The sequence below is a fragment of the Buchnera aphidicola (Panaphis juglandis) genome (assembly GCF_964059065.1).
Classification (GTDB): domain Bacteria; phylum Pseudomonadota; class Gammaproteobacteria; order Enterobacterales; family Enterobacteriaceae; genus Buchnera_L; species Buchnera_L aphidicola_AM.
Genome location: NZ_OZ060378.1, coordinates 115,344 through 173,014 on the forward strand (window position 1 = coordinate 115,344; position 57,671 = coordinate 173,014).

General features: G+C 24.5%; 48 protein-coding genes and 1 other RNA gene (2 of these 49 cut by a window edge). 31 read left to right on the forward strand and 18 right to left on the reverse strand.

Going from position 1 to position 57,671, the window contains the following annotated elements; genetic code table 11:
* Positions 1 to 340, reverse strand: partial view of an isoleucine--tRNA ligase gene (gene ileS / locus AB4W46_RS00575; protein WP_367678685.1) — the start only. The gene continues 2,471 nt to the left of window position 1, outside the view; only the first 340 of its 2,811 coding nucleotides appear in the window; it begins with the start codon at positions 338 to 340; the stop codon falls past the left edge of the window.
* Between the two features lie 201 nt (positions 341 to 541).
* Between ileS and rpsT the strand changes: the two genes are divergently transcribed.
* On the forward strand, positions 542 to 814 hold the full coding sequence (gene rpsT / locus AB4W46_RS00580) for a 30S ribosomal protein S20 (protein ID WP_367678607.1): 273 nt from the start codon (positions 542 to 544) through the stop codon (positions 812 to 814).
* 77 nt (positions 815 to 891) lie between these two features.
* Here rpsT and dnaJ read toward each other — a convergent pair whose 3' ends face one another.
* Complete coding sequence (gene dnaJ / locus AB4W46_RS00585) at positions 892 to 2,034, reverse strand: molecular chaperone DnaJ (protein WP_367678608.1); 1,143 nt, start codon at positions 2,032 to 2,034, stop codon at positions 892 to 894.
* Positions 2,035 to 2,131: 97 nt separating this feature from the next.
* Positions 2,132 to 4,051, reverse strand: a complete 1,920-nt coding sequence (gene dnaK, locus AB4W46_RS00590; protein ID WP_367678609.1) for a molecular chaperone DnaK — start codon at positions 4,049 to 4,051, stop codon at positions 2,132 to 2,134.
* Positions 4,052 to 4,370: 319 nt separating this feature from the next.
* Here dnaK and ndhC point away from each other — a divergent pair, with 319 nt between their 5' ends.
* The 14 genes from ndhC to folC all read left to right on the forward strand — a co-directional run bounded on the left by ndhC (position 4,371) and on the right by folC (position 21,008).
* Complete coding sequence (gene ndhC / locus AB4W46_RS00595; protein ID WP_367678610.1) at positions 4,371 to 4,751, forward strand: NADH-quinone oxidoreductase subunit A; 381 nt, start codon at positions 4,371 to 4,373, stop codon at positions 4,749 to 4,751.
* Between the two features lie 43 nt (positions 4,752 to 4,794).
* The gene (locus tag AB4W46_RS00600) at positions 4,795 to 5,466 is read left to right on the forward strand and encodes an NADH-quinone oxidoreductase subunit B (protein ID WP_367678611.1); all 672 of its coding nucleotides are present in this window, start codon (positions 4,795 to 4,797) and stop codon (positions 5,464 to 5,466) included.
* 96 nt (positions 5,467 to 5,562) lie between these two features.
* Positions 5,563 to 7,302, forward strand: coding sequence for an NADH-quinone oxidoreductase subunit C/D (nuoC, locus tag AB4W46_RS00605; RefSeq protein WP_367678612.1), 1,740 nt, complete (start codon positions 5,563 to 5,565; stop codon positions 7,300 to 7,302).
* Between the two features lie 36 nt (positions 7,303 to 7,338).
* Positions 7,339 to 7,827: an NADH-quinone oxidoreductase subunit NuoE gene (nuoE, locus tag AB4W46_RS00610; protein WP_367678613.1), complete on the forward strand. Its 489-nt coding sequence runs from the start codon at positions 7,339 to 7,341 to the stop codon at positions 7,825 to 7,827.
* On the forward strand, positions 7,814 to 9,103 hold the full coding sequence (nuoF, locus tag AB4W46_RS00615) for an NADH-quinone oxidoreductase subunit NuoF (RefSeq protein ID WP_367678614.1): 1,290 nt from the start codon (positions 7,814 to 7,816) through the stop codon (positions 9,101 to 9,103). The genes nuoE and nuoF overlap by 14 nt, the downstream gene beginning before the upstream one ends.
* Before the next feature lie 92 nt (positions 9,104 to 9,195).
* On the forward strand, positions 9,196 to 11,904 hold the full coding sequence (nuoG, locus tag AB4W46_RS00620) for an NADH-quinone oxidoreductase subunit NuoG (protein WP_367678615.1): 2,709 nt from the start codon (positions 9,196 to 9,198) through the stop codon (positions 11,902 to 11,904).
* 7 nt (positions 11,905 to 11,911) lie between these two features.
* Entirely contained in the window at positions 11,912 to 12,883 is a 972-nt protein-coding gene (gene nuoH, locus AB4W46_RS00625) for an NADH-quinone oxidoreductase subunit NuoH (RefSeq protein WP_367678616.1), read from the forward strand.
* Positions 12,884 to 12,899: 16 nt separating this feature from the next.
* Complete coding sequence (gene nuoI / locus AB4W46_RS00630) at positions 12,900 to 13,433, forward strand: NADH-quinone oxidoreductase subunit NuoI (RefSeq protein ID WP_367678617.1); 534 nt, start codon at positions 12,900 to 12,902, stop codon at positions 13,431 to 13,433.
* A 14-nt stretch (positions 13,434 to 13,447) separates the two neighbouring features.
* Positions 13,448 to 13,969, forward strand: a complete 522-nt coding sequence (locus AB4W46_RS00635) for an NADH-quinone oxidoreductase subunit J (RefSeq protein ID WP_367678618.1) — start codon at positions 13,448 to 13,450, stop codon at positions 13,967 to 13,969.
* A gap of 2 nt (positions 13,970 to 13,971) precedes the next feature.
* A complete protein-coding gene (nuoK, locus tag AB4W46_RS00640; RefSeq protein ID WP_367678619.1) occupies positions 13,972 to 14,271 on the forward strand; it encodes an NADH-quinone oxidoreductase subunit NuoK in 300 nt (99 codons plus the stop codon).
* Positions 14,271 to 16,115 (forward strand): NADH-quinone oxidoreductase subunit L, encoded by a 1,845-nt coding sequence (locus AB4W46_RS00645; RefSeq protein WP_367678620.1) that lies wholly within the window; start codon positions 14,271 to 14,273, stop codon positions 16,113 to 16,115. The genes nuoK and AB4W46_RS00645 overlap by 1 nt, the downstream gene beginning before the upstream one ends.
* Before the next feature lie 125 nt (positions 16,116 to 16,240).
* Positions 16,241 to 17,725, forward strand: a complete 1,485-nt coding sequence (locus tag AB4W46_RS00650; RefSeq protein ID WP_367678686.1) for a NuoM family protein — start codon at positions 16,241 to 16,243, stop codon at positions 17,723 to 17,725.
* Between the two features lie 22 nt (positions 17,726 to 17,747).
* Entirely contained in the window at positions 17,748 to 19,181 is a 1,434-nt protein-coding gene (locus AB4W46_RS00655; protein ID WP_367678621.1) for an NADH-quinone oxidoreductase subunit N, read from the forward strand.
* A 549-nt stretch (positions 19,182 to 19,730) separates the two neighbouring features.
* Entirely contained in the window at positions 19,731 to 21,008 is a 1,278-nt protein-coding gene (folC, locus tag AB4W46_RS00660) for a bifunctional tetrahydrofolate synthase/dihydrofolate synthase (protein ID WP_367678622.1), read from the forward strand.
* A 3-nt stretch (positions 21,009 to 21,011) separates the two neighbouring features.
* On the opposite strand, the gene AB4W46_RS00665 is transcribed toward folC, so the two are convergent.
* Positions 21,012 to 22,004 (reverse strand): ribose-phosphate pyrophosphokinase, encoded by a 993-nt coding sequence (locus tag AB4W46_RS00665; protein WP_367678623.1) that lies wholly within the window; start codon positions 22,002 to 22,004, stop codon positions 21,012 to 21,014.
* 169 nt (positions 22,005 to 22,173) lie between these two features.
* Between AB4W46_RS00665 and prfA the strand changes: the two genes are divergently transcribed.
* The 4 genes from prfA (at position 22,174) to pta (ending at position 26,545) form a co-directional block, all read left to right on the forward strand.
* Positions 22,174 to 23,250, forward strand: coding sequence for a peptide chain release factor 1 (prfA, locus tag AB4W46_RS00670; RefSeq protein ID WP_367678687.1), 1,077 nt, complete (start codon positions 22,174 to 22,176; stop codon positions 23,248 to 23,250).
* Between the two features lie 6 nt (positions 23,251 to 23,256).
* The gene (gene prmC, locus AB4W46_RS00675) at positions 23,257 to 24,087 is read left to right on the forward strand and encodes a peptide chain release factor N(5)-glutamine methyltransferase (RefSeq protein WP_367678624.1); all 831 of its coding nucleotides are present in this window, start codon (positions 23,257 to 23,259) and stop codon (positions 24,085 to 24,087) included.
* 37 nt (positions 24,088 to 24,124) lie between these two features.
* Entirely contained in the window at positions 24,125 to 25,330 is a 1,206-nt protein-coding gene (locus AB4W46_RS00680; protein WP_367678625.1) for an acetate/propionate family kinase, read from the forward strand.
* A 159-nt stretch (positions 25,331 to 25,489) separates the two neighbouring features.
* Entirely contained in the window at positions 25,490 to 26,545 is a 1,056-nt protein-coding gene (gene pta, locus AB4W46_RS00685; protein WP_367678626.1) for a phosphate acetyltransferase, read from the forward strand.
* A gap of 28 nt (positions 26,546 to 26,573) precedes the next feature.
* Here the strand turns inward: pta and yfaE are convergent, their stop codons facing one another.
* Genes yfaE through gyrA form a run of 4 tightly spaced genes read right to left on the reverse strand, consistent with a single transcriptional unit; the run spans position 26,574 to position 32,879 of the window.
* Positions 26,574 to 26,861 carry a class I ribonucleotide reductase maintenance protein YfaE gene (gene yfaE / locus AB4W46_RS00690; RefSeq protein WP_367678627.1) on the reverse strand — a complete coding sequence of 96 codons (288 nt, stop codon included), beginning with the start codon at positions 26,859 to 26,861 and terminating at the stop codon, positions 26,574 to 26,576.
* Positions 26,836 to 27,969, reverse strand: coding sequence for a class Ia ribonucleoside-diphosphate reductase subunit beta (gene nrdB / locus AB4W46_RS00695; RefSeq protein ID WP_367678628.1), 1,134 nt, complete (start codon positions 27,967 to 27,969; stop codon positions 26,836 to 26,838). Before nrdB ends, yfaE begins: the two co-directional genes overlap by 26 nt.
* 49 nt (positions 27,970 to 28,018) lie before the next feature.
* Positions 28,019 to 30,292: a class 1a ribonucleoside-diphosphate reductase subunit alpha gene (gene nrdA, locus AB4W46_RS00700; RefSeq protein WP_367678629.1), complete on the reverse strand. Its 2,274-nt coding sequence runs from the start codon at positions 30,290 to 30,292 to the stop codon at positions 28,019 to 28,021.
* A 58-nt stretch (positions 30,293 to 30,350) separates the two neighbouring features.
* On the reverse strand, positions 30,351 to 32,879 hold the full coding sequence (gene gyrA / locus AB4W46_RS00705) for a DNA topoisomerase (ATP-hydrolyzing) subunit A (protein WP_367678630.1): 2,529 nt from the start codon (positions 32,877 to 32,879) through the stop codon (positions 30,351 to 30,353).
* Positions 32,880 to 33,030: 151 nt separating this feature from the next.
* On the opposite strand from gyrA, the gene AB4W46_RS00710 reads away from it, so the two are divergent.
* The gene (locus AB4W46_RS00710; RefSeq protein ID WP_367678631.1) at positions 33,031 to 33,753 is read left to right on the forward strand and encodes a DUF2076 domain-containing protein; all 723 of its coding nucleotides are present in this window, start codon (positions 33,031 to 33,033) and stop codon (positions 33,751 to 33,753) included.
* 87 nt (positions 33,754 to 33,840) lie between these two features.
* Here the strand turns inward: AB4W46_RS00710 and AB4W46_RS00715 are convergent, their stop codons facing one another.
* On the reverse strand, positions 33,841 to 34,425 hold the full coding sequence (locus tag AB4W46_RS00715) for a peroxiredoxin (protein WP_367678632.1): 585 nt from the start codon (positions 34,423 to 34,425) through the stop codon (positions 33,841 to 33,843).
* A 94-nt stretch (positions 34,426 to 34,519) separates the two neighbouring features.
* Here AB4W46_RS00715 and ung point away from each other — a divergent pair, with 94 nt between their 5' ends.
* Positions 34,520 to 35,197 carry a uracil-DNA glycosylase gene (gene ung / locus AB4W46_RS00720; protein ID WP_367678633.1) on the forward strand — a complete coding sequence of 226 codons (678 nt, stop codon included), beginning with the start codon at positions 34,520 to 34,522 and terminating at the stop codon, positions 35,195 to 35,197.
* Positions 35,198 to 35,218: 21 nt separating this feature from the next.
* Here the strand turns inward: ung and AB4W46_RS00725 are convergent, their stop codons facing one another.
* Entirely contained in the window at positions 35,219 to 35,551 is a 333-nt protein-coding gene (locus AB4W46_RS00725; RefSeq protein WP_367678634.1) for a hypothetical protein, read from the reverse strand.
* A gap of 130 nt (positions 35,552 to 35,681) precedes the next feature.
* Here AB4W46_RS00725 and nadK point away from each other — a divergent pair, with 130 nt between their 5' ends.
* Positions 35,682 to 36,569 (forward strand): NAD(+) kinase, encoded by an 888-nt coding sequence (nadK, locus tag AB4W46_RS00730; RefSeq protein ID WP_367678635.1) that lies wholly within the window; start codon positions 35,682 to 35,684, stop codon positions 36,567 to 36,569.
* 43 nt (positions 36,570 to 36,612) lie between these two features.
* Here nadK and ssrA read toward each other — a convergent pair.
* Positions 36,613 to 36,968, reverse strand: a transfer-messenger RNA (tmRNA) gene (gene ssrA, locus AB4W46_RS00735).
* Positions 36,969 to 37,127: 159 nt separating this feature from the next.
* Between ssrA and grxD the strand changes: the two genes are divergently transcribed.
* On the forward strand, positions 37,128 to 37,448 hold the full coding sequence (grxD, locus tag AB4W46_RS00740; protein WP_367678636.1) for a Grx4 family monothiol glutaredoxin: 321 nt from the start codon (positions 37,128 to 37,130) through the stop codon (positions 37,446 to 37,448).
* Positions 37,449 to 37,509: 61 nt separating this feature from the next.
* Here the strand turns inward: grxD and rnt are convergent, their stop codons facing one another.
* Positions 37,510 to 38,142 carry a ribonuclease T gene (gene rnt, locus AB4W46_RS00745; RefSeq protein ID WP_367678637.1) on the reverse strand — a complete coding sequence of 211 codons (633 nt, stop codon included), beginning with the start codon at positions 38,140 to 38,142 and terminating at the stop codon, positions 37,510 to 37,512.
* A 457-nt stretch (positions 38,143 to 38,599) separates the two neighbouring features.
* Here rnt and ychF point away from each other — a divergent pair, with 457 nt between their 5' ends.
* Complete coding sequence (gene ychF / locus AB4W46_RS00750) at positions 38,600 to 39,673, forward strand: redox-regulated ATPase YchF (protein WP_367678638.1); 1,074 nt, start codon at positions 38,600 to 38,602, stop codon at positions 39,671 to 39,673.
* Between the two features lie 49 nt (positions 39,674 to 39,722).
* On the opposite strand, the gene thrC is transcribed toward ychF, so the two are convergent.
* Genes thrC through thrA form a run of 3 tightly spaced genes read right to left on the reverse strand, consistent with a single transcriptional unit; the run spans position 39,723 to position 44,413 of the window.
* Entirely contained in the window at positions 39,723 to 41,009 is a 1,287-nt protein-coding gene (gene thrC / locus AB4W46_RS00755; protein WP_367678639.1) for a threonine synthase, read from the reverse strand.
* A gap of 5 nt (positions 41,010 to 41,014) precedes the next feature.
* Positions 41,015 to 41,947 (reverse strand): homoserine kinase, encoded by a 933-nt coding sequence (gene thrB, locus AB4W46_RS00760; protein WP_367678640.1) that lies wholly within the window; start codon positions 41,945 to 41,947, stop codon positions 41,015 to 41,017.
* An 18-nt stretch (positions 41,948 to 41,965) separates the two neighbouring features.
* Positions 41,966 to 44,413: a bifunctional aspartate kinase/homoserine dehydrogenase I gene (gene thrA, locus AB4W46_RS00765; protein ID WP_367678641.1), complete on the reverse strand. Its 2,448-nt coding sequence runs from the start codon at positions 44,411 to 44,413 to the stop codon at positions 41,966 to 41,968.
* A gap of 420 nt (positions 44,414 to 44,833) precedes the next feature.
* Between thrA and truA the strand changes: the two genes are divergently transcribed.
* From truA to lpdA, 7 genes are all read left to right on the forward strand, one after another.
* Complete coding sequence (gene truA, locus AB4W46_RS00770) at positions 44,834 to 45,622, forward strand: tRNA pseudouridine(38-40) synthase TruA (protein WP_367678642.1); 789 nt, start codon at positions 44,834 to 44,836, stop codon at positions 45,620 to 45,622.
* 148 nt (positions 45,623 to 45,770) lie between these two features.
* Complete coding sequence (locus AB4W46_RS00775) at positions 45,771 to 45,932, forward strand: hypothetical protein (protein ID WP_367678643.1); 162 nt, start codon at positions 45,771 to 45,773, stop codon at positions 45,930 to 45,932.
* 23 nt (positions 45,933 to 45,955) lie between these two features.
* Complete coding sequence (gene secA / locus AB4W46_RS00780; RefSeq protein WP_367678688.1) at positions 45,956 to 48,256, forward strand: preprotein translocase subunit SecA; 2,301 nt, start codon at positions 45,956 to 45,958, stop codon at positions 48,254 to 48,256.
* 98 nt (positions 48,257 to 48,354) lie between these two features.
* Positions 48,355 to 49,398, forward strand: a complete 1,044-nt coding sequence (locus AB4W46_RS00785) for a GMP reductase (protein ID WP_367678644.1) — start codon at positions 48,355 to 48,357, stop codon at positions 49,396 to 49,398.
* 142 nt (positions 49,399 to 49,540) lie between these two features.
* Entirely contained in the window at positions 49,541 to 52,204 is a 2,664-nt protein-coding gene (gene aceE / locus AB4W46_RS00790; protein ID WP_367678645.1) for a pyruvate dehydrogenase (acetyl-transferring), homodimeric type, read from the forward strand.
* Between the two features lie 15 nt (positions 52,205 to 52,219).
* Complete coding sequence (locus AB4W46_RS00795; protein WP_367678646.1) at positions 52,220 to 53,437, forward strand: 2-oxo acid dehydrogenase subunit E2; 1,218 nt, start codon at positions 52,220 to 52,222, stop codon at positions 53,435 to 53,437.
* A 65-nt stretch (positions 53,438 to 53,502) separates the two neighbouring features.
* Positions 53,503 to 54,921: a dihydrolipoyl dehydrogenase gene (gene lpdA, locus AB4W46_RS00800; protein ID WP_367678647.1), complete on the forward strand. Its 1,419-nt coding sequence runs from the start codon at positions 53,503 to 53,505 to the stop codon at positions 54,919 to 54,921.
* 614 nt (positions 54,922 to 55,535) lie between these two features.
* Here the strand turns inward: lpdA and erpA are convergent.
* The 3 genes in view from erpA to ftsA are tightly spaced (at most 58 nt apart) and all read right to left on the reverse strand, a layout consistent with a single transcriptional unit that may run on beyond the window.
* On the reverse strand, positions 55,536 to 55,880 hold the full coding sequence (gene erpA, locus AB4W46_RS00805) for an iron-sulfur cluster insertion protein ErpA (protein WP_367678689.1): 345 nt from the start codon (positions 55,878 to 55,880) through the stop codon (positions 55,536 to 55,538).
* A 58-nt stretch (positions 55,881 to 55,938) separates the two neighbouring features.
* The gene (gene ftsZ / locus AB4W46_RS00810) at positions 55,939 to 57,093 is read right to left on the reverse strand and encodes a cell division protein FtsZ (protein WP_367678648.1); all 1,155 of its coding nucleotides are present in this window, start codon (positions 57,091 to 57,093) and stop codon (positions 55,939 to 55,941) included.
* Between the two features lie 26 nt (positions 57,094 to 57,119).
* Positions 57,120 to 57,671, reverse strand: the end of a protein-coding gene (gene ftsA / locus AB4W46_RS00815) for a cell division protein FtsA (protein WP_367678649.1). The gene runs 711 nt beyond the window's last position; only the last 552 of its 1,263 coding nucleotides appear in the window; its start codon lies beyond the right edge, outside the window; its stop codon occupies positions 57,120 to 57,122.

The window sequence follows — 57,671 nt, forward strand, 5'->3', positions numbered from 1 at the left end:
CAATTGTTACAAATTGTTTTTCAATTTGATTCTCAATAGGTAATCCATGACAGTCCCAAAAAGGTACATATGGTGTATTTTTTCCAGATAATGTTTGTGATTTTATTATGATGTCTTTTAATATTTTATTAACTGCATGACCAATGTGAATTTTTCCATTTGCGTATGGAGGTCCATCATGCAATAAAAATTTTTCTTTTTTTTTTTTTTTATTTTGTATGATTTGATAAATATTATCCGTATTCCATATTTTTAAAATATCATTTTCTTTTTTGAATAAATTGGCTTTCATGGGAAATTTAGTTTTTGGTAAATTTAAGGTTTTTTTATATGACATTATATAATTCTCATTTTAATTTATTATAAAATCTAGTTTTTAAAGATGATTTAAATATTTTATTGATTTTTGTTATCTTTTTTATTAAGAAAATTTTATGTACGAACAATACTGTTAATGGAAATATGTGTTAAAATTATTGTAGTAATTAAAATAATTTTATATAATATTAATATTCTTTTAAAGAAATTGTGGATGTATATTATGTCTAATATTAAATCATCAAAAAAACATGCAATTAAGTCACAAAAATTAAGAATGATTAATGCTAGTAGAAAAACTATGATACGAACATTAATTAAAAAAGTAAATTCTGCAATTTTTATTAAAGACAAAGTTTTATCGCAACAACTTTGGGTTCAATTACAATCAATTTTAGACAAATTTTCTAGAAAAGGTTTAATACATAAAAATAAAGCAGCACGATATAAATCTAAATTTTATTTTAAAATTAAAAGTTTACCCGAATCGTATTAAAATGATAAAATTTAATACATTATATCTAGTACTGCTTCATATTTTTTATAATATTTTCATGAAGCAATACTTTTAAATTATTTTGTTAAATCATCAAAAAATTTTTTTACTCCATCAAAAAATTTTTTTGATTTCGGGTTGTTTTTTTCTATATTATTTTCATTCAAACTACTTTCTAGTAATCTTAATAATTGTTTTTGTTGGTTGTTTAAATTTACTGGTGTTTCTATAATGACTCGACATAATAAATCTCCAACTTTGTGAGTACGAATTGAATTTACACCTCTTCCTTTAATACGAAAGGTTTTTCCTGATTGTGTTTCAGATGGTATTGTAATTTTAATTTTACCGTCTATGGTTGGTACTTCTATATTACCACCTAATGCTGCCATACAAAAATTAATTGGGATTTCACAGTATAAATCGTTGATTTTTCTTGTAAATATTGGATGATTATTTACAATTATTTTTATATATAAATCTCCTGATGGAGCACCATTTTTTCCAGCTTCTCCTTCATTATTTAATTTAATTTTATCATTATTATCAACTCCAGGTGGAATTTTTACTATGATTTTTTTTGTTTTTTGTATCCGACCACTACCTTTACAATAAAAACATGGATTTGAAATTATTTCACCTGATCCTTGACAATTAGAGCATGTTTGTTGTACTGAAAAAAATCCTTGTCTAATATGTATTTGACCATGACCATGACATTTATAACATTTTTTAGGTTTTTCTCCAAAATTAGATCCACTTCCTTTACATGAATTACATGATTGTAATGTAGGGATTGATATTTCTTTTCTAATTCCTTTTACTGCAGATTCGAGGTTTAATTCTAGATTATATTGTAAATCTGATCCTCTTTGTGCTTGAGATTGTTTTTTATTACCAAATATGTCACCGAAAACATCTCCAAAAATATCACCGAAATCTGAGTTATGAGAAAAACTTTGATCAAAAGATGATTGGTTTGAAAAACCGCCTTGATCAAAGGCAGAATGACCGTGTTGATCGTATATGGATCTTTTTTTTGGATCAATTAAAATTTCATAAGCTTCTTTTATTTCTTTGAATTTTTTTTCAGATTGTTTGTTTCCTTGATTACGATCAGGATGATATTTCATAGCAAGTTTTTTATAAGCTTTTTTTATCTCACGATCATTGGATGATTTTGAAATACCTAACATTTCATAATAATCTTTTTTTGTCATTCTATTTTCCTGAATAGTTCTGTATTTTGATAACGGACGTAATTTTTTAGGTATACGTCCGTATTATTAATCGTTTAGGATACTTTAATTGTAATTTTTATTTTTTATTTTTTTGATCTTTTACTTCTTCATATTCTGCATCAACGACATTTTCATCTTTTTTGTTTGTATCATTTTTTTGTGTTTGTGTATCTTTAATATTTTGTTTTTGTTTCATTTCCATTAATTTACCTGATATTTTTATTAGTTCTTGTATTTTATTTTCTATGTTTAGTTTATTATCTTCTTTAAGAGTATCGTTTAGTTCATTAATTTTTTTATTAATTTCTTGATATTCTTCATCTTTTAATTGATTTTTTACATCTTTTAGTTGTTTTTTTGTACTATGTACAATTTGATCACCTTGATTTTTAATTTTAATTAGTTCTTCAAATTGTTTATCTGCTTCAGAATTAATTTCTGCATCTGATATCATTTTTTTTATTTCATTTTCATTTAGTCCAGATGATGCTTGAATTGTAATTTTTTGTTCTTTTCCTGTTTTTTTATCTTTTGCTGAAACGTGTAATATACCGTCTGCATCAATATCAAATGTTACTTCAATTTGAGGCATTCCTCGTGGTGCTGGTTGTATTCCATCTAGATTGAATTGACCTAAAGATTTATTATCAGTTGATCTTTTTCTTTCACCTTGTAAAATATGTATGGTAACTGCAGATTGATTATCTTCTGCTGTAGAAAATACTTGACTATGTTTAGTAGGGATAGTAGTGTTTTTTGTGATTAAAGGTGTCATAATACCACCCATAGTCTCTATTCCTAATGATAAAGGTGTTACATCTAATAATAATACATCTTTTACATCTCCAGATAATACCCCTCCTTGTACTGCTGCTCCTATTGCTACAGCCTCATCAGGATTCACATCTTTTCTTGGTTTTTTATTAAAAAATTTTTCTACTGTTTCTTGTACAAGAGGCATTCTTGTTTGACCACCAACGAGTATGATGTCGTGAATATCTTGTACAGATAAATTTGCATCTTTTAAAGCTATTTTTAATGGTTCAATAGATTTTTGAATTAAATCTGATACTAGTGCTTCTAATTTAGATCTTGTTATTTTAATATTTAAATGCTTTGGTCCATTAGAATCAGCAGTAATATATGGTAAGTTTACATCACTTTGTTGAGTAGAAGATAATTCAATTTTTGTTTTTTCAGCTGCTTCTTTTAATCTTTGCATAGCAAGTGCATCATTTCTTAAGTCCATACCTTGTTCTTTTTTAAATTCTTCAACTAAATGATTAATTAATCTACTATCAAAATCTTCTCCTCCAAGATGTGTATCCCCATTTGTAGCAAGTACTTCAAATGTTTTTTCTTGATCAACATTGTCGATTTCAATTATTGAAATATCAAATGTTCCTCCCCCTAAATCATATACAGCAACGATTTTATTTCCAGGACTTTTATCTAATCCATACGCTAAAGCTGCAGCTGTTGGTTCATTAATGATACGTTTTACTTCTAAACCTGCGATTTTTCCTGCATCTTTTGTAGCTTGTCTTTGTGCATCATTAAAGTAAGCTGGTACGGTAATTACTGCTTCTGTTACTTTTTCACCTAAATAATTTTCTGCAGTTTTTTTCATTTTTTTTAGAATTTCAGCAGAAATTTGAGGTGGTGCAATTTTTTTTCCTTTTACATTAATCCAAGCGTCACCATTTTTTGTATTGATAATTTCATAGGGCATAATTGAAATATCATTTTGTACTTCTTGGTCTTTAAACTTTCTACCCATTAATCTTTTAATGGCAAATAATGTATTTTTTGGATTTGTAATTGCTTGTCTTTTTGCTGGTTGCCCTACTAAAATTTCTCCATCTTTAGTGTATGCTATGATGGATGGAGTGGTACGATCACCTTCGGTATTTTCTAATACTTTTGGTGTTTTTCCATCGATAATTGCAATACAAGAATTAGTAGTTCCTAAATCTATTCCAATAATTTTTCCCATTTTTTATTTTCCTTAGTTCGTTTTTATTTTAAAATAATTGAATATTAGTATTGTAGAATCTTTTATTTATAAATTTTTTATTTTTAAATTCTTGTTATAAGAACAAGATAAGGTATTGATATGTTTCATCAAGTCTTTTATTCAAAATATTTATATTTTTTTTATTTGTGATTGATTTTTTATGGTTGATTCTTAGAATAATAACATATTACACGTGTGTTATACATAGAAGTATTATAGATTATTTTAGATACTGTATTTTATTTTATAAGTTTTATTATGAATTATAAAAATCTTTTTTTAGATAAGGATATAAAATTTGAATTTACAAATCTTGGGTTTCATATGTTTTATTTTATTTTCTTTTATTATATGTGGAATTATGTTACTTGGTGGATGGTTATTAGGTCAACGAACGGTTTCTAGAAGTAAACATATTCCTTTTGAATCAGGAATTATTGCGTGTGGTAATACGGAATTACGACTTTCAATAAAGTTTTATTTAATAGCAGTATTTTTTTTAATATTTGATATAGAAGCAATATATTTATATTCTTGGTCTGTAAATATTAAACGCATTGGATGGATTGGTTTTTACGAAGTGTCTTTTTTTATATTTTTTCTATTGTTATCTTTATTGTATTTTGTAAAAGAGAGGATTTTCCAATGGGTTCCTAAAAAATCGATTAATATTCATTAAAATAATATTTTTAATTAAATTTTTATATCATTTTGGAAAAAATATGAAATATACTTTAACAAGAATTAATACTGATTCTATTAATCGTTATCCTCAGCATTCCAAAAAAAAAGTTGAAGATCCATTAAAAGTTACGATAAAAAATAATGTTTTTACAAGTAAATTAACTTCATTATTGCATAAATTAGTTAATTGGAGTCGAAAGAATTCTTTATGGCCGTATAATTTTGGATTGTCTTGTTGTTATGTAGAAATGGTAACTTCTTTTACTGCTGTACATGATATTGCTCGTTTTGGTTCAGAAGTATTACGAGCATCTCCAAGACAATCTGACGTTATGGTAATTTCCGGTACGCCATTTATTAAAATGGTTCCTGTGATACAACGATTATATGATCAAATGTTAGAACCAAAATGGGTAATTTCTATGGGTTCATGTGCAAATTCTGGCGGTATGTATGATATTTATTCTGTTGTACAAGGGGTAGATAAATTTTTACCTGTAGATGTTTATATTCCTGGTTGTCCCCCTCGACCTGAAGCATACATACAAGGTTTAATGTTATTACAAGAAGCAATTAGTCAAGAACGTCGACCATTATCATGGATAGTAGGTGAACAGGGTGTTTATCGAGCAAATATGAAGTCACAAAAAGATAAAAAAAGAAGTTTAAATGAACAAGTTTATGATTTACGTAATCCGGATCAGGTATAGTGTAGATAAAAATTCTTATTGTATAGTTTATATTTTATGTACATAAAATTTTTATTACTGATATCATTTTTGTAAAATATTTTGAGTAGATTAATTATGAATATTGTATTTCAAAAGTTATTTTTTCAGTTTAAAAACATAAATTTTACTATTCAGAAGACATGCATGGGATTACCAGTACTTTGGGTAAATAAAAATATTGTATTAGAAGTGATGCTTTTTTTAAAAGTATCACCACAAAAATATAATATGTTATTTGATTTACATGGAGTTGATGAACGCTTTAGAAAATATCGAAAAGATTTACCTATTTCAGATTTTTCAGTATTTTATCATTTATTTTCTGTTTATGATAATTTAGATATTTTACTTAAAGTTCCATTATTAGAAAATGATTTACATGTCCCGACAGCAACTAAAATTTTTCCAAATGCAAATTGGTACGAAAGAGAAACATGGGAGATGTTTGGTATTATTTTTGATCATCATCCAAATTTAACACGAATCATTATGCCAAAAAATTGGGTGGGTTATCCTTTGAGAAAAGATTATCCTGCTCGTGCTACAGAATTGAAACCTTTTTTTTTAAATCCAAATCTTGAATCTCAATCCATGAAGGATTTACAATTTAATCCTAAAGATTGGGGGATGTTAAAAAAAAATAATAATACAGATTTTATGTTTTTAAATCTTGGACCAAATCACCCTTCAGCTCATGGGGCATTTCGTATAATTTTGCAATTAGATGGAGAGGAAATTATAGATTGTGTACCAGATATTGGTTATCATCATCGAGGTGCTGAAAAAATGGCTGAACGTCAATCATGGCATAGTTATATTCCATATACTGATCGTATTGAATATCTTGGAGGTTGTGTAAATGAAATGCCTTATGTGTTAGCGGTAGAAAAATTAGCAAATATTATTGTTCCGGATCGAGTTAAAGTAATACGAATCATGTTATCTGAATTATTTAGAATTAATAGTCATTTATTATATGTTTCGACATTTATTCAAGATGTTGGTGCAATGACTCCTGTATTTTTAGCGTTTACGGATCGTCAAAAAATATACGATATTATTGAATCTATTACTGGTGCTCGTATGCATCCAGCATGGTTTAGAATTGGTGGTGTTGCTCATGATTTACCAAATGGTTGGAATAAATTATTATCAGAATTTTTAGATTGGATGCCAAAGCGTTTAGATTCATATGTTCAAGCAGCATTTAAAAATAGTATTTTGATAAATCGATCTCAAGGTGTTGCTTGTTATACTCAAGAAGATGCATTAAATTGGGGGGTGACTGGTGCTGGTTTAAGAGCTACAGGAATTGATTTTGATGTAAGAAAAAAAAGACCGTATTCTGGATATGAATATTTTGATTTTTCAGTTCCTATTGGTGATGGTGTCAGTGATTGTTATACTCGTGTCAGATTAAAAATTGAAGAGATTAAGCAAAGTTTAATTATTTTAAAACAATGTTTACATAATATGCCAACAGGTCCATTTAAAGCAGATCATCCTTTAACAACTCCTCCTTTTAAAGAATCAACACTGCATAACATTGAAACTTTAATTACTCACTTTCTTCAGGTTTCATGGGGTACTGTAATGCCTATTAATGAGAGTTTTCAAATGATTGAAGCTACAAAGGGTATTAATAGTTATTACTTAATTAGCGATGGTAATACTATGAGTTACCGTACTCGCATTCGTACTCCGAGTTTTCCTCATTTACAACAAATACCTCACGTAATTCGTGGTAGTTTGATATCAGATTTAATTGTTTATCTTGGTAGTATTGATTTTGTAATGTCTGATGTTGATCGATAAATGAATTTAATATTAATTTTTTAAAAGTATATGTATATGTTAAAAAAAAATAAATTAACTGCAATAGAATTGTATCGCATTAAAAAAGAAAAAAAATATTATGAAAATACACAAGCTGTATGCATTGAAGCTTTAAAAATTGTACAATCTTCTCGAGGATGGATATCTGATGATATTATAAAAGATATTGCAAAAGTTTTATGTGTTTCTGAAAGTACACTGGAAGAAGTAGCAACATTTTATAGTCAAATTTATCGTAGGCCTGTTGGTAAATACGTAATTCGTTATTGTGATAGTGTTGTTTGTTATATGATGGGTAGTAATCAAATAGAATATTTTTTAAAATGTTTTTTGAGAATTAATTTAGGTCAAACTACTATAGATAATAAATTTACTCTTTTACCAATTTCATGTTTAGGAAATTGTGATAAAGCTCCTGTAATGATGATTAATGATGTTACTTATTCTAATATTAATATTAATGATATAAAAACTTTATTAGAGAATATAAATGAAAAATCTTGATAAAAGTTCAGAAACTCATCCATTAACTTGGTGGTTGAATTCTGATCATAATCCGGTTTGGATTGATGAATATTGTAAAAAAAATGGATATTTTGCTTTAAAAAAAACATTAAAAAATATGAATCCAATTGAAATTATTAACATAATTAAGCAATCTGGATTAAAAGGAAGAGGGGGAGGAGGTTTTTCTACAGGTATGAAATGGAGTTTAATGCCTAAGAAAATCAATAAAATTCCAAGATACTTATTATGCAATGCTGATGAAATGGAACCGGGAACGTATAAAGATCGGTTATTATTAGAAAAAATTCCTCATCAAGTTCTTGAAGGGATTTTAATTTCTGGATTTGCAATAGAAGCATCAGTTGCATATATTTTTCTAAGAGGTGAATATGTAGAAGCAAAAAAAAATTTACAACGTGCTATTTTAGAAGCTAAAAATTTTGGATATCTTGGAAAAAATATTTTAGGAAGTGATTTTAGTTTTGAAATTATTATACATACTGGAGCTGGAAGATATATTTGTGGAGAAGAAACTGCTTTAATAAATTCTTTGGAAGGTAAACGAGCTAATCCGAGATTAAAACCTCCTTTTCCTGCTTCAGTAGGTTTATGGGGTAAACCAACATGTATCAATAATGTTGAAACATTGTCTAATATTCCTTCTATTATTTCTCATGGAGCATTATGGTATCAAAATTTATCTCGTAGTAAAGATGCAGGAACAAAACTGATGGGTTTTTCCGGTAGAGTAAATTTTCCTGGTGTTTGGGAGGTTCCATTTGGAATTACTGCAAGGGAATTGTTAGAAAATTATGCTGGTGGTATGAAAAATGGTTTTCAATTAAAAGCTTGGCAACCAGGTGGTGCGGGAACAGATTTTTTAACTGAGAGTGACCTTGATGTTAAGATGGATTTTGAAAGCATTGCAAAAGCTGGAAGTAGATTTGGTACAGGAATTGCTATGGTTGTTGATCATACGGTTAGCATGGTATCATTGGTATTAAATTTAGAGAAGTTTTTTTCTCGTGAATCTTGTGGTTTATGTACTCCTTGTCGTGAAGGTTTACCTTGGATAGTAAAAATTTTAAAAGAATTTGAATGTGGTCGTGCTCAAAAAAGCGATTTTAAGATTTTAAAAGATCTATGTTATCAATTAGGTCCTGGTAAAACTGTTTGTGCGCATGCACCTGGAGCCATAGAACCGTTACAGAGTGCAATAAGAATATTTAAATCAGAATTCGAAAAAGGAATTTTAAATTTTAGATCATCATAGTCTTTTATTAAATAATGGATATTTAAATATGATTTTTAATATATAATTTATAAAGTTATTAATAAACTTTCATATCTTTAGGATTAATAGTGATGAATGTAATACATATTAATGGCAATCAATATCAGGTAGATGTATCAAATAATTTATTACAAACGTGTTTATCATTAGATATTGATGTACCTTATTTTTGTTGGCATCCAGAATTGGGAAGTGTTGGTGTATGTAGATTATGTGCTGTAAAGCAATATAATGATCGAAATGATAAAACTGGAAAATTGGTAATGTCATGTATGACTCCAGTAATGAATAATTCTATTATTTCTACTATGGATAATGAAGTACAAAAATTTAGAAAAGGAATCATAGAATTATTAATGACAAATCACCCACATGATTGTCCAGTATGTGAAGAAGCTGGAAATTGTCATCTTCAAGATATGACGGTGATGACAAGACATAATCTTAGAAGATATAAATTTCAAAAACGTGTGCATCATAATCAGTATTTAGGTAATTTTATATCACATAATATGAATCGATGTATTGGATGTTATAGATGTATAAGATATTATAAAGATTATGCTGGAGGAAGTGATTTTGGTGTATATGGCATTAGTAATAATATTTATTTTGGTAGATTTAAGGATGGTGATTTAAAAAGCGAATTTTCTGGAAATTTGATTGAGGTATGTCCTACTGGAGTTTTTGTGGATAAATTATCTCAAAATTATTATAATAGAAAATGGGATTTGCAGCATTCACCTAGTATTTGTCAACATTGTAGTATTGGATGTAATGTGATTGTTGGTGAAAAGTACGGAATTGTTGGTAAATTAGAAAATAGATATCATGAAAGTATTAATCGTTATTTTTTATGCGATTTAGGTCGTTTTGGTTATCATTACATACATGCATCCTCTCGTTGTAAGATTCCATTTTTTATTTCTAAAGGAAAAAATATTCATCTTGGTGTGAATGATTCTATCCAATTAATATCTAAAATATTAAAAAAATATAAAAATGTTATTGGTATTGGATCTATTAGATCTAGTATAGAAAATAATTTTGCATTAAGAAAATTAGTTGGTGTAAAAAATTTTTCTAGTGGTCTTTTAGAAATAGAACAACAGTGTTTAAATTTAATCATTGATATTTTAAGTAATAGCGGTATTTATATTCCAACATTATCTGAAATTGAAGATTATGATGTAGTTTTAATTTTAGGTGAAGATATCACTCAAACTGCATCAAGAATGGCATTAAGTATTCGGCAATTGAACAATAAAAAAAAAATAGATAATAATTTTTTTAATAGTATTCCTAAATGGCATAGTGCAGCATTATTAAATGTATCTAATAAAAAAAATTTTGTTTATACTATTTATACACATGAAACTAAATTAGATGATATTTCTGAAATAAAATATCATGCATCAGTTAAGGATCAGGAAATATTTGCTTCTGCTATTGAAAATCATATCTCTAATACATCAAATAATTTTAAAAATTTGGATTCTCATGTATTAAAAGATATTTTTAATATTTCTAATCATTTATCTTCATGTCGAAAACCATTAATTATTTCTGGATCACATTCTTGTAGTTTAAATTTAATTAAGTCTTCTGTAAATATTGCTCGAATTTTAAAAAAAAGAAATCAGGATGTTGGATTAGTTCTGTTAACACCTTCTTCAAATAGTATTGGTATTGGAATTATGTCAGATTTTTCAATAGAAAAAATTTTTCATAAAATTATGAGTAATAATGTTGATGTGTTAATGATTTTAGAAAATGATTTATATCGTTCATTTTGTAAGGAAAAAATTAATAACATGTTAAAAAAATTAAAACATATTGTTGTTTTTGATCATCAAAATACATCAACTGTTAAAAATAGTACATGTTTTTTACCAATAAAAAATATTTTTGAAAGTAATGGAACTTTGATTAATTATGAAGGAAGAGCTCAAAGGTTTTTTTCGGTTTTTGATCCTAAGGTGTATGATAAAAAATCATGCATTTTAGATGGTTGGAAATGGTTATATAAAATTTATTACAATTTTTATTACATGATTGATATTAATGTTACAGTTGATGATGTAATTCAAGAATACAGTGATTCAATAAAAGTATTAAACAAAGTAAAATATGTTGCACCAAATTCAAAATATAGAATTAAAAATCAAAAAATTGCAAGATTATCACATCGAGCAAGTAGTAGAACAGCAATATATTCTGCATTAAATATTCATGAACCAGGTCAAAAAATCGATCATGATACCATTTTTTCATTTTCTATGGAGGGTATACAACAACCGGATCAAAATTCTTCATATATTCCATTTTCATGGTCTCCAGGTTGGAATTCTTTACAATCATTAAATAAATATTTATTAAAATCTAGTCGTTTTAATTCTGGAATTCGAATATTTGATCAAGAGCATTCGAATTGCAAATATTTTCTACATAAAATTTATCATTCTCAGGATTCATCTAAAGAATGGAGAATTGTTCCATATTACTGCCTATTCGGTAGTGAAGAATTAAGTCAATATTCAATTATTATTAGAAATAAATGTTCTGTTTTATATGCATTAATAAGTATTAAATATCAAAAAATATTAAATTTAAATCATGATTCATTGATTGAATTAAAATTATTTAATCAAAATTTTCAGTTTTATGTTAAATTTTCTCATACATTACCTTTACAACATCTTGGTTTACCGTTAGGATTTCCAAATGTTCCTATGGAATTGATTGGAAAAACTATAAATGATATTAGGAGTATAATATAAACGTTTTATGACAATTTCATTTTTTAATATTATTAAGATTTTTCATTGTTGTTTACGATCGTGTAAGTTTGTTTTTGAAATTATTTTTTTTAGTGCGATGTTAAGTTTTGTGGAGCGTCGGTTATTGGGTTTATTTCAAAATCGTTATGGTCCTAATCGTGTTGGTTGGTTTGGTTTGTTACAATTATTAGCTGATATGATTAAAATGCTATTTAAAGAAGATTGGGTCCCTGATTTTAGTAGAGCTGCTATGTTTATTATCGCACCGGTTATTGCTTTTTTATCATTATTATTCGTTATGGTGATAATACCTATCAATAATCATGCTTTAATTATTAATTTAAATATTGGTGTTTTATTTTTTTTAATTATGGCGTCTCTATCAGTTTATTCTATTTTATTTGCTGGTTGGTCAAGTAATAATAAATATGCTTTATTAGGTGCAATACGTTCTATTGCGCAAACTTTAAGTTATGAAGTATTTTTAGGTTTATCTTTAATGGGTGTTGTTGCTAGATCTCATTCATTTAATTTAATTGATATTGTAAATTCTCAAAAACATTTATGGAATGTAATTCCTCAGTTTTTCGGTTGTTTAACATTTTTAGTAGCTATTTTATCCCTATGCCATCGTCATCCATTTGATCAACCAGAATCTGAACAAGAATTAGCAGATGGATATCATATTGAATATTCTGGTATGAAATTTGGAATGTTTTTTATTGGTCAGTACACATCTATGATTGTTACTGCATCATTGATGACTACTTTGTTTTTTGGTGGTTGGTATGGTCCATTTTTTTCGGGATATTTTTGGTTTTTTTTTAAAACACTTTTTTTTATCTTTTTATTTATTTTATTAAGAGCATCTTTACCTAGACCAAGATATGATCAAATATTATATTTTGGATGGGTAATATGCCTACCATTAACATTATTAAATTTAGTTATTACTGCTTTTGTTATATTATTGAATTAATTATTTTAGGTGTATTATGTATTTTAAAAAATTTATTTTAAGTTTTTTTACACAAATACGAAGTATTTTTATAACATTAAAACATATTTTAGAAAAACGTGAAACTCGATTATATCCAGAACATCCAATATATTTATCTCCAAGATATCGTGGTCGTGTTGTTTTAACAAAAGATCCAAATGGTGAAGATAGATGTGTTGCATGTAATCTATGTTCTGCAGTATGTCCTGTTAGTTGTATATCTTTACAAAAATCTCAAAAGGAATCTGGACGTTGGTTTCCAAGGTTTTTTAGAATTAATTTTTCAAGATGTATTTTTTGTGGATTATGTGAAGAAGCTTGTCCAACTACTGCAATTCAGTTAATTCCTGATTTTGAGTTAGGTGATTTTAAAAGACAAAATTTAGTATATGAAAAATCTGATTTATCAATTTTAGGAAGTGGAAAAAATGATCGATATAATTTTTATCAACAGTGTGGAGTATCAATAAATAATACAAAGATTCTTAATTCCAGTACTCCAATTAATGTTAAAGATTTATTACCATAAAGGAATACCATGAAATGTTTTTAATATTTAATTTATTATCTTATATAACAATTGTTTTTACGGTTTTTTCAATTATTCAAAAAAATATTATGTATGCTTTATTTTATTTTTCTCTTTCAATGTTAACTACTTCATGTATTCTTTTTTTATTAGGTAATTATTTTATTGCATCATTACAAATTATTATTTATTCTGGTGCTATTTTGGTATTATTTGTTTTTGTAGTTATGATGTTAAATTATAGTATATCTAGTAAAAATCGATATAATATTAAAATTAATTATTTTTACATATTTTTATTTTGTTTTTTTATTATTTTAATGTTATATAGGTTACTATTATTTCTAAAAAATAAATATATTTCTATAAAAGATCTTGATTTAAATGCTATCGGTATTAATTTATTTGAATCTTATATTTTAATTGTTGAGTTTGTTTCAATATTATTATTATCGATTTTAATTATTGTATTTTTAGTTTCAAAAAAAAAAAAATTATTTCAGTCATCTATTTGTACTAATAATCGGAACGATTAAATATGATATCTATATTAAATGTTTTTTTTTTATTTTCATGTTTGTTTTTATTGGGTTTAATTTCAGTTATATTACATAAAAATTTATTTTTTATATTAATTGGTTTAGAAATTATGATTAATTCTATATCTTTATTTCTAGTTTGTATTGGAAATTATTGGAATAATCACGATGGACATATGCTTTATATTTTAATAATTACTATTTCTGCAATTGAAGCTAGTTTAAGTTTATCATTATTAATACAGTATTTTAGAAATACGAATACTTTAAATATTAATAAATTACGTGAGATTTTTTAATGAATACAGCTTGTTTGGTAGTTTTATTACCTTTAATTAGTTTTTTTATTTTATTTTTTTTTAGATATTTTTTATCATATAGGTTTGTTGTAATAATTAGTATTATTTCTTCTTTTATTTCTACTTTGTTAGTTTTTTTTTTAGGTCGTATATGTATTTTAAATCATTATTTTATATATTATAAAACATTATGGACTTGGTGGTTTTTAGAAAATTGTAGAATTAATATTACTTTTTTAGTAGATAATTTGTCTTATTTATTTATTATGATGATTACATTTGTAACACTACTTGTTTATGTTTTTTCATCTTGGTATATGAAAAAAGATAATTATTATGCACATTTTTTTGCTTTTATGAATTTATTTGTAGCAAATATGCTGATATTAGTTTTATCTGATAATTTTTTATTTATGTATCTTGGATGGGAAGGTGTTAGTTTTTGTTCATATCTTTTAATTAATTTTTATTACTATAAGACTTTTGTTAATTTATCTTCTATGAAGTCATTTCTTATTACCAAAATTGGAGATTTATTTTTTATACTAGCAATTTTGATGATTTATACTCATTATCATACTTTTGGTTTTTATGAGATACGATTTTTAATTAAAGTTCATTTGATACAGTATCAAAAATTTTTAAATGTAATTACTTTATTATTGTTACTAGGTGCAGTTGGAAAATCAGCTCAAATACCTTTACAGGTTTGGTTACCAAAAGCTATGGTTGGTCCTGCTCCAGTTTCAGCTTTAATTCATGCTGCTACAATGGTGACGGCTGGTGTATATTTGATTTTAAGAAATTATGATATTTTTATTTTAACACCAGATATTTTAATGATAGTTGGTATCATAGGATGTTTGACATTATTTTTATCTAGTTGTTCAGCATTAGTTCAAAAAGATATAAAATATATATTAGCTTATTCTACAATGAGTCAAATTGGATATATGTTTCTTGCTTTAGGTATTGGAGCGTGGAATTGTGCACTGATACATTTATTAACTCATGCATTTTTCAAAGCGTTATTATTTTTATCAATCGGTTCTTTAATTTTTAAATGCCAAAAAGAACAAAATATTTTTTTGATGGGTAATAAATTATATCGTCAGTTCCCTTTTTTATATATTTTTTGTTTAATTGGAGGTTGTTCTTTATCAGCGTTTCCAATTATTACTTCCGGATTTTATAGTAAAGGTGAAATTTTATTGTATGCATATAATAGTCATCATATTTTATTTTTCATTATTGCGATGATATCTTCTTTTTTAACATCTGTATATATTTCAAGGTTATTAATAGTAACATTTCACTCAACATCAAGAATTGTTAGAAAAAATGTTTCAATTTCAAAATTAGAATATGTTCCATTGATAATTTTTTCTATTTTTTCTACTTATGTTGGTTTTTATATTATACCTGATATATCATGCATGTTTAAAAATATTCCTGTGACGCATCATTTAAATAAAATATATCTAGAGTTTTTTTCTAGTTTTATGGTATTTTCTGGTTTTTTTGTATCTTATTATTTATATATCATAAATCGTTTTTTTTTATTAAATTTTTTAAAATATAAATTTATGCGTTATTTTTATATTATTTTAACTAGAGGTTTTGGTTTTTTTGATTTTTATCATGTTTTTTTTATTAAACCATATTTTTGTTTTATAAATTTTTTATCTAATAAACCCTTTAAATATTCAATAGATTTTTCAGTATTGGTTTTAAAAAAATTAAATTATATATTTTTGTATACTGAGAATCGAATTTTGAGTTTATATATTATGATGATTATAATATATACTATATTTTTAACTTGTATGATTATTTTATATTAAGATTCATGTAGATTTAAAATATGAAAAATTTTAGTTAATATTGGTATTAATTTGCTATATTTTATATTATTTATGTGAATTTTTTAAATATTTATTATGTATATAGGGTTTATTTTATGTTACTAATGTTATTTATTATAATTCCAATTATGAGTTCTATTTTTTGTGGAATATGTAGAGATAGGCATATTTTTTTTGTAAGGTTTTTTTCTTTATTTTCTTTATTATTAGTTTTTTTATTATCAATTTTTTTCTGGATAAAGGATTTTTATTTTCATAGTATTCATTTATATCATGGATATTGGAAAGAGGAAATCATATTACCATGGATATCAATATTAGGCATAGATTTCCATTTAGGTATGGATGGTTTATCTTTAATGATGATTTCTTTATCAAGTATTTTAGGAATAATATCCATTTTATCATCATGGAAATATAAGAGTTACAATGGTTTTTTTTATATGAATTTATTTTTATTATTTACAGGAACTATTGGAACTCTTTTGTCTATAGATTTATTTTTGTTTTTTTGTTTCTGGGAAATGATGATTATACCTGTATATTTTATAATGATTTTTTGGGGTAATAAAAAATATCAAGAGAGAAAAAGGATATTTACATCCAATAAATTTTTATTATATACACAAATTTCTAGTATTTTAATGTTGTTTTCTATTATATTACTTTCTTTAAATTTTTATCATGAGACAAATATTTTTACATTTAATTATAATTATTTAATACATGGTAGAATTAGTTTTCCTATAGAATGTTTAATAATGCTTGGTTTTTTTGTTGCTTTTGCTGTTAAATTACCTATTTTACCTTTTCATGGTTGGTTACCAGATTTTCATAATCAATCTCCAGTAGATAGTTCTATTGATTTATCTGGTCTTTTAATTAAAGTAGGAGCGTATGGTTTATTACGATTTAACATAAGTTTATTTCAAAAATCTTCACACTATTTTCTTCCATTAATTATAGCATTAAGTTTGATGACTGCTTTTTATGGTGCTTTTATGGCTTTTTCTGAAAAACAGATAAAAAAAATTATTTCCTATAGTTCAATTTCTCATATGGGTTTTATATTAATGGCTATATATTGTGAAAATGTTGTTGGACATCAAGGGGCAATAATTCAAATAGTTTTTAGTGCATTGTCAACATCAGCTTTATTTATAATATTTAGTCATATATATCATTGTTTTAAAATATCTTCCATTGATCATTTAAGTGGTATATATACGAGTATAAAATGGATTCCTGGTTTTTTTATGTTTTTTATTTTTACAAATTTGAATTTTCCAGGTACAATTAATTTTATTGGTGAAATCATGATGCTGACTGGGATTTTCTATAAATTTCAATACGTAGCATGTATTTTAATTTTTAGTTTATTTTTTTCTTTTATATATTCAATAAATATAATTCATAAAATATTTTATGGTATTCAAAAAAATATCATCATTAAAGTTTGTCAACAGATTAATAATTATGAGTTTTTTTTATTTATTTTTTTTATTTTCATAATTGTTTTTTTAGGTCTTTTTCCAAACATAATTTTAAGTACTATACATGATTTTAATAAAACAATATATATATGTTGATTTTTAAAAGGTTATTTTAAATATGTTTATGTCGATTTCAAAAATAATGGTTTTAGTTCCTTTTTTTGTATTAACAATGAGTATTGTAAGCATTATATGTTCTATAATTATAAAAAGAAATCATTTTTTTGTGTTTTTTTTAACTTTTTTTAGTATAGTATTGATTTTTATTTTATTATTATTTTTAAATTATGTAAATCCAATATATGTATCAAATTTGTTGTGTTTTGATTTTTATTCTATGAAATATATTGATATGATAATTTTTTCAAGTTTATGTATGATTTTTATTTCATATTTTTATTTAAAAGATTTATTTTTATATAGAGAAGAATTTTATATATTAATATTATCTTCTATTATGGGTTCAATGTTATTAACAATTGCTCATCATATGTTTTCTGTTTTTATTGGTTTGGAGTTAATGTCATTACCTATATATGGTTTGATGATGTATTCTATGCAAAAAAAAAAAATAGTAGGTGTGGTATTAAAATATTTCATACAATCCAGTATAATAACTATTTTGATGTTATTTGGTATTACTTTAATATATTTAATGTGTGGAAGCTTGGGTTTTGATGTTATCAAAATTTCATTATTAGTGAATAGTAAACGAGATAATATAGTTTTATTAATTGGTTTATTTTTTGTATTGACGGCATTTTTTTTTAAGTTATCATTGTTTCCTTTACATTTTTGGATATCTGATATTTATATTAATGTATCTCCTGTAGTTTTATTATATTCTACAACTGTTATTAAAATTGCAGTTTTTTCTGCATTAATGAATCTATTCATGTATTTTCCATATGAAAAATCTCAAATATTATATTTTATTATGGAATCAATATCAGTTAGTTCAATTATTTTTGGTAGTATCATGTCAGTTTTTCAAAAAAATATTTTAAATTTTTTGGGGTACGCATCTGTAGTTCATATGGGTTATCTTGCTACAACATTATTTATGATTCATGATTCTTACATATCTCATAAATTGTCGGTAATATATTTTATAAACTACATTATCAGTAATATTGGTATTTTTAGTATATTAAATATATTACATTATTTATATTTAATTCAAATTAATAAAATATCTTTTTATTCAAATATATTTTTTGAGAATCCTGTTTTTGGAATTTCCATAATTATTATTTTGTTTTCCTTTTTGGGTATACCATTTACATTTGGTTTTATTACAAAATTTTTAATAATTATGATATCGATTTGTAAAGGTTATTTTTTGTTGAATTTTTCAATATTATTCAATTCTGGTTTAGGAATATATTATTACTTAAAAGTTTTGATAAATATATATATTAAAAGAAATCATAATAATAATTTTTTACATGGAATAATTTCATATAAATTCATTAAAATTTTTGTTTTATTTTTCAGTATTATGATTTTAATATTTGGAATATTTCCTAATTTGATATTAAATATCGTATAATAAAGACTTATTTTTTATTTTTATGATTCTGATAATAATTTAAGACAGTTGTTGTGTATTCATTAATGAATATCTATTGTATTTATTTTTTTAATAATTTTTATAAATATTTTAATGAATACGTTTTTATAATAATATCATTATAAATAATGAATTATATTTATAGTATTGTGATGATAATAAAGTACGAATCATACAATATGATTATTAATTGATATAAATCTTGAAAATAATTTTATATTAATTTTCATAATATTGTACATAAGAGTTGATGATTGATATTAATAATATTATATTGTATTAAATAAAATTTATAATAGATTTTTAATATTATATTTTTTATTATTTAAAATAATATATTTTAATTTTTAATTTTATATTTTTATATAAATATTATTTATTTTTGAAAGATTTAATTGAAAATATAGTTTTGTAAAATGGTTTTTTTATTATTTTTTTCTTTTTTAATGCATTGATTATGATACAAACTTATAAGTTTTTATTGATATTGTATTATTAATTGATAAATTTTTTAAAAGTATTATTCTTATGAAAAATGATGATTTAAATGAATCAAAGGTTATGTTATGGTGGTTAAATTATATTAATAAAAAAAATTCAAATCCCATTAACTTTTCTTTAAAAAATGTTATTTTAGTAGCAGAAAAATTAAATATATTGAAAACTTCTGCATATGTCATTACGATTACTGGTACTAATGGAAAAGGAAGTACTGCTTATTTTTTAGAAAATTTATTTTTAAAAGCAGGTTATAGAACTGGATTATATACTTCACCTCATTTATTGAATTATTATGAACGCATTAGAATTAATGGTAAATGTATTACTCAATCTAGTTTTCATATTCATTATTTTAAAAAAGTTGAATTTAATCAAATCAAGGATCCATTAACATCTTTTGAATTTATTACATTATCTGCACTATTAATATTTAAAAAAATGAATATTGATATAATGATTCTAGAAGTTGGGATTGGTGGTAGATTAGATGCAACTAATATTATTAGTCCAAATATCAGCATTATTACTAATATTGATTTTGATCATCAGAATATTTTAGGTAATACAAGAGATGAAATAGGTTATGAAAAATCTGGTATTTTTAGACATGGAATTCACGTTATTATTGGTGATAAAAATATTCCATATTCTGTATATCAACGTGCTAATACTTTACAAGTATATTTACATCGTTTGGGTTATGAATGGAATTGGGTAAAATATCAAAGTTCCTGGGATTTTTATGATAAATATGGAATATTGAATAATTTATCAATACCTAAAATATCTTTATGTAATGCGTCTATTGCATTAGTTGCATTACGTATTTCAGGTTTTTCTATTACTAAAAATATAATTAAAGAATCTGTAAAAGGTTTTTTTTTAGAAGGTAGATTTCATACTGTTTATAACACTCCTAGGGTAATACTAGATGTTGCCCATAATCCTCATTCTGCGAATTATTTAAATAAAAAATTAAAACAATTATCACTACGGTCGAAGAAAAATCATAATTTTTATGGAATTATAGGTATGTTAAAAAGAAAAGATATTAAGAATACCATTTTAATGATGTCTAGAATAATTAATGTATGGCATTATGCTCCTTTAAAAAATTCTATTTGTTTTTCTGAAAACATTTTAAAAAAATATTTACCAAAAGATTCTATTTTTTCAACCAGTATACGTAGTATATTATATTATCTCATTCATACGATAAAAAAAACAGATATAATAGTAGTTTTTGGTTCTTTTTTTACAGTTTCAGAAGCCTTATTTTTCATGAAAAATATATTTTATCATTAATTTTTATAATGAATATTTTTTTTTTTGATGTTGTTTAATTTTTGTATTTTTGTACTCAAACATAGCTGATATTGATTCTTCATTACTTATTCTTCGTATTGCTTCTGCTAACATAGTAGATAACGTTAATATTCTTATTTTTTTTTGTTGTTTTATTTCTTTTTTTAATGGTATTGTATCACAAACAATAATTTCATCGATATATGTTTTTTTAATATTATTTAAAATATTTCCTGAAAATACAGGATGTGTAGCGTATGCTAATACCTTATTAGCTCCTCTTTTTTTTAGAGCTTTTGCAGCCTTACATAAGGTATCACCTGTATCAATCATGTCATCAACTAAAATACAATCTCTATTTTTAACATCACCAATAATATTCATAACTTGTGCGACATTGGTTTTTGGTCTTCTTTTGTCTATAATTGCCATATCTGTATCATATAGTAATTTTGCAATTGCTCGTGCTCTGATTACTCCACCTATATCTGGTGAGACTACAATTGGATCTTTAAGTTTTGAGTTAATCATATCTTCTAATAATACGAAACTTCCAAAAACATTATCTACAGGTACATCAAAAAATCCTTGTATCTGTTCTGCATGTAAATCAACTGTTAAAATACGATCAATACCAACATTAGATAAGAAATCTGCAACAATTTTTGCTGTAATAGGAACACGTGTTGACCGTACTCTCCGATCTTGACGAGCATATCCAAAATATGGTATTACTGCTGTAATACGTCCAGCGGAAGCGCGACGTAATGCATCTATTATAACAGCTAATTCAATAATATTATCATTAGTCGGATAACATGTAGATTGTATTATAAAAATGTCATCACCACGAACATTTTCGTTAATTTTAACACTAATTTCACCATCACTAAATCGATCTACTGTGGCTTTACCAAGATTACTATATAAATTATTTGCAATTTGTTGTGCTAATTCTGGAATAGAATTTCCAGAAAATATTTTCATATTTAACATAATGATCTCTTTTATGTTGTATAATTCATTATTTAATTTAAAATTTTATTATAATTATAATTTATAAATTATGTTAGTATTATTATGCATTATTTTTAATTATATAAAATAAATGTTATTTGAGTGCTATTCATATTATTTTAATCATTTGATGAAGGAATTTGTGCATTTGAAAGATACAATAATAAGTAAATTAGAAAAATTATATTTAGAATTTAAGAGAATTGAATTGTTACTTTCTTCGAAAGAAACTATTTCTGATTTGAATAAATATAAAAAATTATCTAAAAAATATTTAAAATTATCAAAATTTATTAATTTTTTTTTAAAATGGAAAACTTTACAAAAAGATATCAAATCAACAAAATCATTACTATGTGATATTGAATTTTCAGAAATGGTTCGTGAAGAATTAAAGATATTACGTGAAAAAAATATTGTTATCGAGAAAAAATTATATAGTATGCTGATGGAAAAAAATATTTATGACTATAAAAGCTGTTTTGTAGAAATTCGAGCAGCGACTGGTGGTGATGAAGCTGCAATTTTTGCCGGTGATTTGTTTAAAATGTATGGAAAATATGCAGAAAGTAAAAACTGGAATGTGGAAATTATGAATAGTCATATTGGTGAAAAGGGTGGATTTAAAGAGATTATTATTAGAATCATTGGACATGGAGCATCTAGTAAATTACAATTTGAATCTGGAGGTCATCGTGTTCAGAGAGTTCCACAAACAGAATCTCAAGGAAGAATTCATACATCTACATGTACAGTAGCAGTTATTCCTGAAATTCCACAAGAGGACGCAATTAAAGTTACTGTTTCTGATTTAAAAATTGATACCTTTCGATCTTCTGGAGCTGGTGGTCAGCACGTGAATACTACTGATTCAGCGATTAGAATCACTCATATTCCTACAGGTACAGTAGTAGAATGTCAGGATGAGAGATCTCAACATAAAAATAAAGCTAAAGCTTTATCTATTTTATCATCTAGAATTCATGCTAGTGAAATGGAAAAGCGTCATCAAAAAAATTCTTTAATTCGGCGTAATCTTTTGGGAACTGGTGATCGTTCAGATCGTAATCGAACGTATAATTTTCCAAAGAATAGAGTTACTGATCATCGTATTAATTTTACTGTATATTCTTTACAAACAATATTACATGGTAATTTAGATATTTTAATTGATCCAATTATGCAAGAATATAACTCTAACATTTTATCTCAAGATATTGTATAAGTAATTATGAAGATTAGTACGTGGTTAAAATATTCGAAAAAGATATTATCTCATTTAGAGAATCCATTATTAGATTCTGAAGTTTTGTTAAGTCACGTTATTAAAAAAACAAGAACTTGGATTAATATATTTGATGATTATATATTAAATATTTATGAAATATTTTTATTGAAAAAATTACTTATTCGTCGTTTTTATAGAGAACCAATTGCTTATATTATTAAAAAAAAAGAATTTTGGTCATTATCGTTAATAGTAACAAAAGATACGTTAATTCCTAGACCAGAAACAGAAATTTTAGTGGAGCAAAGTTTATTAAGAATATTAAAATATGATAATGTTTTAGATTTAGGAACAGGTTGTGGTGCAGTATCTTTATCTATTGCTTTTGAAGAAAGATCATGTAATGTTTTTGGTATTGATTATAATCGGAAATCAATTCATATTGCTCGAAAGAATGCAAAAAATTTAAATTTAAAAAATGTTTGTTTTTTTTTTAGTAATTGGTTTTCTACAATACAAAATAAGTTTAATATTATTGTAAGTAACCCTCCGTACATTAGTATAGATGAAATTTATTACTTAAAAAGAGATGTAAAATTTGAACCATATTTTTCATTAATTTCTAAAAATTTTGGTATGTCAAGTTTTGAACATATTATTTCACATGCTCCGAATTATTTATTATACGGAGGGTGGTTACTATTAGAACATAGTCCATGGCAAAAGTTTAAAATTATGAAATTGTTAAAAAAAAACGGTTTTTTTAATATTACAACATATAAAGATTATATAGGATATGATAGAGTTACAGTAGGTCAAAAATTAAATATATAGATATTTTTAAATATTTTTATCTTTATGAGGTTACAAAATGTCAAAAACTTTAGTTTTAGTATTAAATTGTGGTAGTTCTTCATTAAAATTTTCTATTCTTAATACTATTAGTAAAAAAAAAATTTTTTTTGGTACTTTTGAACGTTTATATTTATTAAAATCATTTGTTACATGGGAATGTGATCATGATAAAAAAAAAATTATTCTTAATGATTATGAATCACATGAGCAAGCTTTAACATTTATGGTGAAAAATATTTTCACAAAATATAAAAATATCATTAATCGTATCAAATTTATTGGTCATCGTGTAGTACACGGGGGATGTGATTTAACTCGTTCATATATTATTAATGATAATATTATTCAAATTATTAAAAAAAATATTGTTTTTGCACCATCACATAATCCTTTAAACTTGTTAGGAATTCATTTATCTATGAAATATTTTCCTAATTTGTCTAAAAATAATGTCGCTGTCTTTGATACTGCATTTTATAATACTTTACCTGAGTCTGCATATTTATACGCGATTCCTTATTATTTATATAAGGATTATAACATTAGAAGATATGGAGCTCATGGGATTAGTCATAGTTATGTTTTACAACAAGCATCTAAAATTTTGGATAAAAGTATTCAATCTTTAAATATTATTACTTGTCATCTAGGTGGCGGATCATCGATTTCTGCTATTGTTAATGGAAGATGTGTTGATACATCTATGGGTCTAACTCCATTAGAAGGTTTAGTTATGGGAACTAGAAGTGGTAACTTAGATCCATCTATTATTTTTTTTATGAATGATGTATTAAATATCCCAATAAATACTATTCAAGATATTTTAATAAATAAATCTGGCATTTTAGGTCTTACCAATGGTATTACGAGTGATTTTCGTTATGTTGAAAAAAATTACTATTCTGAAAATGAATCTTATCGAGCAGTAAATGTTTTTTGTTATAGTTTATCAAAATATATTAGTTCTTATGCTTCTGTATTATTTGGTAAAATAGACGCTGTTATTTTTACTGGGGGGATTGGTGAAAATTCTTTTTTAGTCCGAAAATTAGCACTATTAAATTTAAAATTCTTAGGATTAGAGTTAGATGATTCACTTAATCAAGATTATGTTTTGCATAAAAGTTCTTTTATTAATAAAAAATCCACAATACCAATTTTGGTTATTCCAACTAATGAAGATTTAGTCATTGCTGAGGAAACAATTCAATTATTTTCTTAAATATATAATATTATTTATTTTTATTGGTTTTATTTCAATTATTTAAATTTTATGTTTAAAATTTAGATATTTTATTATTTATATACATGATTTGTATATAATTGCATTTAATAATGGTTCATATTTTTACGATTTATTATAGTATATAAGAAAAATTTTATGAAAAATATAAACTCTTTATATCAAGAATTTAAAAAATCGTTAAATTCTAATACCAGCGATATTATTTTTAAAAAAAATATTTTGAATAATGCTAAAAAAAATAAAAGACGTATATTACTTCCTGAGGGAAATGAAGTACGTATTATTCAAGCAGCATCAATTATTTCTAATTTAGATGTTGCAGAATGTATATTATTAGGTGATGAAAAAAAAATAAATTCAATAATTAATAGTTGTAATATTAGTTTTTTAAATAATATTACTATTGTTAATCCTGATGAAATACGTGAAAAATATCTTGAAATCTTGTTATCATTATGCCAGGAAAAAAATATTACTGATGATTCTAATATGATATTTAATATTAAAAATAATATCACATTATCATCATTAATGTTACATAATAATGAAGTTGACGGTATTGTATGTGGAGTAAAATATCCAACATCTTCGGTTTTACGCGTTGCTTTAAAAATTATTGGTTCAAAAAAATTGGATAAATATCGATCTTCATTAGTATCCTCATTTTTTTTTATGTTATTTAAAAATCAAATTTTATTATATGGAGATTGTGCAATGAATATTAATCCAAATGCACAACAATTATCTGAAATTGCAATTTCTTCTGCTAATTTATCCATGATGTTTAATATTAAACCAAAAATAGCTATGTTGTCATATTCTACTGGATGTTCAGGATACGGAGATTCTGTGGATAAAGTAAGACAAGCAACACAGTTAGTAAAAAAAATTTGTCCTCATTTAATTATTGATGGTCCTATTCAATATGATGCTGCGGTTGATGAATATATTTCAAATATTAAATGTAAATTTTCTCCTTTACGTGGAAAAGCTAATATTTTTATTTTTCCTGATTTAAATTCTGGAAATATTACTTATAAAGCAGTTCAAAAATCCTACGATATAAATGCTATTGGTCCAATTTTGCAAGGTTTATCTAAACCAATTAATGATTTATCAAGAGGAGCAAAAATTGATGATATTGTTTATACAATTGCTATAACATCAATTCAATCACAAAATTTCTTTTAAAATATATTTTTATTTTATATTTTTATATTCATATTAAAATTTTAATGTTACTGATTATTTTGCAACAACATGGTAAGATGTATCCTTTTTTTTTTACAGCAAGAATATCATTTTTAAAATATTTAATTGATCCTTTCTTTAATTTTATTCTACATATTCCACAATATCCTTCTTGACACTGATATAATAGTTTGACTTTTTCTTTTAATAATATTTGAAGTAAAGAGATTTTTGAATTTTTTTTTTTAATATAAAAAACTTTATTTGGGATATATATTTTATAATATAAATTATAATTTGAAGTTTTTAAATTCATTTTTTGGAATTTCGCAATCTATTTGATTAGTTAAATATGAACTGATTTCAGATTCTTGAGGAGCAACTTGTACATTGTCTGAAATTAACCAGTTATTCATCCAAGGAATTGGATTTTGTGTTTTTGAAAATATTTCTGGTAGATCTAACGCTTGCATTCTGATGTTTGTAATATATTCGATGTATTTACAAAGAATTTTTTCATTTAATCCCAACATAGAACCATTTTTAAATAAATATTTTGCCCATATTTTTTCTTGGTTAGCAGATTTTTTAAATATTTTTATGGCTTTTTTTTTGCATTTTTTTATTATATTTTTCATTTCTTTATCGTTTTCATGTGTTTTTAAAATATTAATAATATGTTGTGTACCAGTTAAATGAAGTGCTTCATCTCGAGCAATTAGTCTAATGATTTTTGCATTTCCTTCCATGATTTTTTTTTCAGCAAATGCAAAAGAACATGCAAAACTTACATAAAATCGAATGGCTTCTAAAACATTAACATTAATCAGACATAAGTATAGTGCTTTTTTCATAGTTTTTGAATTTACTTGAATTTTTATTTTTTCAGAATTTAGATATTCTCCTTTTCCAAATAAATTCCAATAATTAATCATATTAATTAATATATCATAATAACAAGAGATATTTTTTGCTCTATTACAAATATTTTTATTTTCAATAATATTATCAAAAATGATTGATGGGGAATTAATGATGTTTCTTATAATATGTGTATAAGATCTAGAATGAATAGTTTCAGAAAATGACCATGTTTCTATCCATGTTTCTAGTTCTGGTAATGATATTATTGGTAAAAAAGCAATATTTGGACTTCTTCCTTGAATGGAATCTAGTAATGTTTGATACTGCAAATTTCTAATGAATATTTTTTTTTCGTTATTTGGTAATTTTTGAAAATCAATTCTATCTTGTGATAAGTCAATTTCTTCTGGTCTCCAAAAGAATGATAATTGTTTTTCTATTAATTTTTCAAAAATTAAATACTTTTGTTGATCATATCTTGATATATTTACTGGTTGTCCAAAAAACATTGGTTCAGTTAATTGATTATTATTTTTTTTTGAGAATGTTGTGTATGACATTATTTTCCTAATGCATGAGAGATAAATACAATAAAATATTTCTTACATTTTATAGTATACATGATCCATAATAACAACTATTATTATTTATATCATTTTGACAATCTTTAGAATCATCTCTAGTATTTTGATAATATAGCGTTTTAATACCTAAGTTGTAAGCTCTTAATAGATCTTGTAGAAGTAATTTCATTGGTATTTTTTTTTTGGGGAATTTTTTTGGATCGTAATTTGTATTCGTAGAAATGGATTGATCGACGAATTTTTGCATGATAGCTACTAAATGTAAGTATCCTTTATTATCAGGAATATTCCATAATAGTTCATATTTTTTTTTTAATTTTTTATATTCTGGAACTACTTGTTTTAACATTCCGTCTTTTGATGCTTTAACAGTAATATATCCTCTTGGTGGCTCAATTCCATTAGTTGCGTTAACAATTTGTGATGACGTTTCTGTTGGCATAATAGCTGATAGTGTAGAATTTCTTAAACCGTATTTTTTGATTTTTTTTCTTAATTTTTCCCAATTTAATTTTAATGATTGATTACAAATGGTATCAACCGTTTTTTTATATCTATCGATAGGTAATATTCCTTTTGAATACGTTGTATGCTTGAAAAGCGTGCATGGACCCTTTTCTTTTGCTAGTTTATATGATGCCTGTAGTAAATAATATTGTAAGTGTTCAAATGTTTGATGAGTTAAGTTATTAGCGCTGCCGTCAGAATATTTTAAATTATTTTTTGCTAAATAGTAAGCAAAGTTTACTACTCCTATTCCTAATGGTCTTCTATTGTGTGCACTATTTTTTGCAGAAAAAATAGGGTATGATTGATAATCAATGAGTTCATCTAAAGCTCGTACTATTAAATATGACAGTTCTTTTAGTTCAGTTAAATTATTGATTTGACCTAAATTTAATGCAGATAATGTACATAATGAAATTTCAGCATTTTTATCATGTAAATCATAAAGAGGTGTAGTGGGTAGTGTAATTTCTAAACATAAATTGGATTGTTTAACTGGTGCATATTTTGGGTTAAATGCACTATGTTCATTACAGTGATCAATGTTTTGTATATAAATTCTTCCAGTTGAAGTTCGTTCTTGCATAATAATCAAAAATAAATCAATAGCTTTAATTCTTTTTTTTCTAATTTTATTATTACTTTCATATTGATTGTATAATTTTTTAAATTTTTTTTGATTAGAAACAAAATAGTCATATAATTTTGGTACATCAGAAGGACTAAATAGTGTAATATATGTTTGATTAATCATCCTTTCATAGAATATTTTGTTAATTTGAACACAATAGTCAACGTGTCGAACTCGATTTTCTTCTATACCTCGGTTATTTTTTAAAACAATTAAATCTTCGATTTCAAGATGCCAAATTGGATAAAATAAAGTCGCAGCTCCTCCTCTTACTCCACCTTGTGAACATGATTTAACGGCTGTTTGAAAATGTTTATAAAATGGTATGCATCCAGTGTGAAAATTTTCTCCATTTCGAATAGGACTTCCAAGTGCACGTATTTGACCAACATTAATACCAATACCAGCTCTTTGAGAGATATATTTTACAATAGAACTTGTAGTAGCATTAATTGAATCTAGACTATCTGCGCATTCAATCAGTACACATGAACTAAATTGACGAGTTGGAGTACGAACTCCTGACATGATAGGAGTAGGTAAAGAAATTTTGAATGTTGAAATAGCATCATAAAATTTTTTTATGTATTCCATTTTTTTTTTTTTAGGATATTTTGAAAATAAACAAGCCGCTATTAAAATATATATAAATTGTGGACTTTCATATATTGTTCCATTGATACGATTTTGTACCAAGTATTTTCCTTCTAATTGTTTTACTGCAGCGTAAGAAAAATTCATGTCTCTATCATGATTAATAAAACTATCTAATAGATTAATTTCTTTAACAGAAAAATTTTTTAATATCGTACTATCATATTTTTTAATTTTAACCATTTTTTTAATATGTATATACAGTTTTGGTGGATAAAATTGGTTATATGCCTTTTTTCTGATTTGAAAAATTGTGAGTCGTGCTGACATGTATTGATAATTTGGATATTTTTCAGAAATTAAATCTGCTGCAGATTTAATAATAATATTATGTATTTGTGTTGTTGTTATATTATTATAAAATTGTATCTGTGAATTTAATAAGACTTTTGATGTTGATACGTTATTTAAATTTTTTACAGATCGATTTAATATAGTAATAATTTTATTTAAATTAATTTTTTCTTTTTCCCCGTTTCTTTTTTTCACGAATAATATTTTATTCATTTTAAATCACCGATATTTTAATGAGTTTTGAATTTTTCAAAAAGATAATGATTGGAATTTAACGTAATACTTGAAAGTGATTTTTAGAAATTTTTTGTACTGCTACTAATTTTTCGTTTTTTGTTGTTCTTATTAAAATAACACCTTGAGTATTCCTACCTAATGTTCTGATTTCAGAAACTCGAGTACGAACTAATGTTCCAGCATTAGTAATGAGAATAATCTGATCATTTTCAAGTACTTGTATAGCGCTAATTACAACTCCATTTTTTTTAGTGATTTTTATTGATCGAACACCTTTGGTTGCTCTAGATTTAATTGGAAAATGTTGAATTTTTGTTCTTTTACCGTATCCATTTTCTGTTACTGTTAAAATTTGACCATTCTCATGTGGTACTAATAAAGATACCACTTGATCATCTGCATCTATGTTGATACCTCTAATACCATATGCTGTTCTTCCCATTTTACGCACTTCTTTTTCTGAAAAATGTACAACTTTACCTTTTTTACTGAATAGCATAATATTATCATTATCATTTGTAATTGCTGCTCCAATTAGTTCATCCTTTTCTTTTAAGTGAATTGCTATCATTCCTGTAGATCTTGGTTTTTTAAATATGTTGAGTGCAGTTTTTTTTACAATTCCGTTAGCTGTTAGCATGAATACATTTTTGTTTTCAATATTATTATTTAAATTTAAAATTGCTGTTATTCGTTCTTTTGGATGTAACGGTATTAGATTAATAATAGGTCTTCCTCTATTATGTCTACTAGCTTCTGGTAGTTGATATACTTTTATCCTATATAAAGTTCCCTTGTTTGAAAAGCATAAAATAGTATCATGAGTATTAGTAATTAATAAAGTTTCGATACAATCTTTTTCTTTAATTTTTGCGGCAGATTTTCCCTTACCTCCTCTATGTTGTGCTTCATAATCTGATAGTGGTTGATATTTTACATATCCAGAATGTGATAATGTTACAACAACATCTTCTTTGTTTATCATATCTTCAATTTCTACTTCAGTATTATTTTCAATAATTTCTGTTTTACGTTTATCACCAAATATTTTTTGAATGCTTATTAATTCTTTTTTAATAATTTGTAGCATTGTATCGTGATGATTTAATATTTTTGATAGTTTTTTGATTTTTATATTGAGTTTTTGGTATTCATTTAAAATATTTTTATTTTCTAATGTGGTAAGTTTATTTAATCGAAGATCTAAAATTGATTGAATTTGTTTTTCAGTAAATTGGTATTTTTGTTTTTCATGATTAAAATTTTCAAAAATATTAAATTTTTGGTTCATATCTTTAATATTTTTTTTATCCACTTCCCATGTTTGAGATAATAGTTTTTTTTTTGCTATTTTTGTTTGTACAGAGTTTTTTATAATTTGAATAATTTTATCGATGTTATTTAATGCAATAGCTAATCCTTGTAATATGTGAGCTTTTTTTTTTGCTTGTTTTAATTCAAAAATACTACGTCTTGTAATAATATTTTCACGATGCAATATAAAACATTTTAAAATATTTTTTAATGACATTAATTTTGGTTGACCATGATACAATGCTACCATATTGATACCAAAAGAAATTTGCATTTGTGTCAATACATATAATTGGTTTAATAATATTTCCTTTATAGTATCTTTTTTAATTTCAATTACAATACGCATACCATCTTTATCTGATTCATCTCTTAAAGCATGAATGCCTTCTATTTTTTTTTCTTTTACAAGTTCAGCAATTTTTTCAATTAATAATGATTTGTTTACTTGATATGGTAATTCGTATATGATAATTGATTCTCTTTTATTTTTAATTTGTGTTTCAATTTTATGTTGTGCTCGAATATAAATTTTACCTTTTCCAGTTCGATATGCATTTTCTATTCCTTGATACCCACTAATAATACCTGATGTTGGAAAATCTGGTCCTGGTATATAGTTCATTAGTTCTTTTAATGTAATATCATTATTATCAATGTATGCTAAGCATGCATTAATTACCTCATTTAAATTATGTGGTGGAATATTTGTAGCCATTCCAACAGCAATTCCAGAAGATCCATTAATAAGTAAATTCGGTATTTTTGTTGGTAGTACTTCTGGTATTTTTTCTGTTTCATCATAGTTTGTTAAAAATTCAACAGTATTTTTATCAAGATCTTCTAGTATTTCATGTGCGATTTTTGACATTCTAATTTCTGTATAACGCATAGCAGCTGCTGCATCACCATCAATAGAACCAAAGTTTCCTTGTCCTTCAATTAAAGTATATCTTAAAGAAAATGGTTGAGCCATTCTTACTATTGCTTCATATACTGCAGAATCTCCATGAGGATGATATTTTCCTATGACATCTCCTACAACACGAGCGGATTTTTTATAAGGTTTATTCCAATAGTTGTTTAATATTTTCATAGCAAATAATATTCTACGATGTACTGGTTTTAATCCATCACGTACATCAGGTAATGCTCTACCTACAATTACAGACATCGCATAATCTAAATATGATGTTTTAAGTTCTTTTTCAATATCGACTTGTTGAATATTTTTTAAAAAGTCTGTCATATATTTATTTCTCTTGATGGTAATATAATTATAATTAATATAAAATTATATCATATTAAAAAGATATAACTAAAATTTCTTTTTCATAATTATATTACATTGTTTAAATATACACATGTAATAAAAATTTTTAACAATTATAGGAACATTTATGAAAGATTCAGAAAAAAAATTAATTACGGATTTATTTAAAAAATTGAAAAATATTTCTCTTGATACTCCTAATAAAGATACAGAAGCAGAGAAATTTATTAATTATTTATTTCAAAACAGTGATGATTCATTATATTATATGGTACAAACGCTTTTAGTTCAGGATATGGTGATTCAAGAATTGAATCGTAAAAATCATCAATTAAAAATGAAATCAGGAGTAAATAAAAAAAGTAGTAGTTTTTTATCTAATAATTCTAATAATGGATTTTTGGGTTCCAATACTCGTTATAATACAAATAATATGAATGATGATCATTATGATAAACAAAAATATTTTGAAAAAAATAATTTTGATCAGAATTATTCTTATAATCATGGAAAATGTAATAAGAGCGGAGGTATATCAAGTTTTTTAGGTAATATTTTACAGACTACTGTTGGAGTTGCAGGAGGAATGGTAGCTGGTAATATGTTAACTAATTTATTGTATCATCATGATTTTGGTTCTAATGCTTCACTGCATCATCATAATCATTCTTTAAATTTGAATTCTGATGATAATGTTGACCACACTAATAATAGTATTCATAATACTGATACGAATCAAAATGATGCTCCTGTTTCTCATCAAGATCATGATGATTACCATGATGATTACCATGATGATGATATGAATGACATGGATGACATGAATGATTTAGATGATAATTTTTTATAATGATGAATAGTATAGATTTTTAATATTCATTTTTTTATAAAACCAGCATAGATTTTTTATGCTGGTTTTTTATGATGAATTTATATTTTAATTGTAATATTTTATTAATCCATCTTTTGATGGGTGCATAGCATTTTTTCCGGATTTCCAATTCGCTGGGCAAACATCACCGTTTTTTTCATGGAATTGTATAGCATCAATGATTCTAAGAATTTCATTAATATTTCTACCAAATGGTAAATCATTTACTATTTGGTGTTTAATAATACCATTAGTATCGATAACAAATGTAGCTCTTAAAGAAACTCCTAAAATTGGATGAGCAACATCATAACTATCTTGAATATTACCTTGAATATCTGATATTAATGTATATTGTATTTTTCCAATTCCTCCTTTTTTAATTGGAGTATTCTGCCAAGCTTGATGTACAAATACTGAATCTCTTGAAACTCCAATAATTTCTGTATTTTTTTTTTGGAATTCTGGATATTTCTCATTAAATGAAATAATTTCTGTTGGACAAACAAACGTAAAATCCATTGGCCAAAAAAATAATACGATATTTTTTTTTTGGGTTTCTTTTTTAAAATTAAAATTATCAACAATGGATCCATTTTTTAATAAAGCTGGAGCAATAAAATTTGGTGCATAATGAGTTACTAGATTCATTTTATTCCCTCTGTAATTTAGAAATTTATTTTTATTTTTATATTTTTTAATCTTTTTATAATGTATTATTTTTTTACATTCTATGTACTGCAATATGATTTTATGGTGTATTATATTGATTAATTTATTAAATTGGAAACATATTTTTCATAAAAATAAATCAAGATTATTAAAAATTTTAAATATTGTATCTCAAGAAAGAAGAAAAAAAACTATTTATCCAAATAAATTCGATGTATTTAATGCTTTTCGTTTTACACCATTTCATAAAATTAAAATAGTGATTATTGGTCAAGATCCATATTATAATTTTAATCAAGCTCATGGATTAGCTTTTTCGGTTCAAGAGGGTTGTGTGATTCCACCATCTTTGATTAATATATATAAAGAAATTATAAATGATTTATCATTACCAAAAAATTATTATAATAATGGTGATTTAACAAAATGGGCTATTCAAGGTGTGTTTTTGCTGAATACTATTTTAACTGTTGAATCTGGAAAACCTAAATCACATTCAAATATAGGTTGGCAAGAATTTACCGATAGTGTTATTCAATATATTAATGATTATTTGAATGGAGTAGTATTTCTATTATGGGGTAATTCTGCTCAAATGAAAAAAAGGATTATTAATCATAATCATCATCTTGTTTTATGTGCATCACATCCATCTCCATTATCAGCATACTTAGGTTTTTTCGGTTGTTGTCATTTTTCAAAATCAAATATTTTTTTAAAGAATCAGAATAGATGTCCTATTCTTTGGTAAGAATCTTATTTTTATTAATTTTTACTTTAAATTTTGAGAATCTTTGATTGTTTTAGATATTGATTGCATTGTAAATTTTATTCCTTGAATAATTGAATGTTTTTCTAATGATTTTTTTTTAGAAATTTTAAATATTTTATCGAATTTTTTCATTATTTTCGAAATTTTATTTACAAAATTTGTTAAGTTTTTTTTTTTAATATTGTGAATGATTTTATTAGATTTTTTTTTAATATTTTGAATATCTTCTTGAAATATTCTTTTTATTTTTTTTGATTTGTTGATTGTATTTTGCAATTTTTCTTGTAATTGATGTAATTCATGATCATTGATATGATTGTTTTTTTTTTCCATATAATTATAATATTGTTGTTTTTTTGAGAGTTGATTCTTTTATTATAAGGATTTTCATGGTTTGTTCAATCAGATAAAATAAATTTTATTATTTTTTTTATTTTTGTATTCATGAAGGTATATATAAATAATGATAATACAATTTAATTGGATTGCTATTTTAGGATCTCCTCGTAATAAAAGTTCATTTTTGACACATACTATTTTATACCATTGGTTAATAAAAAAAGGGTATCATGTTGTTATTGAGGATCAAATTTCAAAATTTCTTAATTTAAATAATCCTAATACTGCTACAGTAATTCAAATTGGAAGAACATGTGATTTAGGAATAGTAATTGGTGGCGATGGAAATATGTTGTGCATGTTAAGAAAATTATCCTGTTATCCCATTAAGATTATTGGAGTTAATTGTGGAAATTTAGGTTTTTTAACTGATCTTCATCCAGATACTATGTTTTATAATTTATCAAAAATTTTATCTGGAAAATATTCTTTAGAAAAGCGTTTTCTGTTGGAGGTAAATGTATTAAATCATCAAGTATATAAAAATAATGTTGCTGTAAATGAGATTGTTTTGCGATCTTCAAAAGTTTCTTGTATGGTTGAATTTGAAGTTTATATTGATAAAAAATTAGCATTTTATCAGAAATCAGATGGTTTGATCATATCTACACCAACGGGTTCAACAGGATATTCTTTATCAGCTGGTGGACCAATTTTGTCAACAGCATCACCTGTGATTGTTATCGTTTCAATGTTTCCTCATACTTTATCTGCACGTCCATTGGTTATTAATAATAAAGAAATTATTATGTTAAAGTTATTGAATTTAAATGATACTTTACAGATTATGTGTGATGGTCAAGTTATTTTACCTATTAAAAATGAAAATACCATATTTGTTTATAAGAGTAAATATCATATTAATTTTATTCATCCTAAAAAATATCATTATTTAAATGTTTTACGAAAAAAATTAAATTGGTCAACAGGTTTTTTTCAAAAATATATTTGAATTACAGCATTATTTTTTAATGTATTTTATTGTCTTAATGTTTTTGGAGCTGGCGGGATTTGAACCCGCGTCCAAAATTTCTACAATTTTAGTAATTACATGCTTATTCTTTTATTTATTTCAGTATTGTAATATAAAAGAAAATATTTTCAATACTTATCTCATATTATAATCATATAAACTATGAGAATCGTTTATGATGATGATCTCTTTATTTTAACCTTTTATTATATTTCTTTTAAAGAGTAATAAGAATTAAAAGGGCTTTATTAGTTTTTTAAGCTGCTAAAGCGTATTGTTCTTTTTCTGCATTTATTATTTTTCGGTTTTTATCGAGGCCACCGAACCTCGGCATGAACTAAAACATTGGATAATTTTGTCGAATCCAAAATCAGCCCCATATATTTATAATATTTTTATAAATTTAATACTATGTATCATAGTACTGATAAAATATAAATGTCAATAAAAATATTGTATTAAAATAAATATTATTTTATATTAATATTATTAGTAAATCTTAATCATATTTTTTATACATAGATTTGCGAGGAATATATGAATGTCATAAAAATAATTCAAAAACAAATTCAAGAAAATCCTATTTTAATTTATATGAAAGGTTCACCAGATTCACCAAGTTGTGGTTTTTCTTCTCGTGCGGTAGAAGCAATATCATCTTGTGGGATAAAATTTGCATATGTAAATATTTTAGAACATGAAGATATTCGTTCTGAGTTGCCGAAATATTCTAATTGGCCAACATTTCCTCAACTATGGGTTCATGGAGAGTTAATTGGAGGTTGTGATATTATTTTACAAATGTTAAATAATGGTGAATTAGAAAAACTTTTACAGAAAAAAAAATGTAAGAAATAAATATCTTAATTTTATTAATTAATTAGATTAATGTATTTTATTCATTAATCTAATTTTCATATTAATTTTTTTGAATATTTGGAGGCCAACCACCTAAAGTTTTCCATTTATTAATTATTGTACAAAATAAATGAGCAGTTTTTAATGTATCATATAATGCAGAATGAGCATTTTGATTATTAAATTTTAGTCCGAATGCTTTGCATGATTTAGCTAATACCGTTTGACCAACTGCTAAACCACTTAAAGTTGCTGTATCAAAAGTTGAAAAATTGTGAAACGGATGATTTTTAATTTTGCATCTTTTTATAGCTTGCATAATAAATTTATGATCGAAATGTGCATTATGAGCAACGATAATGCTTTTATTGCATTTATTTTTTTTCATACTTTGTTGTATAATATCACAAATACATTGTAATGCTTCTAATTCTGTTACTGCTTGTCTTAGTGGATTAAATGGATCAATTTTATTAAATTGTAAAGATTCTGTTTCTATTAATGATCCTTTGAATGGTTTAATATGAAAATGTATTGTTTTTTCTTTTTTTAACCAACCATGTTTATCCATTTGTAGTGTGATTACTGCAATTTCAAGTAATGCATTTTTTTTATGATTGAAACCAGTGGTTTCAACATCAATTACTACAGGATAAAATTTACGAAATCTTTCATTTAGATTGTTATGTTTCATGGGATTCGATCATACATTGAGAACAATTATTTTTCATTCCTTACATTTTAAATTAATATTTTACATAAAATTTTTATTTTTACGGTTTTTTAAAATACTTTTAATAAATTTTATTTATTTAATTTTATTATTTTTAATTTTTATATTTTAATATTGAGGTTTTGAATTAAAACATGAAAATATTATGATATTTACATTTAAATTATTTATTAATGATAATGATTCATATAATTTATTGATTTCTATCACATTATATGAATTTTAATATTTTTTATAATTTTATTTGATCATAATTTTTAATGGTTATTTATTTTTCGATAAGGATGATTTAGAATTTTAGAATATTTTAATATTATTCGTTGATAATAATTTTCTATATTTTTATTTTCTATAATTAAATTCATAATAATTATTTGTATTATATTTGAGCATTATTTTTATATTTTAAGGATATATTATGGGTTTTAAATGCGGGATTATAGGATTACCAAATGTTGGAAAATCTACGTTATTTAATATTTTAACTACATCACAAATACCAGCAAAAAATTTTCCTTTTTGTACGATTAAACCAAACATTGGTATGGCTGCAGTATTTGACGATCGATTAAATTCTTTATCAAAACTTCTTTGTTCAAAGAATATTGTTACTACTTATATGGAATTTGTTGATATTGCTGGATTAGTAAAGGGGGCATCGAAAGGTTTAGGTTTAGGTAATCGTTTTTTAAATCACATTCGTAATACTGATGTTATTATACATGTCGTACGTTGTTTTAATGATGATAGTATTATTCATGTTAATAATAAAATTGATCCAATACATGATATATCAGTCATTAATATGGAATTAATTTTATCGGATTTAAATTTATGTCAATTAGAATTATTAAAATTAAAAAATAATAAAAAGATTTTAAATAAAAAAATAAAAATTTTAGAGTTTTGTTTAAATCATTTAGAAAATGGAAATATGATTAAAACTTTGAATCTAACATCTGAAGATTTAATTTTGATTCGTGAATATAATTTTATTACACTGAAACCTATTATGTACATAGCAAACATTTCTAATAATATAGAAAATAATGAATCTTTAAAAAAAATGTTAGATTTTGTTTGTCAAGAAAATAATTCATGCATACCAATAAGAATTTTCGAAGAATCAAAAAAACCGTATTTAAAACTACATAATTGTAATAACGTAAATCTTGTGAAAAATAAAGAATCTAAAATTAATGATATTATTCAATATGGATATAAATTATTAAAATTACAAACATTTTTTACTGCTGGTAAAAAAGAAATAAGAGCATGGACTATAAAAATAGGAACTACAAGCATTGAAGCAGCTAAAAAAATACATACAGATTTTTATAAAGGTTTTATTCGTGCTCAAGTTGTGAGTTATACAGATTTTATAAAAAATTATAAAAATAATTCATTAAAATCTTCAGGTAAAATACGTAGTGAAGGAAAAAAATACATTGTACAAGATGGAGATATTATACAATTTTTATTTAAAATATAATTTTATTATATTTTAGAGAAGAAAATTAATTCTTTCTTCTCTAATGATTTTATGATATTAAAAATTTTTTTAGTTTTTCGAAACTTGGTTTCATATCATATGATAAGATTGGAAGTTTTGATGGTTCCTCTAGAGCTTTAGGTAATTTAAGGTTTGTATTTAATATACTATCAACAAGATGTTTAAATTTAGCAGGATGTGCTGTTCCTAAAAATAATCCAAATTCATTTTCTTTTAGTTGTTCTTGTAATAATTTGTATGCTACAGCGGCATGTGGTTCAGAAACATAACCCATATGATTCAGTGTTAATAATGTTTCGATAGTAACACAATCTGATACATTTCCAAATCCTAATTCATTGAGTGACCATTGTTTTCTACGAAATAATTCTTCTACTCTTGGCCAGTTATTTGGTCTACTGATATCCATGGCATTAGATATTGTAGAAATAGAATTATATGGATTCCATATTCCAGTTTTTAAAAATCTTGGTACAGTGTCGTTAACATTAGTAGCAGCAATGAATGATTTAATTGGTAATCCCATAGATTTTGATAAAAGCCCTGCAGTTAAATTTCCAAAATTTCCACAAGGTATAGAAATAACTAGATTTTTTCTTTTTATATCAGGAATTAAAGCATAAGCTTCAAAATAATAACATACTTGTGCTAATAATCTACTAATGTTAATAGAATTAGCAGAATTTAATCCTGTTTTTATTTTTAGTTGTTTGTCATTAAATGCTTGTTTTACTAAAGTTTGGCACTCATCAAAACTACCTTCAATAGCAATTGAAGTGATATTTTCTCCTAAAGTACAAAATAGAGCTTCTTGTAATTTACTAATTTTACCTTTTGGATAAAGTATAACTACTTTAACATTTTTTAATTTATAAAATGCATGTGCTACAGCTGCACCGGTATCTCCAGAAGTAGCTGTTAGAATTGTAAATTTATCATTTTTATCATTAAAATGTGATATAATTTGTGCCATGAATCGAGCACCAAAATCTTTAAAAGCCAAAGTGGGTCCATGAAATAATTCACAACAAGATATATTTTTTGTAACTGGTACAATAATGGGACCAGAAAATGCAAAGGCATTATGAACATATTTTGTTAAGTCATGTATTTCTATTTCATTTCCTATAAACATAGAAATAATTTTTACACTTCGTGTTAAAAAATCCATTTCAATTAATTCTTTTAATGCATATTTTGGTATAATTGGTAATTCTGTTGGAAAAAATAATCCTTGGTTATCTCCTAGACCCATTTTTACAGCTTGTAAAAAATTAACTTCTTCATTATGGTTTTTTAAATTATATAGTTTCATAAAATTTATTCTCCTATCTCTCTAGTACCTATGGTATCTAAATTACATATATGTACGAAACCATATTTGTTCTTTAGATAATTTTTTGATAACCATTCAGATATTATGATGGCATTTTTTTGTTTATTGCAAATAACAAAAATAGTTGGACCAGATCCAGAAATACCGAAATTTATTGCTCCAAGTTTTAATATTTTTTTTTTTATTTGTAGAAAGTTTGGAATTAATTTCATGCGATATGGTTCAGCAATGATATCTTTCATTAAATTTATAGCTAAACTTTCTTGATTTGTATGTGATGCATGTACAAATCCTGATAATAATCTACTATGTTTAATACATATTTTTTTATCATATTGTGATGGTAGAATTGATCTTGCAATTGAGGTAGAAATTTTAATACCAGGCCACGCTACTATCCATATCCATTTTTTAAAGAATGGTATTGGTTGACTAATAAGATTATTTTCATTGATAATTAATTGTAAACCTCCATAATAACAAGGAGCGACATTATCATAATGTGGGTCTCCAGAGATTTCTCCTTCTATTTTTCCCATAATATGTAATAATTGTTGAGAATTTAATGGTTTATTACAAAATTTATTTATTGCTACTAAAGTTGAAACTACAGAACAAGCGCTTGAACCTAATCCAGAACCGATTGGCATATTTTTTTCTAATGTTATTGAAACTAATATTTTTTTACCAATTATTTTACAATAATTATTCCAACACTTCCATACGATGTTATTTTTTATATTTTTTGGCAATTGAAATGAAAATTTACCAATATTATTAACATGAAAATGATTATCTGGTTTAATGGTAACGATATCACCTAGAAGAGATCCATTTTTTGGAGCAATTGCAACTCCTAATACATCAAAACCAACATTGATATTACCGATTGAAGCAGGTGCGTAGATTTTTATCATATTTAAATTTCCTAACTATTATGATAATATTTTTAGTAAATCAGAAAAAATTCCAGAAGCTGTAACATCATTTCCTGCACCGTAACCTCTTAAAACCAATGGTATTGGATTATAATATTTACTGTATATCGTTAATGCATTTTCACCATTTTTAACATTATATAATGGATTTGATTGATCAATTTCTTCTAATTTTACGTGACAACATCCTTTTTTTGTAATTGTTCCAATGAATCTTAATACTTTATTTTGTTTTTTTGCGTGTTTTACTTTTTGAAAAAAATATTCATTTAATTCAGATAATTTTTCTATAAATCTGTCTTCATTATCAATATCAATCATTTTTTTTGGTAATATTGGATTGATTTTAATATCTTTTAATTCTAATTTATATCCTGCTTCTCTAGCTAGTATTAATAGTTTTCTTGCAACGTCTATTCCTGATAGGTCATCTTTTGGATTTGGTTCAGTAAATCCCATTTTTTTTGCCATAATTGTTGCTTCTACAATTGATAATCCTTCTTCTAGTTTTCCAAATATAAATGATAATGATCCTGATAATATTCCTTGAAAATGAATAAGTTTATCACCTGAATTAAATAGGTTTTTTAATGTATGTATAATTGGTAAACCAGCACTAACATTAGTTTCATAAAGAAATTTTTTATTTTTTTGTATTGATATTTGTCTAATTTTTTGGTATTCGATCCAATTATTTGAATTAGATTTTTTGTTTGGTGTAATGATATGAATATTGTTTTTTAAAATTGTATAATATGATTCAGAAATTTTTTGATTCGCAGTACAATCTATAATTACTGGATTAAATAAGCATATATTTTTTGTATATTTGATCATTTTCTTTATACAAAAAATTTCACCATAATAATTCAGTTGATCTTTCCAGTTTTTTAATTCAATTCCATTTAAGTTAATTAACATTTTTTTAGAATTTGAAATAGCGCAGATTTTAATTTTTATGTTTTGCATTTTTAGTGGTTGGATTTGTTTTTTTAATTGCTTAATTAATGCTGTTCCAACACCTCCAACTCCAATAATGAATACTTCCACAATTTTTGTATTGTATAATAGCTTATTGTGTATAATGTTAATATTTTCATTTATATTAACATTATTAGTAATAATTGAAATAGAGTTTTGTGATAATTGATTTTTTATTGCTAGAATATTAAGATTTGTATATTTTATTATAGAAAATATTTTTAATTGCTTATCATAATCGTTGTTTAAATTTGTACTAATGATGGATATCATTTTTAATTGATTAATAATACTAACAATTTTAAAGATTATTTCTTCTAGTTCATTGCATAATTTATTTTTTATTAATAATGAAACGTCATGGTTGGGTATATTATGAATATAAATAATGAAATGCTTTTTAAAAACTCTTTTTTGTATGGATAGTATATGAATATTTTTACTATTTAAAATATTTAAAATTTTTTTTATAATTTTAGAAAAATTTATTTTCTTATATATTTTTATTGTAATGCATGAAATATTATTAACGTGTGTAATACCCTTAATTTTTTGATTGTTATTTTCTGTTGTCGGTGTAATTTTTGTACCACTATTTTTTGGAAAAAATGTATTTTTAATAATACATATAATATTAGATTTTGATAAAGGTAGAATGGTATTTGGGTGTAGTACTTTAGCTCCAAAGTATGATAATTCGATTGCCTCTTGATACGATATTGAAGTTAATAATTTTGCTTTTGAGTGTATTTTTGGATCTGCTGTATATATTCCATTAACATCAGTCCAAATTTCACATGTTTTAGAATTTAAACAAACTGATAATATTGCTGCAGAATAATCAGATCCGTTTCTTCCTAGTGTTACTAGTTCTTGTTTTTTATTCCCGGCAATAAATCCTGGCATAAATATAGTGTGTTTTTTTGGTATTTTTAAGTTTTCAATTTTAATTTTTGATTCTTTGATGTTTGCAGTTGCATTAAAATAATTATCATTAGCTATAATGTTTTTTACTGGATTTAATATAAATATTGGATATTTACGAGCAATAAACAAATTTGTCATAATTTTTATCGATAGGATTTCTCCAGTAGATATAATTTGTGCATAAATTTTTTCTTTTTTGGTGTCTTCTTTTTTAATTTTTTTTATTAATTTTTTTATTTTTTTTATTTTTTCATCAATATATTCTATAAGTTTTGTATATGGAAAGTTTTTTTGAGATTCATTTAATTCATATATTAAAATATAGAATATTTTTCTAATTTTATCAAATATTTCTTTTGATTGTTTTTTTTGTTTTATATTTTTTATGATTTTTTCAAGATAATTTGTAATTTTTGCAGGAGCAGATAGTACTACTGCTATATCATGATATTGAATTTTTTTTTCAATAATATTTGATACCAATAAGAACATTTTTGAGTTTGATAAAGAAGTTCCGCCAAATTTAAGTATTTTCATTTAATTTTTATTGTCCTTTATTAGAAAAAATATAAATACATATTTTTACTTTATTTTTACCATAAATTTTTCATTTTTATCAATTGTTATTGGTTTTTTTTATTGGTTTTTTATTTTATATTTTTATTTATTTTTTAATTATATTATTTTTTATTTTATATGTTATAAAAATTATTAATATAAATATATTATTTATTTTCATTTATTTTATTTAAATATATTTATGTTAATTGGTGTAATTAATATTTTTATATATTATATAATTTATTTTTAGAAATTATATTTTATGTTTTTTTATTTTTCTTGATTTTTATGTATTTTATAATTTTTAAATTCTCAGTATTATTTTTAATCATTTTTTATTTTAATGATCTTAATAAGATATTTGTATTATTTATATTTTTATTTTAGGGTTATGTTATGATTTATAATATAAACTTTGTTAAATTTGCATTAGGAATTGAATATAATGGTAGTAATTATCACGGTTGGCAGAGTCAAAGATCAGGAATATTAAGTATTCAACAATTAGTTGAAGAGGCGGTATCCAATGTTGCAAATCAATCCATTAAATTAATTTGTGCGGGAAGAACAGATGCTAAAGTACATAGCGTTGGTCAAGTTGCGCATTTTACTACTACTGCAATTCGTAATAATATTTCATGGATATTAGGTATTAATAGCTATTTACCTCATGATATTTCGATTCAATGGATTAAAAATGTTGATTATAAATTTGATGCTAGACATAGCGCAATTGCTCGATGTTATCGATATGTCATTTATAATAGCTCTTTTAGGTCTTCTTTATTATACAATTATGTAAGCCATATTTATAGTTTTTTAAATGTGGAATTAATGTATAAAGCTAGTCAATTACTTGTTGGAGAGCATGATTTTAGTTCATTTAAATCTAGTACCTGTCGGTCTTTCACTCCTTATCGAAAGATAGTTTATATTAATGTTTTTCAATTTAAAAGATTTATTTTTATTGATATTAAAGCAAATTCTTTTTTACAATACATGGTGAGAAATATTGTAGGTTGTTTAATTAATATTGGTCAAATGAAAAAAAAACCCGATTGGATAAAATATGTTTTAAAAAAAAGGAATCGTCATTATTGTTCTCCTACAGCTATTTCAAATGGTTTGTATTTATTTTCTATTGATTACCCGAAATGTTTTAAAATTCCATCTTTTCTCTTTTAAATATAATACTATATTGTATTTATTAATATTATTAATGATAAAAACCGTTTTTAATAATTTTATTGGTAAATATTTATAATCATGATATTATATTTTTAATAATTATATTAAAAAATAATATTAATTTTATTATATGAGAATCAATTTTATGATTTCAAAGATATTTAAATATTTTTTTGAAAATATTTATGATAATAATTTAAAAAAAATTCAAAATATCATAAATACAATTAATAGTTTAGAGAATAAATTTTGTAAATTATCAGATTTACAGTTAAAAAAAAAACTCAGTTTTTTAAATACCAGTTAAAAAAAGGTTTATCATTAGATGATATATTACCTGAAGCGTTTGCTACGATACGTGAAGCTAGTAAAAGAGTTTTTGATATGCGTCATTTTGATGTTCAAATTTTTGGAGGTATTGTACTGCATCAAAATTGTATTGCAGAAATGAGAACTGGTGAAGGAAAAACTTTAACTTCTACGTTACCAGTATACTTAAATTCTTTAAAGGGTTATGGTGTACATATAATTACAATGAATGAATATTTAGCAGATCGTGATTCTAAACATAATTCTGAATTATTTAAATTTTTAGGATTAACAGTTGGACTAAATACGTCTAGTATTTCTATTAAAAATAAAAAAAGAGCATATGCATCTGATATTACATATGGAACTAATAATGAATTTTGTTTTGATTATTTACGTGATAATATGGTTCTTTGTTCTGATGATCGGGTTCAACGTGGATTATATTATGCAGTAATTGATGAAGTCGACTCTATATTAATTGATGAAGCACGAACACCTTTGGTTATTTCAGGTCCCTTCGAAGAAAATCTTGAAATATATTCTTTAATTGATAGTGTTGTTCAGAGTTTTTTATATGATCAAAAGAAGAATTTTTTTTTGAAAAAAAATAATTTTTTTGTAGTTGATAAAAAAAATAAACAAATCTTTTTAACAGAAGATGGTTTTCAAAAATTTGAAAATATTTTGTTGAATCATTCATTGCTAGATAAACGTGAATCACTATATTCAGAAAAAAAATTTACATTAATTAAATACATCATTTCTTCTTTACGTGCACATGTAATATTTAAAAAAGATATTGATTATGTTGTTCAAAATAAAAAAATTATAATTATTGATGAACATACTGGACGAATGATGTTAGATCGCCGTTGGTCAGATGGTTTACATCAATCTGTTGAAGCAAAAGAAAAAGTTACTATTTTAAATGAAAATCAAACATTAGCATCGATCACATTTCAAAATTATTTTCGTTTATATGAAAGAATTTGTGGAATGACAGGAACAGCTTATATTTCAGAGAGAGAATTTAAAATAATTTATAATTTAAAAACAGTGATTATACCCACTAATCGTCCCATGGTTCGAAAGGATTTTTCTGATGTTGTATACATATCTGAACGTGAAAAAATTAAAGCTATTGTTCAAGATATTAAACAATGTGTTTTAAGAAAACAACCAGTATTAGTTGGTACAACGTCCATTAAAAATTCTGAAATAATTTCTAAAAAATTAATTAATATTAATATTAATCATAATGTTTTAAATGCGAAATTATATGAAAAAGAAGCGAATATTATATCGCAAGCTGGGAGATTGGGAGCGGTAACAATTTCTACTAATATGGCAGGTCGTGGAACAGATATTATTTTAGGTGGATCTATCAAAAAAAATATTAATACTTCTAGATTGCATGATATACAGATACTTAAAAAATGGAAAAAAGAACATCAATTGGTGATTGCTTCTGGTGGTTTACATGTGATTGGAACAGAACGTCATGATTCCAGGAGGATTGATAATCAATTGAGAGGTCGATCAGGACGTCAAGGTGATCCAGGTTCTTCACGTTTTTATCTTTCTCTTGATGATCCTTTAATACAGATATTTATTTCAAAAAATATTAAAGATCTTATCAGTAAGTTTAGAATAAATTTTGGTGAACCTTTAAATCATTCTTGGGTAACTCATTCTATTTCATATGCACAAAAAAAAGTTGAAAATTATAATTTTAAAATTCGTAAAAAATTATTAGAGTACGATAATGTTTTAAATCAACAAAGGATTATCTTTTATTCTATTCGTAATAATGTGTTGGAATATCAAAATACTAAACATATATTTTTCAAAAATATATTAATATTTTTATATGAGATCATTAATAAAAATTGCTCTAATTATGTTTCAAGAAAATATTGGAATGTAGATAATATAGAGAGAATTTGTAAAAATAATTTGTATTGTAAAATAAAAATTTCTATAATTATTAAAAATAATTCAAGTGTTATTTCTAATACATGGATTTTAAATAAGGTTTATAAAGTTATTCGAAATAATTATCGAGATTTAGAAAAACGAATCATTTATTTTAATATGCGTAATATAGAAAAAATTATTATATTAAAATGCTTAGATTCTTTTTGGGTAGAACATTTATCTTTTATGGAATACTTAAGAACTGGAATACATTTTAGAGGATATGCACAGAAAAATCCAACACAGGAATATATGAAAGAAGCGTTTGATGTATTTTCTAGAATGTTGTGTGAATTAAAAAATGAAATTGTAACTAATATTTGTAAAAAATTCTTTTCATGATAATATTTTATGATTCATGTTGAAAATATATTTTTTTATTTTTTTTATTATTATATATTTATTAATTATTAATTATATAATTTTTTATTAAGGATATTATGCGTATTGAAGAAAATATTAAATTAGGTTTTAAAGATGTTTTGATTCGACCTAAAAGATCCATGTTAAAAAGTAGATCAGAAGTTAATTTACTCAGAAATATATCTTTTAAACATTCTAAAATTATTTGGAAAGGAATTCCAATTATTGCTTCAAATATGGATACAGTTGGTACATTTAGTATGGCTAAATCATTATCACATTTTAATATATTTACAATAATAAATAAATATTATAGTATTAGTATGTGGAAAAATTTTATTATTAATAACAAACCAAATGTATTTAATTATATTATGGTATCGACAGGAACTTCTAATTCTGATTATTTAAAATTAAAATCGATTTTATCATTATCACCTCTTTTAAAATATATTTGTATAGATGTTGCTAATGGATACTTAGATCATGTTGTATCTTTTGTTAAAAAAATAAGAATTGTTTTTCCTGATAAAGTTATTTGTGTAGGTAATGTTGTAACATGTGAAATGGTAGAAGAATTGATCCTTTCTGGTGCTGATATTGTTAAGGTTGGAATTGGTCCTGGTTCAGTATGTACCACTCGTTCTAAAACTGGTATTGGTTATCCTCAATTATCTGCTATTATTGAATGTGCAGATGCTGCTCATGGTTTAAAAGGACATATTATTAGTGATGGGGGTTGTACAAATTCTGGTGATATTGCAAAAGCATTTGGAGCTGGGTCTGATTTTGTAATGCTAGGTGGTATGTTTGCTGGTCATATTGAATGTGAAGGGGAAATTATAATAGAAAATAATAAAAAATTTATGATATTTTATGGTATGAGTTCTAAACATGCTATGGAATTACATTCTGGTAAAATTGATCATTATAAAACTGATGAAGGTAAAATTGTAAAATTACTTTTTAAGGGTTCTATTAATAATACAATTTCAGATATTTTGGGTGGTTTAAGATCATCTTGTACCTATGTAGGTGCACAGAATATTAAAGAATTAACAAAACGAACAACGTTTATTCGTGTTTCAGAACAAGAAAATAAAATTTTTAATGCTTATTAAATACAATTTTAATATGTTACTTGACATTTTAAGATATAAGATATTATATATTAATATCTTTGTTATTAAATTTTTATTCATTGTGTATATTTTAATATAAATTTTTAATATACATTAGTATATAAAACTAAGGAGTATAAGTATGATGCATTATTCGAGTTATGATATTGATCCTATTGAAACTATTGAATGGATGGAATCAATTGAAACAATAATCGAAAAAGAAGGATTGCCACGTGCAAAATTTATAATACAGAATTTGATAAAAAAGTTTAATCAATATAATGAATTTAATGATATTAATATATTAGTTACAGATTATATTAATACTATACCTTTAAAAAATGAATTTAAGTATCCTGGGAATTTAAAGATAGAAAGAAAAATCAGATCTGTAGTGCGGTGGAATGCATTAATCATGGTAATACGAGCATCAAATAAAAATTTAGAACTAGGTGGTCATTTATCATCATTTCAATCTGCTGCCACAATTTATGAAGTATGTTTTAATCATTTTTTTAAAGCTTCTAATGATCAGTGTGATGGAGATTTAGTATATTTTCAAGGTCATATTTCTCCAGGTATTTATTCTCGAGCTTTTTTGGAAGGTCGTTTAAGTGAGAATCAGATTAATAATTTTAGACAAGAAACTTTTAGAAATGGTTTATCGTCTTATCCTCATCCAAAATTAATGCCAAATTTTTGGCAATTTCCAACAGTATCTATGGGTTTAAGCCCAATTACTGCTATTTATCAAGCAAAATTTTTGAAATATTTGGAAAATAGAAATTTAAAAGTTACTAAAAATAGGACAGTATATGCTTTTTTAGGTGATGGTGAAATGGATGAACCAGAATCGAAAGGTGCTATTACTATTGCTTCAAGGGAAAAACTTAATAATTTAATTTATGTTATAAATTGTAATTTACAAAGGTTAGATGGACCAGTCATTGGAAATGGAAAAATTATTAATGAATTAGAAAGTTTATTTTATGGAGCAGGATGGGAAGTTATTAAGGTGATTTGGGGGGATCGATGGGATGAATTATTAAAAAGAGATAATACAGGTAAATTAGTACAATTAATGAATGAAACATTGGATGGTGATTATCAGAATTTTAAGTCTAAAAATGGTGCTTATATTAGAAAACATTTTTTTGGAAAATATCAAGAAACATTAAATTTAGTAAAAGATATGTCTGATGATGAAATTTTTTCATTGAATAGAGGAGGACATGATCCAAAAAAGATTTTTTCAGCTTTTACAAAAGCAAAACAGTCAAAAGAAAAACCAGTAGTAATTTTAATGCATACTATAAAAGGTTATGGTATGGGTGACCTTGCAGAAGGTAAAAATATTGCTCATCAAATTAAAAAAATGAATTTTAATGAATTGAAATATTTTATCAAACGTTTTGATTTACCGATTTCCTATAATGATATTTCTAATTTACCATATATTACTTTTTCTAAGGATTCCATAGAGTATTCTTATTTACACCAAATGAGAAAAAAACTTGGTGGTTACCTTCCTAGTCGATTATCTAATTTTACTGAAAAATTAATACTACCAAAAATAGAAGATTTTGATTCTATGTTTAGAATACGAAATAAAAAGATTTCTACTACAATGGCTTTTGTTCGTGTATTAAATATTCTATTAAATTTTAAACCTTTAAATGAAAGGATTGTTCCAATTATTGCTGATGAAGCTAGAACATTTGGTATGGAAGGATTATTTAAAAAAATTGGTATTTACAATCTAAATGGTCAAAAATATATTCCTCAAGATAAACATCAATTATTGTATTATAAAGAAAATAAAAATGGTCAAATTTTACAGGAAGGCATTAGTGAATTAGGTGCTGCTTCATCATGGTTAGCAGCTGCTACGTCATACAGCAATAATAATTTTCCTATGATACCCTTTTATATTTATTATTCGATGTTTGGTTTTCAAAGGATTGGTGATTTATGTTGGGCTGCTGGAGATCAACAAGCTCGTGGCTTTTTAATTGGAGCAACTTCAGGTCGTACCACTTTGAATGGAGAGGGTTTACAACACGAGGATGGACACAGTCACATTCATTTTTTGACTGTACCAAATTGTATTTCATATGATCCATCATATTCTTATGAGATTTCTATCATCATACAGGATGGATTAAAAAGAATGTATGGTACTAAACAAGAAAATGTTTATTATTATATTACTACAATGAATGAGAATTATTTAATGCCGGAAATGCCTAAAGGATCTGAAGAAGGTATTAGGAAAGGAATATATAAATTAGAAGAGTTTCATGGTGATAGTGGTAAAATACAATTGATGGGTTCAGGAGCTATTTTACGTAGTATTAGAAAAGCAGCAAAAATATTATTAGAACATTACAGTATTGGATCTGATGTATATAGTGTAACATCCTTTACAGAATTAGCTCGTAATGGTCAGGATTGTGAAAGATGGAATATGTTACATCCTAATGAAATTTCTAAAATTCCTTACATTAAAACTGTAATGAATCATTCTCCAGCAATTGCCGCTACTGATTATATGAAATTGTTTGCTGATCAAATTCGTAATTATGTTCCAGCGATTTCATATCGAGTTTTAGGAACTGATGGATTTGGATTATCTGATAGTAGAGAAAATTTACGTCAGTATTTTGAAGTTAATGCGCATTATATTGTTATTTCTGCTTTAACTGAATTATCAAATTTGTGTATTATTGATAAGAATATTATTTCTGATGCAATATTAAAGTTTGGTATTGACACTACAAAAGTTAATCCACGTTTAGTATAATAAAGGAGTTATATTATGGATAAAAAAATTAAAATTCCAGATATTGGTATTGATCAAGCAGAAGTAATAGATATTTTAGTTAAGAAAAACGATTCTGTAAAGAAAGAACAAACTTTGATCATTATCGAAGGTGATAAAGCTTCTATGGAAATCCCATCACCATTTTCCGGTACAGTGAAAGACATTATAGTTAATATTTCGGATATCATAAAAACTAATTCTGTTATTATGACAATAGATGTTATGGAAGATGTAAATATTAAAAATAAAAAAAATATTGTTTTTGATGATATTAATCAAGATCATAATATTTATGAAAATAAAAAACATTTAATATATGCTTCACCTTTAATACGTAGGTTAGGTCGTTCTTTAGATATTGATTTAAATAAAATTGTTGGTACTGGTAGAAATAAAAGAATTATTAAAAAAGATATTGATAATTATATTATTAACACTAATCATAATACTGATGAAAAATTGTTATTTAATAATCACGATTATCGATTGAAAAATATAAGTTATAATCGTTTTGGAGAAATTGAAGAAGTAAAAATTAATAAAATCAAAAAAGCTTCTGGAGATTTGTTATTTAAAAATTGGTCTACGATACCACATGTTACTCAATTCGATGAAGTGGATATTACCGAATTAGAAGAATTTAGATTAAAATATAATCAATCAGTACAAAATAAAAAGGATAAGAAGTTAACAGCATTATCTTTTGTAATAAAAGCAGTATCTAAAGGGTTAGAAAAATTTCCTTATTTTAATAGTTCAATTTCTGAAGATAATGAAAAAATTATTTTAAAAAAATACATTAATATTGGAATAGCCATAGATACTTCTCGTGGATTAATGGTTCCAGTAATTAATAATATAAACAAAAAAAATTTATCAGATATTGCATATGAAGTATTTTCTATATCTCATAAAGCTCGAGAAGGAAAATTAAGTATTGCTGATTTACAGGGTGGTTGTTTTACCATTTCAAGTTTAGGTGGGATTGGTGGAACATATTTTTCTCCAATTATTAATTCTTCTGAGTCATCCATTTTAGGTATTTCTAAATCTTATTATAAACCATATTGGACTGGAAAACAATTTATACCAAAATTAGTATTACCATTATCTTTATCTTATAACCATCGTATTATTGATGGGGCTGAAGGCGCACGCTTTATTTCATATATAAATAGTTTGTTATGTGATATTAGATATTTATTAATATAAAATTATTTTATTCATATTGTAATTAATTTAAAATGGATAAAATATTTTTATTAAGGACAAAAAACATGGTTCGAGATATTCATGTTCAAGTATTAGTTCTTGGATCTGGTCCTGCAGGATATTCAGCAGCTTTTAGAAGTTCTGATTTGGGATTAAATACAATTTTAGTAGAAAAATATAATGAATTAGGTGGTGTTTGTCTAAATGTTGGTTGTATTCCTTCTAAATTTTTATTACATATTTCTAAAGTTATTAAAGAATCTAGGGAACTTTCTCAACAAGGAGTAGTTTTTAATCCTCCAACTATTGATTTAAAAAAAATTAATGAATCTAAAAATCAAATTTTGAAGAAATTATCTTCTGGTTTGAAATATATGTCTGATTATCGTAAAGTAAAAATATTAAACGGAATTGGTAGTTTTTTAAATGAAAATACAATATTAGTATCTAATGAAAATGAAAGAATTCATGTACATTTTAAAGATGTTATTATTGCTACTGGTTCAAAATCGATTAAATTACCAAATTTTTCTATTGATAATAAATATATTTGGAATTCTACTCAAGCTTTATCTTTAAAAAAAATTCCAAAAAATTTATTAATTATTGGTTCAGGAATTATCGGTTTAGAAATGGCAACTTTTTATAGTTCGATTGGTTCCAAAGTAGATTTAATTGATCGATGTGATAAGATTTTACCGTTTTTAGATCAAGATGTGATTGATATTTTTATAAAATCTGCAAAACAAGATTTCAATTTTTTATTAAATACTAGAATTGATGATATTGTTTTAGAAAACGATAATATTTTTGCAATCATATCGAATGGAATTGATACAAAAAAAGTGTCGTATGATGCTGTATTGGTTGCAATTGGTCGATCTTCGAATATAGAAAATTTAAATTTAGATCAAATTGGTGTAAAATTGGATAATAATAATTTTATTATTGTTGATCAACAAATGCGAACAAATATTTCAAACATTTATGCAATTGGTGATGTTGTTGGACAACCAATGTTAGCCCACAAAGGTATACATCAAGGTCAAATTGTTGCAGAAGTTATATCTGGTCTTAAGCATTATTTTGATCCTATTGCTATTCCTTCTGTTGCATATACTGATCCTGAAATTGCATGGGTTGGTATTAGTGAAAATGAAGCAAAAATTAAAAATATAGATTATGAAGTTGCTAGCTTTCATTGGAAGTTATCTGGAAGAGCAATTGTTACATCTGCTACTAATGGTATAACGAAATTAATTATTCACAAAAAAACAAGAAAAATTATTGGTGGAATTATTGTTGGGAGACAAGCTGGGGAATTGTTATCAGAAATTACACTTGCAATCGAAATGGGTTGTCATATAGAAGATATATCATTAACTGTTCATCCTCATCCTACTTTATCTGAATCTATAGGTATTACTTCTCAGAAGATACAAGGAACTGTTACTGATGATATTAATATAAAAAATAATTTTTAAATATAAGTGATTTATTATCAGTAATAAAGTATTATTTTTTTATTTTCAAATAATTATTTATGATATTTAATTTTAATTTTGTTATTACTATTAATAATATTTTTTCTTTTATTTTTTATTAGATATTTTTATTTTATATGATATTACTATTTTATGCGTAAATATATTTATTTATTTTATGATATTTATAATTTTAATTATTATTAATAAATATTGCATTAATAGTTTTTTATTTTTAATTTTTTTAATACCTGTTTTAGAATATCACAGCATTCGAAAATGGATTTTTACATACAATGCAATTTTTTAAAATTTGATATTAAGTATATTTTATTTTTATAATATCATGATATTTTTTAAAAATTTAAATTATGGTATTTTTGATAAAATTTTTAATATCTATTTTTTAATTTTTCATTGTATGTAATATAAATTATTTACTTTAAATAGATTTTATAATATTTTAAATAATGTCATTAAATCTTTTTATCATTTTTTACTTATAAATTAATGTTTTTAATAATATAAATAAAATTTATATCATTATTTTTATGATTAAATATTTTACTTGAAGTGTGGTTTATACTATGAATTTAAAAATAAGATGTGTTTTTTTATATACTAAATGATGTACCACAACTACAAGTAGTTTTTGCATTTGGATTGGATATTATAAATTTTGATCCTTCTAATGTTTCTTGGTAATCAATTTTACCACCTTGAATATATTGTAAACTGATAGAATCAATAATAATAGGAAAGTTTTTTTTCATTATTATATCATTTTTGTTAATTTTTTGATCCATTTTAAATTTGTATTGAAATCCATTACAACCACCACCAATGATATAAATTCTAAATTTTAAATTTTTTTCTTTATTTTTATTTTTATTAATGATTTTTAAAATTTTATTACTTGCATGAATTGTAAATTTTAATTTTAATTTTTTGTGATCGATGTCGATGTTCATATTTTTGATATTTTTATAAAATTTAATAAATTCAAGGATAGTTATTTTATCTTTTTCTTAAAAAAGTTGGAATATCTAAATAATTAGTTTCTAATTTATTGTTTATTTTTTTTTCTGTTTTTTGATGTATTTTATTTTGATTTGGTCGTTTAATATAAGAGCTAAAATTTTGATAGCGATAGTCTGTAGATGATGTTTCTTTATTTAAATGTTTTTGTTTAGACAAAATAGAAGTCTTATTTTGATTATCAGAACCAATTCCAGTTGCAACAACTGTGACACGCAATGCATCATTCATATCTGGATCTAATGATGTTCCAATCACTACAGTAGCATTATCAGAAGCAAAGGATCGAACAGTATTACCTACTGTTTCGAATTCATCTAACCTTAAATCGACACCTGCTGTTATATTAACTAATACTCCTCTTGCTCCAGATAAATCAATATCTTCTAATAATGGGCTAGAAATTGCTATTTCGGCAGCTTCTTCAGCTCTATTTTCACCTGAAGATAAACCAGTTCCCATCATTGCATACCCCATTTCTGACATTACAGTTCTGACGTCTGCAAAGTCTACGTTCATTAAACCGGGTTTTGTTATTAATTCTGCTATACCTTGTACTGCACCTCTTAGAACATTGTTTGCTGCACTAAATGCATCAAGTAAAGAAATTCCTCTATTTAATACTTTCAATAGTTTATCATTAGGTATAATAATTAGAGAATCAACATATTTTGACAATTCTAATATCCCTTGGTCAGCGAAAATCATTCGTTTTTTACCCTCAAATACGAATGGTTTGGTTATAACTGCTACAGTTAAAATTCCCATTTCTTTTGCAATAGCTGCTACTACTGGAGCAGCTCCTGTTCCGGTCCCACCACCCATTCCGGCAGCGATAAAAACCATATCTGCGCCTTCTAAAGCATTATTTATAGCTTCTTTATCTTCTTCCGCTGCATGTTTTCCAATTTCAGGATTTGATCCTGCACCTAATCCTTTTGTAATATTACTTCCAATTTGAATTGTTTGGTCAACATCAATTTTTTTTAGTGCTTGTGAATCGGTGTTAATTGCAAAAAATTCTACTCCTTCAATTTTTTCTTTCACCATATGTTCAACAGCATTACCTCCACCTCCACCAATACCTAATACTTTAATTATTGCATCATTACTTAATTCAATTTGTTCAAACATAACGTCTCCTTTATAATATTTTTAATTTATTGATTGTATAGAATTCTTTGAATCCATCTTTGAAAATTACATAACCATTTTTTTAAGCTTTTTTTTTTACTATTTTGATTTTTATGATGATATAATTTTGATCCATACTGTATTAGTCCAATAGCTCCTGAATATTGAGGTTTCAGAATTTGATCATTGTATGTAGTAATATTTTTTGGATACCCAATTCGTACTGGCATATTAAATATTTTTTTTGCAAAAATCTTTAGAGATTTTGTTTTTGATCCTCCACCAGTCAATACAATTCCAGAATCTAACATATATTTTTGTTTATTTTCATATAATTTATTTTGTATATTATTAATAATATTATTAATGATGTTAAATAATTCTTCATATCTTGCTTCAATAATTTTTTTTAATATGTTTTTTTGGATATTTTTGCTATTAATTCCATAATTATTAGAAATTTCAATAATTTTTGTGGTTGATAACGATGATGAGATTGTTGAACCGTATTTTTTTTTAATAATTTCAGCATTTTGAAATGTTGTATTCAGGGCATATGCAATGTCATTTGTTACAGT

What these genes read in the sequence shown, in the direction of transcription:
- dnaJ (WP_367678608.1), bottom strand. Translation starts at nt 2,034, where the DNA reads ATGACAAAAAAAGATTATTATGAAATGTTAGGTATTTCAAAATCATCC.
- nuoF (WP_367678614.1), top strand. Translation starts at nt 7,814, where the DNA reads ATGAAAAATCTTGATAAAAGTTCAGAAACTCATCCATTAACTTGGTGG.
- pta (WP_367678626.1), top strand. Translation starts at nt 25,490, where the DNA reads ATGAAAAATATAAACTCTTTATATCAAGAATTTAAAAAATCGTTAAAT.
- AB4W46_RS00715 (WP_367678632.1), bottom strand. Translation starts at nt 34,425, where the DNA reads ATGAATCTAGTAACTCATTATGCACCAAATTTTATTGCTCCAGCTTTA.
- ung (WP_367678633.1), top strand. Translation starts at nt 34,520, where the DNA reads ATGATTTTATGGTGTATTATATTGATTAATTTATTAAATTGGAAACAT.
- thrC (WP_367678639.1), bottom strand. Translation starts at nt 41,009, where the DNA reads ATGAAACTATATAATTTAAAAAACCATAATGAAGAAGTTAATTTTTTA.
- AB4W46_RS00650 (WP_367678686.1), top strand. Translation starts at nt 16,241, where the DNA reads ATGTTATTTATTATAATTCCAATTATGAGTTCTATTTTTTGTGGAATA.
- AB4W46_RS00795 (WP_367678646.1), top strand. Translation starts at nt 52,220, where the DNA reads ATGGATAAAAAAATTAAAATTCCAGATATTGGTATTGATCAAGCAGAA.
- AB4W46_RS00635 (WP_367678618.1), top strand. Translation starts at nt 13,448, where the DNA reads ATGTTTTTAATATTTAATTTATTATCTTATATAACAATTGTTTTTACG.
- AB4W46_RS00665 (WP_367678623.1), bottom strand. Translation starts at nt 22,004, where the DNA reads ATGTTAAATATGAAAATATTTTCTGGAAATTCTATTCCAGAATTAGCA.
- nuoE (WP_367678613.1), top strand. Translation starts at nt 7,339, where the DNA reads ATGTTAAAAAAAAATAAATTAACTGCAATAGAATTGTATCGCATTAAA.
- nuoH (WP_367678616.1), top strand. Translation starts at nt 11,912, where the DNA reads ATGACAATTTCATTTTTTAATATTATTAAGATTTTTCATTGTTGTTTA.
- truA (WP_367678642.1), top strand. Translation starts at nt 44,834, where the DNA reads ATGATTTATAATATAAACTTTGTTAAATTTGCATTAGGAATTGAATAT.
- gyrA (WP_367678630.1), bottom strand. Translation starts at nt 32,879, where the DNA reads ATGACAGACTTTTTAAAAAATATTCAACAAGTCGATATTGAAAAAGAA.
- thrB (WP_367678640.1), bottom strand. Translation starts at nt 41,947, where the DNA reads ATGATAAAAATCTACGCACCTGCTTCAATCGGTAATATCAATGTTGGT.
- nadK (WP_367678635.1), top strand. Translation starts at nt 35,682, where the DNA reads ATGATAATACAATTTAATTGGATTGCTATTTTAGGATCTCCTCGTAAT.
- AB4W46_RS00725 (WP_367678634.1), bottom strand. Translation starts at nt 35,551, where the DNA reads ATGGAAAAAAAAAACAATCATATCAATGATCATGAATTACATCAATTA.
- nrdB (WP_367678628.1), bottom strand. Translation starts at nt 27,969, where the DNA reads ATGTCATACACAACATTCTCAAAAAAAAATAATAATCAATTAACTGAA.
- lpdA (WP_367678647.1), top strand. Translation starts at nt 53,503, where the DNA reads ATGGTTCGAGATATTCATGTTCAAGTATTAGTTCTTGGATCTGGTCCT.
- prmC (WP_367678624.1), top strand. Translation starts at nt 23,257, where the DNA reads ATGAAGATTAGTACGTGGTTAAAATATTCGAAAAAGATATTATCTCAT.
- nuoI (WP_367678617.1), top strand. Translation starts at nt 12,900, where the DNA reads ATGTATTTTAAAAAATTTATTTTAAGTTTTTTTACACAAATACGAAGT.
- folC (WP_367678622.1), top strand. Translation starts at nt 19,731, where the DNA reads ATGAAAAATGATGATTTAAATGAATCAAAGGTTATGTTATGGTGGTTA.
- AB4W46_RS00655 (WP_367678621.1), top strand. Translation starts at nt 17,748, where the DNA reads ATGTTTATGTCGATTTCAAAAATAATGGTTTTAGTTCCTTTTTTTGTA.
- ftsZ (WP_367678648.1), bottom strand. Translation starts at nt 57,093, where the DNA reads ATGTTTGAACAAATTGAATTAAGTAATGATGCAATAATTAAAGTATTA.
- rpsT (WP_367678607.1), top strand. Translation starts at nt 542, where the DNA reads ATGTCTAATATTAAATCATCAAAAAAACATGCAATTAAGTCACAAAAA.
- thrA (WP_367678641.1), bottom strand. Translation starts at nt 44,413, where the DNA reads ATGAAAATACTTAAATTTGGCGGAACTTCTTTATCAAACTCAAAAATG.
- grxD (WP_367678636.1), top strand. Translation starts at nt 37,128, where the DNA reads ATGAATGTCATAAAAATAATTCAAAAACAAATTCAAGAAAATCCTATT.
- nrdA (WP_367678629.1), bottom strand. Translation starts at nt 30,292, where the DNA reads ATGAATAAAATATTATTCGTGAAAAAAAGAAACGGGGAAAAAGAAAAA.
- rnt (WP_367678637.1), bottom strand. Translation starts at nt 38,142, where the DNA reads ATGAAACATAACAATCTAAATGAAAGATTTCGTAAATTTTATCCTGTA.
- ychF (WP_367678638.1), top strand. Translation starts at nt 38,600, where the DNA reads ATGGGTTTTAAATGCGGGATTATAGGATTACCAAATGTTGGAAAATCT.
- aceE (WP_367678645.1), top strand. Translation starts at nt 49,541, where the DNA reads ATGATGCATTATTCGAGTTATGATATTGATCCTATTGAAACTATTGAA.
- AB4W46_RS00710 (WP_367678631.1), top strand. Translation starts at nt 33,031, where the DNA reads ATGAAAGATTCAGAAAAAAAATTAATTACGGATTTATTTAAAAAATTG.
- AB4W46_RS00600 (WP_367678611.1), top strand. Translation starts at nt 4,795, where the DNA reads ATGAAATATACTTTAACAAGAATTAATACTGATTCTATTAATCGTTAT.
- dnaK (WP_367678609.1), bottom strand. Translation starts at nt 4,051, where the DNA reads ATGGGAAAAATTATTGGAATAGATTTAGGAACTACTAATTCTTGTATT.
- nuoG (WP_367678615.1), top strand. Translation starts at nt 9,196, where the DNA reads ATGAATGTAATACATATTAATGGCAATCAATATCAGGTAGATGTATCA.
- AB4W46_RS00645 (WP_367678620.1), top strand. Translation starts at nt 14,271, where the DNA reads ATGAATACAGCTTGTTTGGTAGTTTTATTACCTTTAATTAGTTTTTTT.
- AB4W46_RS00785 (WP_367678644.1), top strand. Translation starts at nt 48,355, where the DNA reads ATGCGTATTGAAGAAAATATTAAATTAGGTTTTAAAGATGTTTTGATT.
- nuoK (WP_367678619.1), top strand. Translation starts at nt 13,972, where the DNA reads ATGATATCTATATTAAATGTTTTTTTTTTATTTTCATGTTTGTTTTTA.
- AB4W46_RS00775 (WP_367678643.1), top strand. Translation starts at nt 45,771, where the DNA reads ATGATTTCAAAGATATTTAAATATTTTTTTGAAAATATTTATGATAAT.
- nuoC (WP_367678612.1), top strand. Translation starts at nt 5,563, where the DNA reads ATGAATATTGTATTTCAAAAGTTATTTTTTCAGTTTAAAAACATAAAT.
- yfaE (WP_367678627.1), bottom strand. Translation starts at nt 26,861, where the DNA reads ATGAATTTAAAAACTTCAAATTATAATTTATATTATAAAATATATATC.
- AB4W46_RS00680 (WP_367678625.1), top strand. Translation starts at nt 24,125, where the DNA reads ATGTCAAAAACTTTAGTTTTAGTATTAAATTGTGGTAGTTCTTCATTA.